Source organism: Streptomyces colwelliae (assembly GCF_048158785.1).
Taxonomy (GTDB): Bacteria; Actinomycetota; Actinomycetes; order Streptomycetales; family Streptomycetaceae; genus Streptomyces.
In genome coordinates this window covers 1-42,286 of the sequence record NZ_JBLTJC010000048.1, presented here as the reverse complement: position 1 = coordinate 42,286, position 42,286 = coordinate 1, and the positions used below count along the sequence as shown (strand labels likewise).

Below are 42,286 nucleotides of genomic sequence, written 5' to 3'. Positions count from 1 at the left end.
CCCCCTCGGCACCGCGTCAAGGTCCCGTTGATGCGGCGTCAAAGTCGCGACAAGACAGGGTTGTCCCGCGTTCGAGACGCAAGAGTGGCCCCGCGGAAAGCGCGGCGCAGGCCGCTCCGCAGTGCGAAGGGGACTCAACGCAATGCCGGACACCAGCGCCACGGAACAGCGCCCTACGGCACCGCCCCAGGCGTCGGCTCCGATGGGCACCAACTCCCCCCGGCCTTCTCGAGGGAGGCACCGCGAACCGCGTGTTTCCCCCAACAGCCGAATACGCCGGCCGCTCCGCGGAATACGTCGGCCGCGCCTCAGACCGCCGAAGTTGTGGCGCGGCCGCCTCCCTACGACCGTCCCCCAGTGGTTGAGACTGCTGCGCGGCGCCACGTTGAGCGCCTCGGCTCTGCTCATCATCGCGCTCGTTGTGACCGGCCTGTTCGCGCGCTCCTCCTGGTCGGACATCCGGAACCACTCCGCACCCCAGATCACCAGCGCCACCGGCCTGTACTTCACGCTCAACGACATGGACGCCCAGCTCGCCAACCAGCTGATGTTCGGCACCAGTTCGGCGCTCACCGACGACCGCAGCACCGCCGCCCACATCTACAACCAGCGGCGCAGCCAAGCCGGCGTGTATCTCCGAGACCTCTCGGTCGCCGCCCAGGGTGATCCGGTGGCCGAAGCGTCCGTCGCGCAGGCCATCGCCGACTTCGGCAGTTACGAGGAGGGCGCGTCCCACGCGCTACTCCTCGGCAAGCAGAAGGGCTACGCCGCGGGGAAGACCGACCCGGGCACGCTGGCCGCCTACCGGTCCACCACCGACCTCATGCGCACCCGTCTCCTGCCGGAGGCCGACCAACTGGTCACGGCGAACAACATCGCCTTCAACACGACCTACACCACCACCACGGACAAGCTGTCCTCGGCCCGGATCGCGGTCCTCACCGCCGGCCTGCTGCTGACCGTCGTACTCCTCGTCCTCCAGCTCTTCCTCGCGGTCCGGTTCCGACGCCTCGTGAATCCGGCCCTGGCGGCGGCGGTCCTGATCGCCATCGGCGTCTCCGTCACCGCGACCGTGCAGATCTCCGGCCAGCAGGAGTACCTGCACGGCGCTCGCCGCGACGCCTACGACTCGGTCGTCGCTCTCACCCGCGCCCGCGCCGTCGCCTACGACGCCAACGCCGACGAGTCCCGCTACCTGCTGGACCAGCCGAACGCCGCCGAACACGAACAGCACTTCTTCGACAAGACCCAGCAGCTCATGCATCTGCCCGGCGCCACCATCCGCGGCTGGGACGCCCGGTCCGCCGCCGCCATGAACGCCTACCGGGCCAATCAGGAAGACCTGCCCTTCACCGGCTTCTTCGGCGACGAGTTCCGCAACATCACGTTCAAGGGCGAGCGCAAGCAAGCCGAAGCCGTCGTCGCCAGCTACCAGGTGTACCAAAAGGACGACCGCCGCATACGCGCCCTCGCCACCTCCGGAGACGTGACCGGGGCGATCGCGTACTGCGTGAGCTACAAGCCCGGCGATTCCAACTGGGCTTTCGGGCAGTTCGACACCGCACTGCAGAAACTGATCAAAATCAACACCGATGCCTACGAGAAGTCCGCGTCCGGAGGTGCCGGCAGCGCGCTGTCCGGGCCGCTGGGCCTCTCGGGCGCCGTGTTCGTCATCGCCGCCCTCGCCGTCATCGGTCTGCGTCGCACCCTGGCCGAGTTCCCTCCGTTCGGGCGCGAGAGTGCCTGACATCGGCTTGCGGGGTGATGCCCCTGCCGCGGACCCACTGGAACCACCCCGCCATCCAGAAGACCCGCGGCCCCCGGGAGAGGCGGTGGACCTGCGCATGAACATCCGATGGGGAACAAGGTGGACACCATGACCAAGTGCCAACGCCCGGGCTGCACCGGAACCATCGAGGACGTCGGCGGCGGCGAACTGTACTGCGACATCTGCGGGCGTGCCCCAGTGCCCCAACGGGTGGGCGCCGGGCGTACAGGGGCGTCACCCGCGAGCGAGGGCCCGAAGAACTCCGGGAACGACTCCTCGCCCTCGCCCCGCTCCACACTCAGCCGGCTGTCCCACACCCTCACGGGCAGCGTCGGCGGTACCCCGGTGACCGTGCGCACCACGGTCACCGGCGGCAGCGGACCGACCCGCGCCAGACTCGGCGCCGGCCTGGTCGCCGTACCGCCCATCCCCCGTCCCGACCCGGCCACTTCCGTCCTGGAGAACCCCGAGGTCCCCGAACGGAACCGGTACTGCGGCAAGAGCGACTGCGGCATGCCGGTCAGCCGCGGCCGCGACGGGCGCCCGGGGCGCGCGGACGGCTTCTGCGCCAAGTGCGGCCACCCGTACTCCTTCACCCCCAAGCTGCGGGCGGGCGATCTCGTCCGCGACCAGTACGAGGTCGTTGGCTGTCTCGCGTACGGCGGGCTCGGCTGGATCTATCTCGCCGTCGACCGCGCGGTCAGCGACCGCTGGGTGGTCCTGAAGGGCCTGCTCGACACCGGCGACGAGGACGCGCTGGCCGCCGCCGTCTCGGAACGGCGGTTCCTCGCCGAGATCGAACACCCCAACATCGTCCGCATCTACAACTTCGTCGAGCATCTCGACCAGCGCACGGGCTCGCTCGACGGCTACATCGTCATGGAGTACGTCGGCGGCAAATCCCTGAAGGAGATCGCCGACGAGCGGCGCGGCCCGGACGGCCAGCGCGAGCCGCTGCCGGTCGAGCAGGCCATCGCGTACGCCATCGAGGCCCTGGAAGCCCTCGGCCACCTCCACAAACGCGGGCTGCTGTACTGCGACTTCAAGATCGACAACGCCATCCAGCAGGAGGACCGGCTCGAACTCATCGACATGGGCGCGGTCCGGCACATGGACGACGAGGACTCCGCGATCTACGGCACGATCGGCTACCAGGCGCCGGAAGTCGCCGAGTTCGGCCCGTCCGTCGCCTCCGACCTCTATACGGTGGCCCGCGCGCTCGCCATCCTCACCTTCGACTTCCAGGGCTACACGACCGTCTTCGTCGACAGCCTCCCCGGCCCCGACAAGATCCCCGTCTTCTCGCAGTACGAGTCCTTCTACCGGCTCCTCGTCCGGGCCACCGACCCCGACCCCGACAGACGTTTCGGTTCCGCCGAGGAAATGACGGACCAGCTCCTCGGCGTCCTGCGCGAGATCGTGGCCTCACAGACCGGCAAGCCCCGCCCCGCCCTGTCCAGCGTCTTCGGGCAGGAACTGCGGGTCGTCGAGGACAAGTTGGTCGAACCCCTGGACGGCAACACCTCCACCCTCGGCGCGCACACGCTCGCGGTACGGCGCGGCGCCCCGCGCCGGTCGCCGAACGGATCCCTTGGCATACGGCCAAGTCGCCCGGCGGGCAAGGCAATCGCGTCCGGCTCCGGCCCGTCGGCGAGCGGTGTCTTCTTCGGGAACACCCCACCCCCGGCCGGTACGCCGTACACCGTGCCGGCGCAGGCTTTCAGCCCGGCGGGCGAGGCCGAGACAGGAGCCGCGCTCACCGTCGCGCGGCTCGACGCGCGGGCTGCCGCCCTCGCGCTGCCGGTGCCGCTGGTGGACCCGAACGACGCCAACGCCAAGTTCCTGGCGGGACTGGCGGCCGCGGCACCGGCGGAGCTGATCACGGCCTTGCGGTCGGCGCCCGTCGAGTCCGTCGAGATACGGCTGCGGGACCTGAGGGCGCGACTGGAGACGGACGACATCGACGCGGCCTCGCACATGCTGACGGCGCTGGCCGACGACGACCTCGACGACTGGCGCGTGGTGTGGCACCGGGGTCTGACCGCGCTGGCGACCGGCGACCACGAGAGCGCCGCGCTGGCCTTCGACGCCGTGTACGACGCCTTCCCCGGCGAGTCCGCGCCCAAGCTGGCGCTGGGCATCTGCGCCGAGATGCTGGGCCGACTGGAGAAGGCCGCCGAGTACTACCGGCTGGTGTGGAGCACCGACGAGCGCTATGTCAGCGCGGCGTTCGGTCTTGCCCGCGTGCTGCTCGCTTCGCACCAGCGGGCCGGTGCCGTGGCGGCGTTGGAGTCGGTGCCGGAAGCCTCGATCCACTTCACCGCGGCCCGGGTCGCCGCGATACGTGCCCGGCTGCGCGAACGGCCGCCGCAGGAACTGCCGTTGGAAGACCTACGGGCGGCAGCCGTCCAGGTGGAGGAGCTGCGGCAGCTCGGTATCGACGCCAAGCGGCGCGAGCAGCTCGCCACCGAGGTACTGGGCAGCGCACTCGACTGGGTGCTCTCCGGCAGCCCCGGCGCCGGCCCGGAGGCCGCGGGGGTCAGACTGCTGGACTGCGACCTGACCGAGCGTGGGCTGCGCTTCGGCATGGAGCGCTCCTACCGTGTGCTGGCCCGGCTCGCGCAGCAGGACAGCTCAGCGGTCGAACTGGTGGAGCGGGCCAATCGCTTCCGCCCCTGGACGTGGGTGTGACACATGGTGCAACCAATCGTCAGCCCCTGCTGCGCCGAACCCCTGGAGCCCGACGACAGGTTCTGTGGCGTATGCGGCACAGAACTGGCCTCCAACGGCACGCTCTCCAGGGGGAGTTCAGCGGCGAGTCAGTCCCCCGAGCCGACCTTCGAGGAGCCGCGCCAACGCGACCACCAGGAGCAGGAGTTGGAGGGTGCGGCAGCGGTCAGTGACCGAGGGCTGCGGCACCACCGCAACGAGGACGCGTTCGCGCTGTCAGCGTCAACTCTTCGCAACGGTAAGCCTGTTGTGGTGGCCGTGGTGTGCGACGGGGTGTCGTCCGCGCACCGCCCGGACGACGCGTCGGCGGCAGCCGCCGAGCGCGCCAACGCGTCACTGCTCGAAGCGCTGCGGCGCGGCAACTCGTTCGAGGACGCGACGCGTGAGGCGCTACTGGCCGCGGGCCAGGCCGTCACCGACCTCGCTGCCGAGGACCCCGAACCGGACCAGGCCCCACACCACAACACCCCGGCCTGCACCTGCGTGAGCGCCATGGCCTCCGGCAAGGTCGTCACCGTCGGCTGGATCGGCGACAGCCGCGCGTACTGGATCCCGGACGACCCCGACACACCCGCCTCGCGCCTCACCGAGGACGACTCGTGGGCGGCCCGGATGGTCTCGGCCGGCCTGCTGTCCGAGGTGGAGGCATACGCGGACAGCCGCGCGCATGCCATCACCGCCTGGCTCGGCGCGGACGCGCCCGAACTCGACCCGCACACCACGTCCTTCGAGCCAGACGGACCAGGGGTCGTGGTGGTGTGCACAGACGGATTGTGGAACTACGCAGAATCCGCCGAGGAGTTGGCCTCGGCGGTGCCGGCGGACGCCCGCGCGCACCCCCTGCGGTGCGCGCGGGCTCTGCTGCAAGTGGCGCTCGACAGGGGCGGCCGCGACAACGTGACGGTCGCGGTCCTCCCGATCCCGGTGCCTGCCGGGCCGACCGAACACGACCCCGCGTAAAGCACGCTAAGGAGCGCAATCGATGGCTGTCTTCTCCAAGTCGGACGTGCCGCAGTTCGCCGTCGACATCTACCAGAACGAGTACTTGCCGGAGGGCGGCCGTGAAGTCAACGCGATCGTCACCGTGACCGCGACCGGCGGCGGTACTCTCGGCGGCCTGCCGCTGGGAACTGCAGACCCGACCCGAATACCCGCTCCGGACGCGGCCGTTGTCATCATGGTCGACTGCTCCGGCTCGATGGACAACCCGCCGACCAAGATGCAGAACGCCCGCGACGCGACCGCCGCAGCGATCGACACCATCCGCGACGGCGTCGCCTTCGCCGTGATCGCCGGCACCCACGCGGCCTACGAGGTCTACCCCGCCGACGGCGGGCTGGCCGTGGCCGATCCCGCCACCCGCCACCAGGCCAAGCAGGCCGTGGGCAAGCTCGCCGCGGACGGCGGCACCGCGATCGGCAGCTGGCTGTGGCTCGCCGACGAGCTGCTCGCCACGGTCGACGTCCCGATACGCCACGGCATCCTGCTCACCGACGGCCGCAACGAGCACGAGGAGCCTGGGGCGCTACGGGCCGTACTCAACGCCTGCGCCGGACGCTTCACCTGCGACGCCCGAGGCGTCGGCACGGACTGGAAGGTCAAGGAACTCACCGAGGTCGCCTCGGCGTTGCTGGGTTCCGTGGACATCGTCGCCGACCCCGCCGGCCTGGCCGACGACTTCCGGCAGATGATGGAGAACGCGATGGGCAAGGGTGTCGCCGACGTCGCGCTGCGCGTGTGGACCCCACAGGGCTCCACGGTCAAGTGGGTCAAGCAGGTCGCCCCCACGGTCGAGGACCTGACCCTCCGCAGCACCGAAGCCGGTCCCCGCGCCGGCGACTACCCCACCGGCTCCTGGGGCGACGAGTCCCGCGACTACCACGTCTGTATCAAGGTCCCTCTCAGCGAAGTCGGCGAGGAAATGCTGGCCGCCCGGATCTCTCTCGTGATCCCGCAGCCGGACGGCACGACTCAGCCAGTCGCCCAGGCCCTCGTACGTGCCTGCTGGACCGACGACATGGCCGCCTCCACCCGCATCAACCCCCAAGTCGCCCACTACACCGGCCAGGCCGAACTCGCCCAGGTCATCCAGGAGGGCCTGGAAGCCCGCAAGCAGGGCGACTTCGACTCCGCGACCGCCAAGCTGGGTCGCGCCGTCCAGCTGGCCAGCGCGTCCGGCAACGAGGACACCTCGAAGCTGCTGGCCAAGGTGGTCGATGTCGTCGACGCCGCGAGCGGCACCGTGCGGCTCAAGGCGCGGGTGGCCAACGCGGACGAAATGACCCTGGAAACACGCTCGACGAAAACCGTACGGGTCAAGAAATAGCGCTCTCCACACGTAGAGGAGCAGAGAGGGAAAGAACGAGATGCCGACTTGCCCGAAGGGCCACCAGTCCGAGACCGACGACTGGTGCGAGGTGTGCGGCCACCGCATGTCCTCCGCCCCGGCGCCCTCCGCCGCCGAACTCTGCCCCAACTGCGGTACGCCCCGCGAGGATCTCTCCCAGTTCTGCGAGGGATGCCGCTACAACTTCGTCACCCGGGCCGGCACCGTCTCCGTCCCACAGCCATCTCCCTCGCAGCCCTCTCCCCGCGCGGAAGTTCCCACCGGCTCGCCGACCTGGACCGCCACCGTCCGCGTCGACCACGACTACTTCGCCAGGGTGATGGCCCACAGCGAGCCCGAGGACCAGGGACTGTACGTCCCCACCTACTCCCCCGACCTCCACATCCCCCTCACCCGCACCGTGATCACCATCGGCCGTCGCCACCAGTCCACAGGCGAGACCCCGTTCATCGACCTCGACAGCGACCCCAAGGACCCGGGCGTCTCCCACGAACACGCCATCCTCGTCCAGCAACCCGGCTCCACCTGGTCCCTCATCGACAAGGGTTCCACCAACGGCACCACGGTGAACGGCGCCGAGGACCCCGTCGCCCCCTACGTGCCGGTGCCGTTGAAGGACGGCGACCACATACATGTCGGACTCTGGACGACGATCACCATCCACCGGGACTGAACCGGGTCCGCTTCCGCTTCGACGGGCCGTCGGCAACAGGCGCACCTACACCTCGATGTGCCAGCCCATGATGACCGTACGGTCGCGGGGCAAGCCGAAGTGCTCGGCGGCGTCGGCCGTGATGTGGGAGGTGGCGATGAACAGCCGTTTGCGCCAGGGGGCCATCGTCGGTGCCGGGCCGCGCCGGAGCTCGATCGTCGACAGGAAGTAGGACGCCTGGTCGAGCAGCAACGGCCCCTCGGTGTCGGCCGGGTCGAGCATCGCCAGCGTGCCGGGCACGTCCGGCGTCTCCATGTAGCCGAACCGGGCGGTGACGTGGACGATCCCGTCGTCGGCATAACCGAGGCCGTCCACGACGATCCGCTGGCCGGCCGGGACGCGGGGCACCGGCTCGGTCTCGATGGACAGGATCACGACCTGTTCGTGCCGTACGTGGTTGCGTTCCACGTTGGCCCGCATCGCCAGGGGTGCCGTCCGCTTGTCCCGGTTGAGGAAGACCGCCGTACCGGGGACCCGGAGCACCGGCCGTTGCCCGCTGCGGAGTTGGTCGACGAACTCGCGCAACGAGCCCTCGTGGTCCGCGCGTTCGGCGGTGACGACCTCACGGCCGCGCTGCCACGTCGTCATGACGGTGAACGCGGTGATGCCGATCAACAGCGGCAGCCACGCGCCGTGCACGAGCTTGGTCAGGTTGGCCGCCACGAACAGCAGGTCGACGGTGAGCAGCAGGGTCGCGCCGGTCGCGATCAGCCACACGGGTGTGCCCCACTTCGCGCGGGCGACATAGAAGAACAGCAGGGTGGTGATGGTGATGGTGCCAGTGACCGCCATGCCGAACGCGAAGGCCAGCGCCGCGGAACTGCGGAACGCGAAGACCAGGGTGAGGACCGAGACCATCAACAGCCAGTTGATCCAGGGGACGTAGATCTGGCCGATGGTCGACTCGGAGGTGTGCGCGATCCGCAGCCTCGGCAGGTAGCCGAGCTGGGCCGCCTGGGAGGCGACCGAGTACGCGCCGGTGATCACCGCCTGGGAGGCGATCACCGTGGCCGCCGTGGCCAGCAGAACCATCGGCCACCTTCCCCAGTGCGGCACGAGCAGGAAGAACGGGCTGCTGATGTTGCCCGGATCGTCGAGGATCAGCGCGCCCTGGCCGAGATAGCTCAGGACGCAGGCGGGAAAGACGAGGAACAGCCAACCGCGCGTGATGGCGCGGCGTCCGAAGTGCCCCATGTCCGCGTAGAGCGCCTCCGCACCGGTGACCGCGAGCACCACCGCGGCGAGCGCGAAGAAGGCGGTACCGAAGTGGCCAAACAGGAAGCCCAGGGCGTAACTCGGCCACAGCGCCCGAAGGATGGCCGGGTGGTCGGTGATGCCGACGACACCGCACGCGCCGATGGCCGTGAACCAGAGGATCATGACCGGCCCGAACACCCGGCCCACGGCCGCAGTTCCCCGGCGCTGCACCAGGAACAGCACCACGATGATCACCGCGGTGACGGGCACGACCGCGTCGTCCAGGGACGGTTCGACGACCTTGAGTCCCTCGACCGCGGACAGCACCGAGATCGCCGGGGTGATCATGCTGTCGCCGAAGAACAGCGACGCGCCGAAGATGCCGAGTCCGGCCAGGATTACGGCAGTTCGCCCACCGCGCTGTGAACTCCAGCGCCGCAGCAGGGTGATCAGCGCCATGATGCCGCCCTCGCCCTCGTTGTCGGCGCGCATCGCCAGCAGCACATACGTGACCGTGACGATGACCATCACCGACCAGAACACCAGCGACACCACCCCGTACACGTTCTGCGTGCTGACCGGGACCGGGTGCGGATCGCCCGGGCTGAACACGGTCTGGAGGGTGTAGATCGGGCTCGTCCCGATGTCACCGAAAACCACACCCAGCGCACCGATCACCACCGCGAGCCGCACCGCGTCCCGTACGTCGGCGGAGCGAGCCTCAGGCGGCGGCGCCGCGTCCGCCTTGTCCGCCTTGTCCGCCGCGGCCCCGTGTCGGCGATCGGCCATGGTGATCCTCCTCCTCGCGGACTACGGTGCCGCAGACCCGGCGTGCCTGGGCGGACACTACCGATACAGCAGCCCCATCACCCGCAGGGGTGCGCCGCTCGCTCTCGAACCGTGTCGCCTTGCCGCCGCCCTGTGCTGCTCGACGCCGTTGACCGCTTCCGCCAAGAGGAACTCTCGACCGGCCTCACGCGTCAGGCCACGACATCGCCTACAACTGGTTGGCCCGCAACCTGAAAGCCATCGGCCGACTCGACCAACCGGTCGGTTCTCACGACTGAACGACTGACCTGTACAAGATCGACCGACGCTACTGAACCAGCAAACACCGCTTGTTCTTGCACCTCCAGCAACAAGCCCTCCAGGTTTCCTGCTCGGTCCTTGATTCACCTCACAGAGGTGTAGGCCCACCGCTCTGCCTCCCGACCGGTGCGCTGGCTTGGCAAGCCGCGCCCTCAGGTGCGCTGTTCAGGGCCCAACCGCTCCCAGGCGCTCTCTCGCAGCAGCCGCAGACCGTTGAGGCCGACGATCACCGTCGAGCCCTCGTGACCGAGGACACCGAGCGGCAGCGGCAGGTGGCCTGCCAGGTCCCAGATCACCAGGCCCGAGATGAACACCGAGGCGATCACCAGGTTCTGCACCACGAGCCTGCGGGCGCGCCGGGACAGGGCAACGACCCTGGGGACGGTGGCGAGTTCGTCGCGGACGATGACGGCGTCCGCCGTCTCCAACGCAAGGTCGGAGCCCGCGCGCCCCATGGCGATGCCGGTGTGTGCGGCGGCCAGGGCGGGAGCGTCGTTGACGCCGTCGCCGACAACGAGCACTTTGCGGCCCGCCGCCTCCTGTTCGCGTACGACGGTGACCTTGTCCTGGGGCAGGAGTCCGGCGCGCACGTCGGAGATGCCGACCTCGGCCGCGAGGCGGGCGGCGGCACGTGAGTTGTCCCCGGTCAGCAGCGTGGGCGCGGTCCCGGTCAGCTCGCGCAGGGCGGTGACCGTGGCGGCGGCATCGGGGCGCAGCCGGTCGGCGATGCCCAGTACTCCGACCGGGACGGCGTCGCGCAGGACCAGGACCGCGGTGCGCCCGCCGTCCTCCAGCCCGGTCGCGACCGTGGCGGCGCGGGCCGAGAGTGCGTCCTCGGCGCCCGCGAGCAGTCGGGCCGGGGCGCCGACGGCGACCTCGGTACCGTGGACGGTCGCGGTCACGCCGACGCCGGGGGCGGAGGCGAAGTCCTCCGCCTCGGGCAGGTCGAGACGTCGCTCGTGGGCGGCGTCGACGATCGCGCGGGCCAGCGGGTGCTCGCTGGGGTGCTCGGCCGCGGCCACCAGCGTCAGCAGAGCGTCCTCGTCGAGGGCGGAGCCCACCAGGGGGCGGATGTCGGTGACGCGCGGGGTTCCCTCGGTCAGGGTGCCGGTCTTGTCCAGGGCGACCGCGTCGACCTGGCCGAGACGCTCCATGACGACGGCGGACTTGACCAGCACGCCGTGGCGTCCGGCGTTGGCGATCGCGGACAGCAGCGGCGGCATGGTGGCCAGGACCACCGCGCACGGCGAGGCTACGATCATGAAGGTCATGGCGCGCAGCAGCGAGCCGGTCAGGCCGACGCCGAAGGAGAGCGGCAGGGCGAAGACCGCCAGGGTGGCCAGCACGATGCCGACGGCGTACCGCTGCTCGACCTTCTCAATGAACAGCTGGGTAGGAGCTTTGGTCTCGGATGCTTCCTCGACCATGGCCACGATCCGGGCGATGACCGAGTCCGAGGGGTCCCGCTCCACCTTGACCCGCAACGCGCCGGTGCCGTTGAGTGTGCCGGCGAACACCTCGTCCCTGGTCTCCTTCGGCACCGGCAGCGGCTCACCGGTGATGGTGGCCTGGGCGACCTCGCTCGCCCCGTCAAGCACCCGTCCGTCGGCGCCGATCCGCTCGCCGGGCCGGACCAGGAGTGTGTCGCCGACCCTCAACTCCGTGGTCGCCACGGTCTGTTCGCCGCCGTCGTCCGACAGCCGGGTCGCGGTGGAAGGCGCCAGGTCGAGCAGGCCGCTTACCGAGTCCTGGGTACGGGCGGTGGCCAGAGCCTCAAGGGCGCCGGAGGTGGCGAAGATGACGATCAGCAGCGCGCCGTCCATCACCTGCCCGATCGAGGCAGCGCCGAGCGCGGCGACGATCATCAGCAGGTCCACGTCCAGGGTCTTCTCGCGCAGCGCGCCGAGGCCCGCCCAGGCCGGCTCCCAGCCGCCGGTGACGTAGGCGACCGCGTATAGCGGACCCCAGACCCAGGCCGGTTGGCCGCTCATCTGCAGCGGCAGCGTGATCAGGAAAGCGGCCGTCGCGGCGGCGGCCCAACGGATCTCGGCCAGCGCGAACGCACGGGTGCGCCGCCTGGGGACGGTGACCTGACGTCCTGCCTTGGCGGGAGCCGGGCGCTCGGTGAGGGTGGAAGACATGACGAAGAGACCCTTCACGGGCATGGGAGCGGACATCGCGGGCAACACCTTCACCATACAGGAATGAATGAATACCTCTTCATATGTTTTCGGTAGGATGGAGGTCATGGGCCACGGAGTCGACACACAGAGCACCGCCACCACCCGCGAGCGCCTGGACGCCGTCGGAGCCACCGACGTCGCCGCGACCCTCCAGGCTCTGGCCACCCCGTCACGGCTGCGCATCCTGGCCCGGCTCCAGGAGGGCCCCTGCGCGGTCAGCGACCTCGCCGAGGCCGTCGGCATGGAACAGTCGGCCTGCTCCCACCAACTGCGCCTGCTGCGCAACCTCGGCCTGGTCGCCGGTGAGCGCCGAGGCCGCTCGATCGTCTACGCGCTCTACGACCACCACGTCGCCGAACTCCTCGACCAGGCCCTCTTCCACGTCGAACATCTGCGCCTCGGCCTGCGGGACGCACCCGACGAGGAGTAGGCGCGCGTCAGGCCGCCGCTGACGTCCGCCGTGCGGTGAGCCGGCGGACGTGCAGGGCATCGATGCGGTAGTCGTGCGCGTGGCGCCGGCCGCCCGCCAGGTGCGCTCTGCTCAAGTGCGGGTGATCCGCCGGGAGTTCGGGATGTGTGTGGTCGGCGTCTCCCGGACAAGCGCCACCCGCTGCTCCGTCTTCAGCGTCCAGCACGCCCCATCCCTCCCCTTCGTGCCACTCCCTGACCCTTGCGATCGCCATCGCCACACCCCTGCGCGGCCCGCTTCCGGGTGATCTGAAGGACTATGGGGGGAAGAGGACCCGCCGACGCCCGGGAGGAGCGGAACGTGTCGCACGGAATTCTCCGGGTCTACCTCGGGGCAGCCCCCGGGGTGGGCAAGACGTACGACATGCTCGGCGAGGGACGGCGCCGCGCGGAGCGGGGCACCGACGTGGTCATCGCCTTCGTGGAGGACTACGGCCGTCCGCTGACCCGGCAGATGGCCCAGGGGCTGGAGACCGTCCCCCGCAGGACCATGGGCTACCGGGAGGCGGCCTTCAACGAGATGGACCTCGACGCCGTACTGGCGCGTCACCCGAAGGTCGCGCTGGTCGACGAACTCGCGCACACCAACATTCCCGGTTGCCGCAACGAGAAGCGCTGGCAGGACGTCGAGGAGCTGCTCGACGCGGGCATCGACGTCATCTCCACCGTCAACATCCAGCATCTGGAGTCGCTGAACGACGTCGTCGAACAGATCACCGGCATCAGGCAGCGGGAGACCGTACCCGACGAGGTCGTGCGCCGCGCCGACCAGATCGAGCTGGTGGACATGTCCGCCGAGGCGCTGCGCCGGCGCATGGTCCATGGCAACATCTACCCGGCCGAGAAGATCGACGCCGCCCTGGCGAACTTCTTCTGCCTGGGCAACCTCACCGCTCTGCGGGAGATCGCCCTGCTGTGGGCGGCGGACCGCGTCGAGGAAGCCCTCCTGCATTACCGCGACGAGCAGGGCATCCAGGAGCCCTGGGCCACCCGGGAACGCGTGCTGGTGGCCCTGCCCGGTGGGCCGGAGGGCGAGACCCTCATCCGGCGCGGCGAGCGAATCGCCTCCCGGGGAGCGGGCGGCGAACTGCTCGCCGTTCACGTCATGAGCGGCGACGGGCTGGTCCCGGCCTCCCCGCACCTGCTGGACCGCCAGCGCGCCCTGGTGGAAAGCTTCGGCGGCAGCTACCACACCGTCGTCGGCGACGATCCCGCCCAGGCCGTGCTGGACTTCGCCCGCCAGGTCAACGCCAGCGAGATCCTCATCGGCGCCACCCGGCGCAGCCGCCTCAGGGCGCTGTTCAGCCGCGGAGTGGGCACCGCCATCGTCGAAGGCTCCGGTGACGACATCGACGTCTACATCGTCACCCACTCCGCAGCCGCACACGGCCGACTCCTGCGCCCCCGTACAGGTGGAGGCCGGGCTCCGGAGCCCGGTCAGTGAACCGCGACGCCACTCGCACCACATCGATTGATCGCAGGAGGAGCAGGCGGAACTCCTGGTCCCGATGGCACCCGACCGCATGCCCGAGGCCGGCGTGGACCTGGGCACGCCGGCCGCTTTACCGCCATACGCGTGCCCCTCAAGACCGTGCAGCGCCTCGGCGGCCTGTGCATTCTCGCCCTCGCCGTCCGGTCTCTCGTCGAGGTCGTCACGGACGGTTCGGCGCGGTCTTCGTGCCCCTCCCCTCCACCAGGTTCCCTTCGCTCCTCACGTTGACGGAAGCGTCCACCGCTGGCCGACCGCGCCCGTGCAGGTGGCGCTGGTCAACTGGGTCTTGTTCGTGGCGCCGTTGCTGGAGTCGGTGAGGCAGAGGCCGGAGACCGGGTTGACGATCTCGCCGGACGCGTTCGCCTGCCACTGCTCGGCCTGGGTGCCGTTGCAGGTGTGCAGTTGGACCTTGGTGCCGGAAGTCGTCGCGCCGTCGGTAACGTCCATGCAGTCGTTGAGCACCTGCAGGGTGCTGTCTGGAACGACCTTCCACGTCTGCGCGGTGGTGCCGTTGCAGGTGTAGATCTGGATGGCCGTACCGTTCGAGGTACCCGAGCCGGCGTCGTCGACGCACTTGCCGGTGGCGGTCTCGGTGAGCGTGCCGCTGGGCTGGGCCACTCCGGTGCCCGGGGTGCCGCCGTAGGACGGCGGTGCGGCCGAACCGGCCGCGGCCCAGGACGTGTTGGCGGACGAGGAGAGAGTGAAATCCAGCTCCGCGGAGCTGGCGAGGTACGAGGCCGGGACGTACGCCTTGTCCCAGGAGCCGCCGTTGAGGCTGAGCGACTGAATGTACGGCGAACCGTCCGCCGCCGCGGGGGCGTTGACCGTGAGCACGTGTCCGCTGCCCTCGGTGACGACCGCCGAGGTGAACATCGGGCTGCCGATGGCCAGGTCGGCGGTGCCCGGGATCTCCGGATAGAGGCCGAGGGCCGACCACACGTACCAGGCGCTCATCTCGCCGAGGTCGTCGTTGCCGGCCAGGCCGCCGGCGGTGTTGGTCCACAGCTGGTCCTGGACGGCACGCACGGTGGACTGCGTCTTGTACGGCTCCCCCACCCAGTCGTACTCCCAAGGCAGCCCGAAACTCGGCTCGTTGCCCATGTTGGACTGGGTGCCGATGACGCTGCCCAGGCCCTGGTAGCCACCGAGCACACTGTCGAGATACGACGCCAGCGACGACGTACCGCCCTCCAGGGACGCCAGCTCGGCGAGGTTGAACGGGATCATCGGGGTGTAGGTGAAGGCGTCGCCCTCGGCGAAGTCGTTGCTCGACGTGCCGGTGATCAGCTTGGCGTTGAAGCCGTCCATCCATCGGCCGTTGGAGTGTCGCGGCTGGATGTAGCCGGAGGACGAGTTGTAGATGTTCTCCCAGTCCTGCGCCCGGTCCTGGAACTTCTTCTGCGTCGCGGTGTCACCGAGGGCGCCCGCGAACACCGACAGGGCGAAGTCGTCGGTGTCGTACTCGATTTGGGTCGAGGTGGTGGCGTATTCGTGGCAGCAGCCGTAGAGCGAGTTGGTGGGCAGGTAGCCGAAGGAGTCCAGGTAGGTCACGCCGGGGGTGACGTCGGTGTTGGTCGTCTGCTCTTTCACCATGGCGGACAGGGCTGTCGACGTGTCGAAGTTCCGTGCGCCGAAAGCGTAGAAGTCGGCGAGCAGCGGTACGGCGGAGTCGCCCACCATGATGTGGGTCTCGGCGGTCTCCATGCCCCACTTGGTGAGCGTGCCTCCCTGCTGGTAGTCGTCGACGACCGACTGCGCCATGTCGGACGCCACCGACGGATCGAGCAGCGCGGTGAGTTGGGCCTGCGAGCGGTAGGTGTCCCAGGTGGAGAAGTCGGCGTACTTCGCCGAGTGGCCGCTGCCCACCGTGTGCACCGCGCCGTCGAAGCCCCGGTAGGAGCCGTCGGCGTCGCTGATGACGGAGGGAAAGAGCGAGGCGTGGTAGAGCGCGGTGCAGAAGACGTGCTGCTGGTCCGAGGTGCCGCCGGTGACGGTGATCTTCGACAGCTCGGAGCTCCACGCGGACGACGCCGCCGACTTGACGGCCGCGAAGGTCTTCCCGGTCACCTCGGCGTCCCGGTTGGCCGCGGCCTCCGGCACCGAGGTGTAGGAAATGCCGACCCGGGCCTCCACGGTCCGGCTGCTCGTGGTGTCGAAGGTCAGGTACTCGCCGCCGGTGAAGGTGCCGGTGGCGGTGAAGGGGTGGTCGAAGGTGATCGCGTAGTAGAGCGTGATCGGGGTGGTGTCCTCGCAGAAGCCGGTGCTGGTGATCGACCCGGTCACCGTGTTGCCGCCGCTGAGGTCGAGCGTCGAGGAGGTGTACGGCGTCTGGGTGTCCTGCACCTTGAGGAGCAGGCTCGCCTGGGTGGAGGACGGGAAGGTGAACTGCCCGATCCCGGCGTGCGTGGTGGTCGCCAGCGCCACGGTCGTGCTGTTGCCCAGGCCGACCGAGTAAGTGCCGGGCGACGCCGTCTCGTTGGAGTGCGAGAGGGACTCCGTCGTGGACGCGGGGTCCGAGCCGAGCGAACCGACCACGGGGAGGATCGGCAGGTCCCCGGCCGCGTCGCAGCCGACGCCGGAGACATGGGTGAGGCTGAAGCCCGAGACGGCCGAGTCGGCGTAGTTGTAGCCGCCGCCCTTGGGACGTGACGTGGTGTCGGGAGACCACTGCAGCATGCCGTGCGGCACGTCGGCGCCGGGGAAGGTGTTCCCGGCGCTGAAGTCGCCGTTGCCGCCGGTGCCGATGTAGGGATTGACCAGCGACACGGGATCGGTCACCGCCGCCACCGCCCTTGTGGTACCGGCCAGTTGACCGGACACTGCGAGTGCGAGCGCCGTAGCACCCGTCACCAGGAAGCGCAGCAGAGCGCGGGGGCTCGGGGAGTCAGCCACGGGTCGGCACCTCGTCGAGTACGCCGTCGGCGGGGGCGGTGATCCAGTCGGTGGAGACGTAGGACGCGCCGTCGGCAGCGAGTTCGGCAACCCGGGTCCGGGCTTCGGCCAGGGACGGGGCGCTCGACCTGAGCGCGGGCGTGACGTCGCAGGCGTCGGCGCCGACCGTCAGGTAGTGGTGCGTGTCGTACCACTGGGTGTCACCGTCATCGACCCGGGCGCCCGCGTCCGCACCGGACCCCACGAACCAGGGACACAGGGTGGTGTCCGCGGCCCCGGTACGGGGGTCGAGGGCCTGCCCGCCGAGGATGTCGGCGGGCGCGGCGGGCGTCGCTGTGGCGGCGAGCAGCCGGGCCGACACGGACACGAGCGTGGCCCGAAATCTTCGGAAGACCATGAGCATGCCAGACCCTTTCGCAGCGTTCGGCGACCGCGCAGAGCCTAGGGGGCACAGATGTCCAGCCGCTACGCCCGGGTAACAAGTCGCCGCCGAAGAGCCCCACCGCGGGGATACACCATTCCCCCGGCGCCCAGGCCCCAGGTTTCTCACCGGCCGCAAGCCGCACCAGAAGGGCGCTCCACCGTTCGTTCAAGGCGGACCACCGATGCACGTCCCCCACATCGTGGGGCACAAGCCGACCCCGCCGCGCACCGGCGGACTACACGGCCCTGCCGACAAATTTCCCGCCCAGCCCCCTTGTATTAGTTGTACGAGCTGCCCCGAACCGACCATGACCGCGAACGTCCCAACCGCGCCGGTCCCAGCCTGCTGCACCGATCGGTACCCCACCGGTGGCGGTGAATGGGTGCGCCGCTGCCATCCGGGGGACAGGGCATTGAGGACGGGTAGGCAAGCACGCGAAGCTCCTGGCTTACACGGGTGATCTTGGTCGAGAATCCGTCTACCAGGAGCTTCGTCGTTGCGCAGGATGGTCCAACTCGCGGTCAGCACCGCCAGCTCGGAAAGGGCTCCTGGTCTCGGTCTACTACCCACCAAGATCCGGACCATACGCGGGCCAGGGCTCGACCACTCTCCCTGCAATACAGCGTTTGCGCAGGTCAAATCCTTCTGCGGCCCGTACCACCAGCAGGCCAAGAATCTACTCGGGTACACCCTTCAAGGCCACAGCCTCAGCAATCGGTCTCGCACTGCCTGCCATCACGCCCTCTCACCCCACTCCTGACCTGCAACTACGCGCTGGAGAGGCGAAAGAACGGCAAATTCGACCCGGATTCGACCCCATGGCATCTCAACGCGGAAATGATCAAGCCTGATCTGCAACGATGCAACTTCTGCCGGTGTACCGCCAGTTCGTGGCACAACAGTCGATAGAAAATGCCCAAAGCTGCCACATAACGCAAAGCGGAAGCGCCAAGGTAGACACAACCCACCGACCGAAACGCTCAGCGAAGTCGCCGGCCCAGCACACTCCTGATTTCGCTCCCACAGACGAGCACCCGCCCTGAGCAGGCAGTTTCCCCAGCCCCTTCCGTGAGACGGAAGAGGTATTGCGCCCCCGCGCCCCCCTTCCGGACGATGTCGCCATCACCCAACGACGGGAGCCGCAACGATGCCGCACACCACCGCCTTCGCCAGGAACCAGTGGTACGTCGCCGCCTACAGCCACGAGGTCGGGCGTGACCTGCTCGGTCGGACGATCCTCGGTGAACCCCTCGTCTTCTACCGCACCGAGGACGACGGCACCGCCGTGGCCCTGCACGACCGGTGTGTGCACCGGCGGTTCCCGCTCTCCGAGAGCCGACTCGACGGGGACCGCATCGTGTGCGGCTACCACGGCTTCACCTACGACACGACGGGCACCTGCGTGTACGTGCCGGGGCAGAAACGCATCCCCCGCACCGCCCGCGTCGCCTCGTACCCGGTGGTGGAGCAGGACGCGCTGGTGTGGGTGTGGATCGGCGACCCGGCGCTCGCGGACCCGCAGGTCATCCCCCGCGCCCCGCACCTCGCCTCCCCCGACTGGGTCACGGTCAGCGGCATGGAACCGATCGACGCCGACTACGGCCTCCTCGTCGACAATCTCCTCGACCTCTCCCACGAGACGTATCTGCACGGCGGTTACATCGGCTCCCCCGAGGTCGCCGAGACGCCGATCACCACGGAGGTCGACGAGGGCGCCGGCGTCGTCCGGGTGAGCCGGCACATGGGCGACGCCGAGTGCCCGCCGTTCTACGCCAAGTCCACTGGAATACAAGGGCGGATCACGCGCTGGCAGGACATCGAGTACCACGCGCCGTGCCTCTACCTCCTGCACAGCCGTATCGCCCCGGTCGGCGTCCTGCCCGAGGAGGACGGCAGCGACCCGAACGGCTTCCACACCGAGATCACCTACGCCATCACGCCCTCCTCGGACGGCAAGGTGTACGACTTCTGGGCGGTCTCGCGCGACTGGGCCACGGACGACGCCGAGGTCACCGAGTTCCTGCGCGGCAACAACCACACGGTCGTCATGCAGGACGTGGACGCCCTCAACCTCCTTCAGAAGACGCTGGGTTCGGAGCGGAGCGGCTACCAGGAGCTGAGCATCAACATCGACACCGGCGGTCTCGCCGCCCGCCGTATCCTCGCCCGGCTGGTCGAGGAGGGCGCCAAGCCCGTGGAGAAGGTCCAGTGACCGCTCCGACCGGCGAGGTCTACCGCATCGACTGGCTGCCGGGCACCGACGTCCTGCACGGCACCTGCCACTGCGGCCGCGAGCACACCTCCCAGGACCCGATCGAGATGTGGGAGTGGATGCTCGCCCACCCCAGCGGCCACTCGGTCGACGATCCGCGGGGAGCCGGAGCATGAGCACCTACGAGGCCGAACTCGTCGTAGAAGGCAAGGAGTTGGCGGCCGACGGAGTCCTCGCCCTCACCCTGCGCCACCCGCTGGGCGAGCAACTCCCCTCCTGGGAACCGGGCGCCCACATCGACGTCGTGCTCGGCCCGGACCTGGAGCGCCAGTACTCGCTGTGCGGCGACCCGGCCGACCGTACTGCGTGGCGGATCGCCGTGCTGCGGGAGCCGGACGGGCGGGGTGGATCGGCGTACGTGCACGGGCAGTTGGGGCAGGGCGCCAAGGTGCGGGTGCGCGGACCGCGCAACCACTTCCGCCTTGAGCCCGCCCCCCGCTACCGCTTCGTCGCGGGCGGCATCGGCATCACGCCCATCCTCCCGATGCTGGCCGCGGCCGAGGCGGCGGGCGCGGAGTGGAGCCTGCTCTACGGCGGGCGCACCCGCAACTCCATAGCGTTCAGGGAGGAGTTGAGCCGCTACGGCGACCGCGTCACCGTCGCTCCGCAGGACGAGGTGGGGCTGCTCGACCTGCCGTCGGTCCTCGACGACGTACCGGACGGCACCCTCGTCTACTGCTGTGGTCCCGGGCCGCTGCTCGACGCGGTCGAGGCGCGGTGCCCCGGCGGGATCCTGCGCGTCGAGCGGTTCCAGCCGAAGGCCCAAGTGGTGGGCGCCGACAGCGAGTTCGAGGTCGTGCTGGAGCAGAGCGGGAAGACGGTCACCGTCCCGGTGGGCGTGTCCGTGCTCGACACCGTGCGCGCCGCCGGTGTCGAGGTGCTGTTCTCGTGCACCGAGGGCACCTGCGGAACCTGCGAGACCGATGTTCTCGAAGGCACCCCGGACCACCGGGACTCGGTACTGAGCGAGGAGGAACGGGCGGCCGGCGAGACGATGCTCATCTGTGTCTCCCGCTGTGCGGGGAAGCGGCTCGTACTGGATCTGTGACGACACGGACTGGATCCGTGACGGCGCGGGTTGGATCTGTCACGACGACGCACAACACGCCAAGAGCACACTTCGGCAACTGTCAACAATATTGTGAGCACTAGGCATTGACCTGGCCGTGCAGGGGCCCTACGTTCCCGCTCAACACAGTTGAGCACCACTGTGCGCGGTACGCACAGCCTGTCGGAACACCGTCGTCTGCACAGGAGTTGCCATGCGTCGTCTGCTCGTCGGCCTCGCGGCCACAACAGTGCTGGTCGCCGCGTCGGCCTGCGGTTCGTCCGGCAACGGAGCGTCGGACAACAACAGTTCGTCCACCGGCACCACCACGGTCAAGGTGGGGGTCATCCCCATCGTCGATGTCGCCCCGCTCTACCTCGGCCAGAAGGAAGGCTTCTTCAGCAAGCACGGCCTGAAACTGTCCATGACCCTCGCGCAGGGCGGCGCGGCCATCGTGCCGGGGGTGGTCAGCGGCCAGTTCCAGTTCGGCTTCTCCAACATGACCTCCCTGATGCTCGCCCAGAGCAATGACGTCCCGGTGAAGGCCATCGCCAACGGTGTCGCCTCAACCGGCTTGTCGGGCAAGGACTTCGGCGCCCTCGTCGTCAAGAAGGGCAGCACCCTCAAGTCGGCGAAGGAGCTGGAGGGCAAGAAGGTCGCGGTCAACACGCTGAAGAACATCAACGAGACGGCCGTACGCGAATCCGTCCGCAAGGCCGGCGGCGACCCGGACGAGGTGAAGTTCGTCGAGCTGGCCTTCGACCAGATGCCGGCCGCGCTCGACAAGGGCCAGATCGACGCCGCGATGGCCGTCGAACCCGCGCTCACCACCATGTTGAACCAGGGCGCCCAGCAGATCGCCTGGCCGCTGGTCGACGTCGCGCCGAACCTCACCGTCGCCATGTACTTCACGTCGACGGCGTACGCGGCCAAGAACCCGGACGTGGTGAAGAAGTTCCAGGAGGCCACCGCCGAGTCCCTGGCCTACGCCGACGCCCACCCGGACGAGGTCCGCCAGATCGTCGCCACCTACACCAAGGTCCCGGCGAGCGTGCTGGCCAAGGTGATCCTGCCCAAGTGGCCCGCCGACGCGAACCGTTCGTCGATCGAGGCGCTGGAGAAGCTGAGCGAGACCGACGGCCTCTTCAAGAAGAACCCCGACCTGAACACGCTGCTTCCGTGAAGGGACTGAACACCGCACTCGGTGCGGCCGGACTCGCGGCCTTCCTCGCCCTCGGCGAGGTCGTGCCGCGCGTCGGCATCGTCAAGGAGGCCTACTTCCCGCCGACCAGCCGCATCGCGTCCGCGTTCTGGGACGAGCTCCGGGACGGCGCGTTCTGGTCGGCGCTCGGCGACACCCTCACCGGCTGGGCCCTGGGCCTGGCGATCGCCGTCGGCGCGGGGATCGTCGCGGGCGTCGTGCTCTCCGTCGTCCCCTACCTCCGCGAGGCGACCGCCTCGACGATCGAGTTCCTGCGCCCGATCCCGTCCGTCGCCCTCATCCCCCTCGCGGTGCTGTTGTACGGCACCGAACTGAAGTCGGTGCTGTTGCTCGTCGTCTACGCCTCCTTCTGGCAGATCCTGATCCAGGTCCTCTACGGCGTCCAGGACGTCGACCCGGTCGCCGAGGAGACGGCGCGATCGTACGGTCTCGGCACCTGGGCCCGGATCCGGCACGTGCTGTGGCCGAGCGCGCTGCCGTACGTCATGACGGGGGTACGGCTGGCGGCGGCCGTCGCGCTGATCCTCACCATCACCGCCGAACTGGTCATCGGCGCACCGGGGTTGGGCGCGACCATCGCGGTCGCCCAGACCTCGCAGGCCGTACCGGAGATGTACGCGCTGATCGTGGTGACCGGTCTGCTGGGGCTGCTCATCAACGTGGGCGCGCGTACGGTGGAGCGGCGGGCACTGGCCTGGCACCAGTCGGTGCGCGGGGAGGTGGCGGTGTGAGGCGGACTCTGCTCCGGCTGCTGTTCGCGGTCGCGCTGCCGGCCGTACTGGTCGCCGTGTGGTGGCTGACGTCGGACGGCAGCACCAATGTGTACTGGCCGCCCCTGCGGACGACCCTGAAGACCTTCCCCGACGTGTGGACCGGCGACCGCCTGAAGTCGGACGTCCTGCCCAGCGTCCTGCGCCTCGCGGCCGGTTACGCCACGGCGGCCGTCGCCGGCGTCGCGCTCGGCACGGTGATCGGCTCCTACCGGCGGGTGCGCGCGGTGTGCGAACCGGTCCTGGAGTTCCTGCGCGCGGTCCCGCCGCCGGTCCTCGTCCCGGTCATCATGCTGTTCGCGGGCATCGGCGACACGATGAAGATCGTCGTCATCGCGAGCGGCTGCGTCTGGCCCGTCCTCCTCAACACGGTCGAGGGCGTCCGCGCGGTCGACCCGGTCATGAAGGAAACCGCCCTCTCCTACGGCGTCACGGGCGTCACCCGGCTGCGCACGCTGGTGCTGCGGTCGGCGAGCCCGCAGATCTTCGCGGGGCTGCGCCAGGCGCTGTCCATCGGGATCATCCTCATGGTCATCAGCGAGATGTTCGCGGCCACCGACGGCCTGGGCTTCACCATCGTCCAGTTCCAACGCAGCTTCGCCATCGCGGACATGTGGACGGGCATCCTCGTCCTCGGGATGCTGGGCTTCCTGCTCTCCGTCGTCTTCCAGGTGGTCGAGCGGCGGGTGCTCGGCTGGTACCACGGCCTGCGCGCGGCCGCCCGCCGGTCCCCGTGAACATCGTGAAAGGGCGGTCCATGCACGCGCAACTCGACGTATCCGGCCTGCACAAGGTCTACGAGGGTTCCGGCCGACGGGTGGAAGCGGTGCGGGACCTCACCTTCACCGTCGACGCCGGCGAACTCGTCTGTCTCGTCGGCCCGTCGGGCTGCGGCAAGACCACCCTGCTGAAGTGCATGGGCGGGCTGCTCACCCCGACGTCGGGCGAAGTCTTCCTGGGCGGACGGAAGGTGAGCGGGCCGCCGCCCGGGATGGCCTTCGTGTTCCAGGAGTACGGGCGCAGTCTCTTCCCCTGGATGCGGGTCGGCGAGAACGTCGAACTGCCGTTGAAGCAGAAGGCGTTGAGCAAGGCGCGCAGGCGTGAGCTGGTCTCGGACGCGCTGGAGTCGGTCGGGCTGACGGATGCCGCGGGGGCGTATCCGTGGCAGCTGTCCGGCGGTATGCAGCAGCGGGTCGCGATCGCGCGTGCGCTGGCGTACGAGCCCGAGGTCCTGCTGATGGACGAGCCGTTCGCGGCGGTCGACGCGCAGACCCGGGCCGACCTGGAGGATCTCGTACGGGGGTTGTGGCGGGAGCGCGGCATCACGATCCTGTTCGTGACGCACGACATCGACGAGGCCGTGTACCTGGGCGAGCGGGTGGTCGTGCTGTCCGCGTCCCCGACCGTCGTGCAGGAGCAGCTGAAGATCGATCTGCCCGTGGAGCGCGACCAGTTGCACACCCGGGTCGCCCCGCGCTTCGCCGAACTGCGGACCCATGTGTACGAGCAGATCCAGGCGGCGAAGCGTGGGACGCTCCCGGTTCAGGACCGGCTCACGAAGTCTGATACGCCTCCACTTCGCTGAACTGCGCCGCCGGCCAGCCCGTGTTGGCGGTGACATCGACCCGCAGGTAGCGCAGGTTCGTTCCGCTCGGGAGCGCCACGGTGACCGTGTTCCCGGTCGCCGGGTCGAAGCGGTAGCCGGTGGAGCCGACGACGGTGGAGTAGGTCGATCCGTCGGTGCCGCCCAGCACGGACAGCGTCTGCGTGCGGGCGCTCCACGCGGAGGACGGCGGCAGCTTCAACACCAGCCTGCGTACTGCCTGGTTGGAGCCGAGGTCGACGGTCCAGGCCTGCGGGAAGGCATTGTTGGCGGACTCCCAGTAGGTGTTCGCGTCGCCGTCGACCGCCCTGCCCGGCGTGTAGACGTCCTGCGAGCCGGTCGCGGTGGCCGGGCGGCCCTTGGCGAGGTTGGTGTTCTGGTCCGGGGGCGGGGTGCCCTGGCCGGGCTGCGGCCAGGTCGAGCAGTCCGACCAGGTGCTGCTCCAGCCGGAGTTGCCACCGCCGTCGGTGATGGTGAAGGTGCCGGAGCCGGATGGATAGGGGCAGTTGTAGATGCCGGCCGCGCCGACGCCGGTGGCCTGCACATTGCTGAACCTGGCCGCGCCCTGCGCCTCGGCCTGGACGACGACCGTGCCCGTGTTCTGCACGGTCGCACCGCTCACGGTGACGTTGCCGGTCGAGTAACCGTGCCCGCCGCCCGACACGAACTCGAAGGCGCTGTAAGGGCTGTTGGTGATCGTCGTGTTGGTGATGTTGACGGTCGCGTTGACCGCGCTGTCGTACGAGTCGACGCGCAACGCGCCCATGGGATGGCCCCAGTTGGGGTTGATCGCACCGGTGCGGACGAGGGTGTTGCCGTCGACCGTGATGGTTCCGGCGAGCGGGGAGAAGGGGTCGAGGAACTTCTGGTTGGAGATCGCGATACCGCTGCCGAGGGCGTTGGTGTCGGAGACCAGGTTGTTCCTGACCGTGATGTTCGTGCCGCCGTAGATCGCGATGCCGTTGGCGAGGTTGGGCTGCGAGATGGTGTTGTTCTCGAAACTGCTGTTGGTGTCCGGGGAGTTGAGCGACCACATGGCGAGGGAGTCGTCGCCCTGGTTGCGGAGGAAGTTGTTGCGGACGATGACGCCGTGGGCGCCGCCGTTGAGGTTGAGGCCGTCGGCGGTGGTGTCGAGGATCCGGTTGTTCTCGACGACGAGGTTGTCGTTGTTGCCCGTCAGCCAGAAGCCGCACTTGAGGTGCTGGATCCACATCCCGGAGACCGAACTCCCGGGCCCGAGCGTCCCGTTGACGAAGTTGTCCGGGTTGGAGTCGACGCGTTCGGTGACCTCGCCGATGACCGCGAAGTCCTTGATGTGGACGCCGCCGGAGGAGCCGGACTGGTCGATGAAGCGCGAGGTGTGCACCACCGAGTACCACTGACCGGCGCCCTGGAGCGTCACGTTCTGCACGCCACTGAGGGAGGAGGTGAGCCGGTAGTCGCCGGGCGGGATCCACACCACTCCCCCTTGGGCGGCGGAGATGGCATCGCGGAACGCCTGGGTGGAGTCGCCCGCGCCGCTGGGGTCGGCGCCCTTGGAGACCACGGACACCGAACCGGCGGGCTGCGCGGCGGCACCGGCGACCTGCTCGAAGTCGGCCACGTCCACGGTGACTTGGGTGCCGGTCGACACGAGGGCGACCTTGTCGCCCTGCTGCACGTTCTGGCCGAGCAGGAGCCGGGAGTCGTCGAAGAAGTGGTGCGTCTTGGCGCCGGCGATCCAACTGGTGTCGACGTAAGAGTACTTGGACGTGACGGCGAGCGTCCTGCTGATCTTGACGCCGTTGACGTACACGTCGAGGCTGCCGCTCTGGCCGTCCGGGACGCTGTAGGACACGTTCACGGCGTTGGCCGCGCGCGGCACGGTGAACTCGACACGCTGCCCGGAGCCCAGCCGTACGGCCTGCCGCCCGGAGGCCTCGGACGCGAGGGTGCCCTGGGTGTAGTCGGGGCCGATCCTGGTGCCGGTGGTGGTGGCCGACTCGGCCTCGACGGAGGTGAAGGGGAGGGAGGCGCCCGAGGCGGCGTGGGCGGCGGACGGGGTCAGGGCGACGAGCATGCCGGCGGCGAGCGCGACAGCCGCACCGATCATTGGCATGTGCCTGACAGATTGGAATGTGGTGCTGTGCATGTGCTGATCCCTTCGAGGTGGGGGTGCGGGGATAGCGGATGCAGGGTGACGGCCGGGGGCCGGCGGCTATGCGGTGCGCAGCCAGGCGGCCGTGTCCCGCGGCAGGCGTCCCTGGTCGTCCAGGGGGCCGCTGGTCAGCAGGAGTCGGGTGTACGAGGGGAGGTCGGCGGGCGCGTCGGCGAGGTTGACCACGCAGATCACGCCCTCCGCGCGGGCGAAGGCGAGGACGCCTTCGGGGGCGGGCAGCCAGCTGAGGGGGCCGTCGCCGAAGACCGGTCGGAGACGGATCGCCTCGCGGTAGAGGTTGAGCATGGAGTCGACGGTCCGCTGCTGACGGTCGACCGCATACGATGTCCAGCCGACCGGCTGCGGCAGCCACGGCTCCTCGCGCGAACCGAAGCCCGCGTACGGCGCCCCCTCGGCCCACGGCAGCGGCACCCGGCAGCCGTCGCGGCCGGGGTCGGTGCCGCCGGACCGGAGGTACATCGGATCCTGTATGCGGTCGACGGGCAGCTCGACCTCGGGCAGCCCCAGCTCCTCCCCCTGGTAGAGGTAGACCACCCCGGGCAGGGCCAGCGACAGCAGCGCCGCCGCCCTGGCGCGCCGGGTGCCGAGGGCGAGGTCGGTCGGGGTGCCGAAGGCCTTGGTGGCGAAGTCGAAGCCGGTGTCGGCGCGGCCGTAGCGGGTGACCGTGCGGGTCACGTCGTGATTGCACAGGACCCAGGTGGCTGGCGCGCCGATCGGGGCGTGCTCGGCGAGGGTCTCGTCGATCGACGCGCGCAGTCGCTCCGGGTCCCAGGGGCAGGACAGGAAGGCGAAGTTGAAGGCGGTGTGCAGTTCGTCGGGGCGCAGGTAGCGGGCGAAGCGTTCGCTGTCGGGGAGCCAGACCTCGCCGACGAAGACGGCGCCGTACTCGTCGGCGACGGCCCGCCAGGAGCGGTAGATGTCGTGGAGTTCGTCGCGGTCGACGAAGGGGTTGGGGTCGCGGCCCTCGACGAAGTCGGGCAGTGCGGGGTCCTTGGCGAGCAGCGCCGCCGAGTCGATACGGACGCCTTCGACACCGCGCTCGAACCAGAAGCGCAGGATGTCCTCGTGCTCCTGACGCACCGCCGGGTGGGCCCAGTTGAGGTCGGGCTGTTCCGGGGTGAACAGGTGGAGGTACCAGTCGCCGTCGGGGAGGCGGGTCCACACGGGCTCGGTGGAGGCGGCGAACTGGGACGGCCAGTCGTTGGGCGGGAGTTCACCGTGTGCGCCGCGTCCGGGGCGGAAGTGGAACAGGTCGCGTTCGGGGCCGCCGGCGAGGGCGGCACGGAACCACGGGTGCTGGTCGGAGACATGGTTCGGCACGATGTCGACGATCGTGCGGATGCCCAACTCCCGTGCCTCGCTGATGAGTTTCTCGGCCTCCGCGAGTGAGCCGAAGGCCGGGTCGATGGCGCGGTAGTCGGCGACGTCGTAGCCGCCGTCCTTCATCGGCGACAGGTACCAGGGGGTGAACCACAGGGCGTCCACGCCGAGTTCGGCGAGATACGGCAGTCTGGAGCGGACTCCCGCGAGGTCGCCGGTGCCGTCGCCGTCGCCGTCCGCGAAGCTGCGGACGTAGACCTGGTAGATGACGGCGGAGCGCCACCAGTCGTCCTGGCTCTGGGCATGGGGGGGCTGTCCCACGGTGCTGGCCTTTCTCTGTCGGGGGCGTCGAAGGGGGCGGTGTCAGCCCTTCGTGCTGCCCGCGCTGATCCCGGCGATGATGTGCCGCTGGAAGACCAGGAACATCGCGACCATGGGGATGCTCGCGATCACCATCGCGGCGATGAGCACGGTCAGTTGGATGTTCTGGGACAGCTGGACGAGTGCCACGCTGATCGGCTGTTTGTCGGTGTCGGAGAAGACCATCAGCGGCCACAGGAAGTCCTGCCACACGGCGACGAGCGCGAAGATCGACACGACGCCGAGGACCGGGCGGGACATGGGCAGCACGATGGACCACAGGATGCGGAGTTTCCCGGCGCCGTCGATCTCGGCGGCCTCCATGACATCGCGCGGGAGTTGGTCGAAGAACCGCTTGAGGAGGTAGAGGTTGAAGGCGTTGGCTACGGCCGGGAGCCAGATGCCCAGAGGGTCGTTGAGCAGGCTGGTGTGGATCAGCGGGAGATCGGCGACGGTCAGGTACTTCGGTACGACCAGGGCCTGCGCCGGGACCATCAGCGTCGCCAGGATGCCGCCGAGGATCAACTTGCCGAAGGCGGGCTTCAGTTTGGACAGGGCGTAGGCGGCGGCCGTGCACAGGACGAGCTGGAACGCCCAGGCGCCGGCGGCCTGGACGACCGTGTTCCACAGGTGCTGCGGGAGCTGCATCAGGTCCCAGGCGTCGGTGTAGCCGCTGAGGTGCCAGTGCTCGGGGACGATCGTGGGCGGGGTCTGCGCGATCTCGTCCGGCGACTTCACCGCGCCGGTGACCATCCAGTAGACCGGGAAGAGGAAGGCGAGCGCGAAGAGCACGACGACGCCGGTGAACACCGTCCAGTAGACGGCCTTTCCGCGCGGCCGGGCGAGACTCGCCGGGGAGAGCAGCGTGCGGGTGGTCACAGGTCGTCCTCTCCGGAGCGGGTCAGCCGCAGATAGGCGGCGGAGAAGACACCGAGCAGCACGAGGAGCATCACGCTGAGCGCGCAGGCGCCGCCGAAGTCGTTGTAGAGGAAGGCGTATTTGTAGATCAAGTAGAGAACGGTGACGGTGGCGCTCTCCGGGCCGCCTCCGGTGATGACGAACGGTTCGGTGAACACCTGCATCGTGGCGATGATCTGAAGGAGCATCAGCATCAGGATGACGAACCGGGTCTGAGGGATCGTCACGTACCGGACGCGTTGCAGCAGGCTCGCGCCGTCCAGTTCGGCGGCCTCGTACAGCTCGCCCGGGATGGACTGGAGCGCGGCCAGGTAGATCAGTACGGTGCCGCCGAGGTTGGCCCAAGTGGCCACGATCACCAGGGAGATGAGGGCGGTGTCTGTGCCGTTGGACCAGTTCGAGGTGGGCAGGTGCAGAAAGCGCAGCGCCTCGTTGGCGAGGCCCGCTCCCGGGTCGTAGAACCACTTCCACAGCAGGGCGGTGACCACCGGCGGGATCATCACCGGGAGGTAGACGACGACCCTGAAGAAGGCTTTCCAGTGCCTCAACTCGTTGAGGACCAGGGCGAGTACGAACGGAATCGCGAAGCCGACGAGCAGGGCCAGCAGGGTGAAGACGAGGGTGTTGCGCCAGGCCGCGCTGAACTCGGGGTCGTGCCAGACGCGGGTGAAGTTGGCGGTGCCGACCCACTCGGGCGAGGAGCCGGGCGTGTACTTCTGGAAGGCGATCACGACCGCGCGGATCGCCGGGTACCAGGAGAACAGGGCGAAGCAGATCAGCCCGCCGATGAGGAAGGCGTAGGCGCGGGCCTGGTCGAGGAGGCGGCGCCGCCCCCGGCCCCCTGCCGGGAGCGGCGCCTCGACCTGTCGTACCGCCGTCGGCTCGACGGGACTCCGGGTGGCCGTCCGGGTCATCGGGTCAGCCCCGGGCCAGGATGCCGTCGATCTTTCCGGAGGCGTCCCCCAGGAGTTGGTCGATGTTCGCGTCCTTCTTGGTGAGGACGGCGGAGACGGCCGAGTCGAGGACGGAGTAGATCTGCTGGGCGTCCGGCGGCTCGATCTTCATCTGGAGGGACTGGTTGCCGTCGAGGAAGGCCTGGTAATTCGCCACCGGGACATTGGAGTTGGCCTTCTTGACCTGCTGGTCCTTGGCGTCGGCGGCGCCGGTGAACAGGCGCGGCTCAGGCAGTCCGACGGGCGCGTTGGCCTGCTTGGCGCGGGCGTAGTCGCCGAGGAAGCCGCTGCCCGGGGTGAGGAACATGCTGTCGAGCCACTTGAGGCCGGCGCGGATCTGGGCGGGCGTGTCGTGCTTGTTGAACATGTAGCCGTCGCCGCCGATGAGCGTGCCCTGACCGCCGGGCATCGGGCCGAGGGCAAGGTCGTCGTAGTTGCCGCCCTTCTCCTTGACCAGGATCGGGATGTTGTCCGGCGCGGAGAGGTACATGCCGAGCTTGCCCGAACCCATCAGCTGCTGAACGTCGTTGATGACCAGGAGCTGCTTGCTGCCCATCGAGTTGTCGGTCCAGCGCATGTCGTGCAGGTTCTGGAGCACGGCGTGGCCCTGGGGCGTGTCGATGGTGGCCTTCTTGCCGTCGGCGCTGACGACGTCGCCGCCCTGCGAGTACATCTCGGCGGTGAAGTGCCAACCCCCTTGGTTCTGGGCGCTGTAGTCGGCGTAGCCGATGGTGCCGTTGCCGAGCGCGGCTATCTTCTTGGCGTCGGCGCGGACCTCGGCCCAGGTCGTCGGTGCCTTGTCGGGGTCGAGGCCGGCCTGCTGGAAGAGCTTGCGGTTGTAGATCAGGCCCATCGAGTAGCCGGTGCGCGGGATGCCGTAGATCTTGCCGTCGACGGTGTAGATGTCACGCAGCTGCTTCTGCAGCGTGTCGTAACTCTTCAACTCCTTGATGTACGGCGTGAGATCGGCGGCCTGGTTGATGTCGACGACATGCTTGGCGTCGGTGAAGTACGTGTAGAACACGTCCTCCATCTGACCGCCGGCGAGTTTGGCGTCGAAGGTCTTCGGGTCCTGGCAAGGGAACGCGTCGTGGGTGACGACGTCGATGTCGGTGTTCTTCTTCTCGAAGGCCGCGACGTCGGAGTCGAAGAACTTGCGGTCGACCTTGGCGCTCTTGGGCGGCTCGCAGTTGACCGTGATGCGCGTCTTGCCGCTCGCCGAGTCGTCACCGGACCCGCAGGCGGAGGCGGTGAGCGCGAGAGAACAGACGCCGATCGCGGCGAAGGTGCGGCGGAACCCGGTGCTTCTCATCGGTGGACCCCTCTGGGCAGGAGCAGGTGGGCGCCGCACACTCAAGCACCGCCGACATCCGTCCGCAAGATGTCGCGCAGAATCTGTAATTATTCGACAGCGCGGCGACGCTCAGCCGCGCGGGGCTTGCGCGGTGGAACCACGCACTACCAGTTCCGGTTCGAAGAGCAGCTCCTCGGCCGGTACGGCGGAGCCGCCGACCTGTGAGTTCAGGAGTTCCACGGCGGCCCGGCCCATGGCCTCGATGGGCTGGCGGACGGTGGTCAGCGGGGGCTCGGTGCAGTTCATGAAGGCGGAGTCGTCGTAACCGACGACGGAAATCTGTGACGGGACATCAAGTCCCTTGCGGCGGGCGGCCCTTACCGCACCCAGGGCGAGGGGGTCGCTGGCGCAGATGATGCCGGTGACGCCCCGGTCGATGAGCCGGGAGGCCGCGGCGTGGCCGCCCTCGATGGAGAAGATGGCCCGGGCGACGAACTCGTCGGGCAGGTCCGCCGCGAGGGCTCGCGCGGCGGCCAGCTTCCTCGCCGACGGCATGTGGTCGGCGGGGCCGAGGACGAGCCCGATGCGCTCGTGGCCCAGGGAGGCGAGGTGCCGCCAGGCCTGCTCGACGGCGACCGCGTCGTCGCAGGACACGGCGGGGAAACCGAGGTGGTCGATGGCCGCGTTGACCAGGACGACCGGGATGTTGCGCTCGGCGAGCAGCCGGTAGTGGTCGTGCGGCGCGTCCGCCTGCGCGTAGAGCCCGCCGGCGAACACGACGCCGGAGACCTGCTGTTGGAGCAGCAGCGTCACATAGTCGGCCTCGGAGACGCCGCCCTTGGTCTGGGTGCACAGCACCGGGGTCAGGCCGAGTTGGGCGAGCGCGCCGCCGATCACCTCGGCGAAGGCGGGGAAGATGGGGTTCTGCAACTCGGGCAGCACCAGCCCCACCAACCGCGCGCGTTCACCGCGCAGTTGTGTGGGCCGCTCGTAGCCGAGAACGTCCAGCGCGGAGAGCACCGCCTGCCGGGTGGGCTCGGAGACTCCGGGTTTGCCGTTGAGCACCCGGCTGACCGTGGCCTCGCTGACCCCGACCTTCTTCGCCACCTCAGCAAGTCGTCGCGTCATGTGCGCAAGAATAGCGCAAGATACGCAAGTGGTTTGCGTTACGGGGTGGTCGGATGAAGTCGATCACGACTCCTGTCGCTCAGGGCTCCTCAGAACTCCTCACGACTCCCGGTGCCGGTCAGTCGCGGGCGGCCCACAGTCCGCGGACGTGCCCCAGATGCCGGGTCATGATCTCACGCACGGCCCGCTTGTCACGGTCCAACAGCGCGTCCAGCAGCTCCAGATGCTCCTGCGCGGAGGCCAGCAGGCGTCCGGCCTCGACCAGGGCGGTCAGCCCGTAGAGACGGGAACGCCCCCGCAGATCACCGACGACCTCGACGAGGTGGGCGTTGCCGGCCAGCGCGAGCAGGCCGAGGTGGAAGCGGGTGTCGGCCTCGACGTACGCGATGAGGTCACCGGCCACGGCCGCGCCGACGATCTCCCGGGCGGCCGGCCGCAGCGCCTCCAGCGAGACCGGGTCGGCGGTCCCGGCCAGCCCCACCACCGTGGGGATCTCGATCAGGGCGCGGATGTGGGTGTACTCGTCGAGCTGCCTCTCGGAGACCGCGGTGACCCGGAACCCCTTGTTCGGGACGGTGTCGACCAGCCCCTCCTTGGCCAGGTCCAGCATGGCCTCGCGCACCGGGGTCGCCGAGACGCCGAAGCGGGCGGCCAGTGTCGGCGCGGAGTACACCTCGCCCGGCCGCAGCTCCCCCGCGATCATCGCGGCCCGCAGGGCGTCGACGACCCGCTCGCGGTAGCTGCTCTTCTTGCCGCCCAGCGTGGGCAGGTCCGGAGCGGCGGTGGGCGGGGCGCTGGCTCGCTGGACGGCCATCGGAAGTCTCCTAGTGGTGCAATGTCACACACGGTGCAATGTCACGCGTGACCGGCCATTATCCCCGAGCTAGAGGATGAATCCGCCCGGGAACGGGTCGGTGGGATCGAGCAGGTACTGGGCGGTGCCGGTGATCCAGGCGCGGCCGGTGAAGCTGGGCAGGACGGCGGGGATGCCGGCGACCTCGGTGGTGTCGAGGAGCCGTCCGGTGAACCGGGTGCCGATGAAGGACTCGTTCACGAACTCGGTGTGCAGCGGGAGTTCACCGCGCGCGTGGAGCTGGGCCATGCGCGCGCTGGTGCCCGTGCCGCAGGGCGAGCGGTCGAACCAGCCCGGGTGGATCGCCATCGCGTGCCGGGAGAGCCGTGCGGTCGCGCCGGGCGCGTACAGGTGGACGTGATGGCAGCCGCGGATCGAGGCGTCCTCGGGGTGGACGGGCTCGTCCCGGTCGTTGATCGCCTCCATGAGGGACAGGCCCGCCTTGATGATGTCGTCCTTGCGGGACCGGTCGAAGGGCAGCTCGAACTGGTCCAGCGGCAGGATGGCGTAGAAATTGCCGCCGTACGCCATGTCGTATGTCACCGTCCGTCCGTCGGCGAGGGTGATCTCGCGGTCCAGGCCGACGGAGAAGGACGGGACGTTCTTGAGGGTGACGTTCTTCGCGGCGCCGTTCTCGACGGCGACTTCGGCGACGACCAGTCCGGCCGGGGTGTCGAGCCGGATCGTGGTGACCGGCTCGACGACCTCGACCATGCCCGTCTCGACGAGCACGGTGGCCACACCGATCGTGCCGTGCCCGCACATCGGCAGATAGCCGGAGACCTCGATGTAGACGACGCCCCAGTCGCAGTCGGGGCGGGTGGGCGGCTGGAGGATCGCGCCGCTCATCGCGGAGTGGCCGCGCGGCTCGTTCATCAGGAACTGCCGGATCTGGTCGCGGTGTTCGCGGAAGTACAGCCGCCGCTCGTTCATGGTCGCGCCGGGGATCGTGCCGATGCCGCCGGTGATCACGCGGGTGGGCATGCCCTCGGTGTGCGAGTCGACGGCGTGCAGGACGAGTTTGCTGCGCATGACGCTCCTGATGGATCGATGCCGATGCGAGGGTACTTACGCGAGTCCGGCCGCGACCGCCTTCTCCGTGGCGGCACGCACGACGGCCTCCTGCTCGGGCAGCAGGGGGACGCGCGGCGGGCGCACGGGACCGCCGTGCCGGCCGACGATGTCCATGGAAAGCTTGATGGCCTGCACGAACTCGACCTTGGAGTCCCAGCGCAGCAGCGGGTGCAACTGCTCGTACAGCTTCTTCGCCGTGGCCAGGTCGCCGCCGACGGCCGCGTGGTACAGCTCGACGGACGCGGCGGGCAGCGCGTTCGGGTAACCGGCCACCCAGCCCTTCGCACCCGCGAGCGCGAGCTCCAGCAGTACGTCGTCGGCGCCGATCAACAGGTCAAGTTCCGGGGCGAGTTCGGCGAGCTGGTAGGCGCGGCGGACATCGCCGGAGAACTCCTTGACGGCGTGGATGTACCCCTCGCCGTGCAGCTTCGCGAGCAGTTCGGGCACCAGATCGACCTTGGTGTCGATGGGGTTGTTGTACGCCACGATCGGCACGCCCGCCTTCGCGACCTCCGCGTAGTGCGCGAGGACCGAACGCTCGTCGGCGCGGTACGCGTTGGGCGGCAGCAGCATCACGGAGGCGCAGCCGGCGTCGCGGGCCTGCTCGGCCCAGCGGCGGGACTCGGCGGAGCCGTAGGCGGCGACACCGGGCATCACGCGCGTGCCGCCGATCGCGGCGACGGCCGTCTCGACGACCTTGGCGCGCTCCTCGGGCGTGAGCACCTGGTACTCGCCGAGCGAGCCGTTCGGCACGACACCGTCGCAGCCGTTGTCGACCAGCCAGGCGCAGTGTTCGGCGAACTTGTCGTGGTCGACGGCGAGTTCGTCGGTCAGCGGGAGCGCGGTGGCGACGAGGACGCCGCGCCAGGGGCGGTTCGGGGTGGTGGTCATGTGCGGTCGGGTCCCATCTCACTAGGGTGTGACATTGCAACGGCGGGCAATGCGTACGGTCAGTCGGGCAGGACGTCAGGTGGTGCGGCGGTCGGCAGGTCGGCCTCGGACTCTCCGGCGCGGGCCAGCACCCCGAGCGGTACGGGCCGTGCGAACGGGCGCCGGGACGGGGTGAGTTCGCACCCGGCCAGCCCCGCGACCGCGGGTCCGCACATCCGCCCCTGGCACCAGCCCATCCCGGCCCGCGTCAGCAGCTTCACGGTGCGGACGTCACCGGCGCCGAGCCCGTCCACGGCCTCGCGGATCGCTCCCCCGGTGACCTCCTCGCAGCGGCAGACCACGGTGTCGTCGGTGACGAGGCCGGTCCAACGCGCGGGCGGCGCGTACACGGTGTCGAGCGCGGCGAAGAACTCCCGCAGTCTCGTACGGGACTTGGCGGCCGGCGCCCACGAACGCCGGTCGGGTTCGGTGCCGTTCAGGCGTGCGGCGGCGGAGCGTCCCGCGATGTGGCCCTCGGCGAGAGAGAGGGCGGCTCCGCCGATGCCGGTGGTCTCACCGGCCGCCCAGACACCGGGGACGTCGGTGCGCTGTTCGTCGTCGACCTGGACGCTGAGTCCGTCGAGTCCGCAACCGAGCGTCTCCGCGAGGTCGGTGTGCGGGAGCATGCCGTGGCCGACCGCGAGGGTGTCGCAGGCGATGCGCCGTTCGGTACCGGGCCGGACGTACCCGTCTGCGTCGAGCGCGGCGACGGTCACCGCCTCCAGCCGCTCGTCGCCGTGTGCCTCCACGACGGTGTGCCGGGTGAGCAACTTGATGCGGTGGCGCAGGAGTTGGGCCGCATACCGGGCGCCCTCGGCGACCTTGCCGGGCTGTGCCGCGAGCGCGCGGGTCCGTCGCACGAACGCCTTGGGGTCGGTGGACTCGACGAGCGCTGCAACCTCGACACCGGCCGCTGCGAGGCCTGTTGCCACCGGGAGGAGGAGCGGGCCGGTGCCGGCGACCACGGCGGTGCGGCCGGAGACGGCGAGGGCGCCCTTGAGCATGGCCTGCGCGCCGCCCGCGGTGAGAACTCCGGGGAGGGTCCAGCCGGGGAACGGGAGGACCTTCTCGTAGCCGCCGGTGGCGAGGAGGACGGCGTCGGCACGCACCTCTGCCGGGGCCTCCTGTTGGGGGCCGAGGAGGGCGTGAACGGTGAAGGCGTCGCGCGGGCCGGCTCCGTCGGGCGTACCAGCCTCCTGGCTCAACCGCCGTTCCACCAGCCACACATGATGATCCGTCAAGTGCGTTACGCGGCCCGCCTCTACGTGTTGCGCGAGGGAGTCGCTGAGCCGCTGCCACGTGCGCCACTGGTGGTGGAGGGCCTGCGGGCGTCCGGCGTTCAGTTCGGCGGCGGGCTGTCGGTAGAACTGGCCGCCCGCCCGCGCCGCCGAGTCGATCAGGGTGACGCGGACGCCGTGGGCCGCGGCGGCGACGGTGGCGGCGAGTCCCGCCGGGCCCGCGCCGATCACGGCGAGGTGCGGTCGGTCGTCAGTCATCGTGGCCCGTCCCCTCCTGCGTACGAATGGTGTCTCCGGGGTGCAGGGGCACCAGGCAAGCCCGTTGGTTCGGGCGGTCGTTGACGGTGACGAGGCAGTCGTAGCAGACGCCGATCCCGCAGAAGACGCCGCGCGGTCGGCCCTCGCCCCGGGTGGTGCGCCAGGACGTCACACCCGCCGTCCACAGTGCGGCGGCGACGGTCTGGCCGGGGAGGGCCTCGATCTCGCGGTCGTCGAGGGTGACCGTGAAGGCCGGGTCCGGGTGGGCGTCGGCGAGGTTCAGTGGGGAACTCATGCGCCCTCCTCCTCGGGGAAGCGGTCGGGCCGGAAGGGGGCCAGGTCGAGGTCCGGGGTCCTGTCGCCCAGCAGCTGGGCGATCAAGTGCCCTGTGCCGGTGGCGAGTCCGATGCCCGCGCCCTCGTGTCCGCAGGCGTGGACGAGGCCGGGGACCCGGGGGTCGGGGCCGATGGCGGGCAGGTGGTCCGGCATGTACGGGCGGAAGCCGAGGTAGGAGCGCATCGCGTGGACGTCGGACAGGAACGGGAAGAGTGTGGTCGCGCCCGCCGCCAGCGCCCGCACGACCGGCAGCGAGAACTCCCGGTCGAAACCCACGCGTTCGCGGCTCGCGCCGATCAGGATCGGTCCCGCGGCCGTGCCCTCCACGACCGGCGAGGTCTGTAGGGCGGCCGAGTCGCTGGCCACGTCGGCCACGTAGTCGGCGGCGTACACCTTGTGGCGGACCAGGCGTGGCAGCGGTTCGGTGACGAGGACGAAGCCGCGGCGCGGGAGGACGGGAAGGGTGACTCCGGCGAGGGCGGCGAGGTCGCCGCCCCAGGTGCCGGCGGCGTTGACGACCGTGGGGGCGAGGATGTCGCCCCGGTCGGTGCGGACGCCGTGGACCGTTCCATCTGCCTTGAGGAGTACGTCCGTCACCGTACGGCCGGTGAGGAGGCGGGCGCCCGAGGCCCGGACGAGGTGGGCTGCGGCCAGGGCGGGCATCACCTGGCGGTCCTGGGGGTAGTACACGCCGCCCGGGAGGCCCGGGGCGAGGTGGGGTTCGAGGTCGTACAGGGTGTCCCCGCCGACCGGCTCGGCGACGACTCCGGCGGTGCGCTGCTCGTCGGCGAACCGCTCCAGCGCGGCGAGCCCGTCCGGCGTGGAGGCCACGACGAGGCCGCCCTTCGCCTCGTACTCGACGAACTCCCCCAGTTCCCGCGCGAGTTGCGCCCACAGGCGGCCGGAGAGGAGGGCGAGGTCGAGTTCCGGGCCCGGCTCCTTGTCGGAGACGAGCAGGTTGCCCTCACCGGCGCCGGTCGTGCCGCCGGCGACCGGGCCGCGGTCCACGATGACGACGTCGAGGCCCGCCCGAGCCGCGTAGAGGGCGCAGGCCGCGCCCACCATTCCAGCTCCGACGACCACGACGTCGCAGGTCAGTCGCTTGCTCACAGCAGTACTATGTCACATGCCTCTGAGGCTGGGAATGTCACCGCACGCGTCGACGACACGCGCGGCGCTCCACATGCCGCCCCCGCGCTGGTGCCCTTCTCCTCTTCATACGAATATCGAGAGGCGTGAGCGCCGTGGGCACGGATAACATCCGCAGTCGCACTTCCACCGATCACCGATCACCGATCACCGATGGAGGAATCCGCCCATGCCGAGTCGTCCGACAGTCGCGATCACGGAGTTCTCCGTCTCGGACCGCGGGGCCGGACCCTACGGGATCACTGCCGGACCGGACGGCGCGCTGTGGTTCACGATGGTCCACCACGGACGGATCGGCCGGATCACGCCCGCCGGCGACGTCACGTCCTACCAGCTGGAACCGGCTTCCGGCGGACCGTCGATCATCACAGCGGGGCCCGACGACGCGCTGTGGTTCACCGAGTTCCGCAGCCACCGGATCGGCCGGATCACCACGACCGGGGACATCACCTCATTCCCGCTGCCGACGCCGGATGCCGGGCCGTTCGGCATCGCCGCGGGCCCTGACGACGCGCTGTGGTTCACCGAGGCCAACGTCGATCGCATCGGGCGCATCACGCCCGACGGGCAGGTCACCGAGTTCCCTCTCCCGCTTTCGGGAGCCTTCCCGTCGACCATCGTCACCGGCCCGGACGGCCGGCTGTGGTTCACCATGAACCAGGCGAACGCGATCGGCGCCGTCGGACGCGACGGTGACGTCACCGTTCACCCGTTGCCGACACAGGCCGGCGCCCCCGTCGGTATCACAGCCGGCGCGGATGGCGCCCTGTGGTTCGTCGAGATCGGTGCCGGTCAGATCGGACGGATCACGCCGGACGGAAAGTTCGACGAATTCGCCCTGCCCGACCGTGCGTCACGCCCACACGCCATCGCCGCCGACACCGACGGAAACTGCTGGTTCACCGAATGGGGAGCCAACCGCATCGGCCGGATCACCCCCGACGGCCGTATCGACGAACACGACCTCCCCAGCCCGGCCTCGGAACCCCACGGCATCACCCAAGGGCCGGACGGCGCGATGTGGACCGCCCTGGAGATCGGAACGGTCGCACGCCTCGCCGCGCTCTGAGCGGGCGCCCCGGCAGGGTGGCGGCCCAGTGCACTCCTCACCGCGTCAGACGCGGCTCGCGCCGGCCGTGTCGGCGGACAGTCGCTGGGCGGCGTAGATCGGGAGCACGGAGAGCAGGACGAGCACCGCGGCCACCACGTTGACCACGGGGGCCTGTTGAGGTCGGGTCATGTTGTTGAAGATCCAGATTGGGAGGGTCTCGATGCCGGGTCCGGCGGTGAACGTGGTCACCACGATCTCGTCGAAGGACAGCGCGAAGGCGAGCAGACCGCCCGCGAGGAGCGCCGAGCGCACCAGCGGGAAGGTGACGTCGACGAAGGCGCGGAAGGTGTCGGCGCCCAGGTCCATCGCGGCTTCCTCGTACGACCCGGAGGTGCGCCTGAGGCGGGCGACGACGTTGTTGAAGACGACGACGATGCAGAAGGTGGCGTGCCCGACGATCACCGTGAACAGGCCGAGGCCCACCCCGAGCGGCTCAAGTACCGTGCTGAACGCCGAGTTGAGGGCGATTCCCGTGACGATACCGGGCAGGGCGATCGGCAGGACGACCACGAAGGAGATGGCGTCGCGGCCGAAGAAGCGGTGCCGGGCGACCGCGAAGGCGATCAGGGTGCCGAGCACCAGGGCGATGGTGGTGGCGCCGAGACCGGCCTTCACGGAGACCCAAAGGGCCTCGCGGGCACCCGAGTTCTGCCAGGCGACCGACCACCAGTGCAGGGTCAGGGTGGACGGCGGCCAGCTCGCGCTGCGGTCCGGGTTGAGGGAGTTGACCAGGACGAGCAGGAGCGGGACGTAGATCACCGCGAAGCCGAACCCGGCGGCCACGCGCAGCGCGATACGCGTAGAACGGGAGAGTTGCACGACGGGCTCCTCTACAGACTGCTCAACGCACCCGTGCGGCGCATCGCGAGCAGGTACACCACGATGACGACGACGGGGACGGTGGCGAGGGCGGCGGCCATGGGCAGGTTGAGTTCGATGTTGGAGTAGACGAGGTTGCCGATGAGCTGGGTCTTGCCGCCGACGATCTGCACGGTGATGTAGTCGCCGAGACTGAGCGAGAAAGTGAAGACCGAGCCGGCGGCGACGGACGGCAGCACCATCGGCAGCACGACCGACCGGAAGGTCCGCCCGGCCCGCGCGCCCAAGTCCGCCGACGCGTCGAGGAGGTTGGCGGGCAGCTGCTCCAGCGCGGTGTGGATCGGCAGAACCATGTAGGGCAGCCAGAGGTACGTCAGGGTGAGGACGGTGGCGGGCAGTCCGAAGCCGGGGCCGCTCAGGCCGAACGGCTTCAACATCCAGTCGGCCAGGCCGCCTTGGGACAGGATGAGCCGCCACGCGTACACCTTGACGAGGTAACTGGCCCACAGCGGGGTGAGGATGGCGACCACGAGCAGCGGGCGCCACCGCGGCTTGGCGACGCGGGCCGTGTAGAAGGCGAGCGGAAACGCGATCACGGCGCACAGGACCGTGACGGCGAGCGCGACGCCGATGCTGCGCAGGACGACCTGCCGGTACACGGGCACCGTGAACAGCTCGTGGAAGTTGTCGGTCGACCAGACCTTCACGACCTCCGAGGTGAAGGAATCCGTCGTCCAGAACGCGGAGACGAACAGCACGCTCAGGGAGCCGAGATAGAGCACGGCGAGCCACAGCAGCGGTGCGGTGAGCAGCAGGGAGAGCCGCAGCCTGGGTCGGCGGTGCAGCATCCCGGCGAGCCGCCGGACGAGGCCCGGTGCGGGGCGTCCGGCGGCCTGCGCGGTGACGGTCATGTCGGTGTCAGCCCTTGATCTCGGTCCAGGCCTGCACCCACTTGGCGTACGGCACGCACTTGACGTCCGTTCGGCCGTCGAGGCACTGCGCGATGGGCGTGTTCCAGAAGGCGATGTTCTTCCAGTACGCGGTGTCGGCGGCGTGGTAGGTGGTGCAGAAGTTCTTGTCGCTGGTCTCTGCGCACGCCTTGGAGTTGGCGGGGGCCTCGCCGAAGTACTCGGCGACCTGGGCGTTGACCTTCGGCGAGACGATCCAATTGAGCCATTGGTAGGCGCAGTTGGGGTGCTTGGCCTTGGCGGAGATCATCCAGGTGTCGGACCAGCCGGTCGAACCCTCCTCGGGTACGAAGGCCTTGATCTTGGTGCCCTCGTCGGCGGTGAGGTTGGCGATGACCTGCCAGGTGGTGCCGACCACGGAGTCGCCGCTCTTGAAGGCGGAGATCTCCTTGAGGTAGTCGCTCCAGTACTCGCCGATGTCCGCGTTCTGCTTCTTCAGCAGGGCGACGGCGGCGTCGAACTGCTTCTGGTCGAGCGCGTAGGGGTCCTTGATCTTCAACTCGGGCTTGGTGGCCTTGAGATAGAGCGCCGCGTCGGCGATGTAGATCGGCGAGTCGTACGCCGTGACATGGCCCTTGTACTTGGAGGCGTCGTCGAAGACCGCGGCCCAGGAGGTCGGGGCGGGGGTGACCTTCTGGGTGTTGTACATCAGGAGGTTGGCGCCGCGGCCGTGCGGGATGCCGTAGGCCTTGCCCTTGACCGAGTTCCAGGCCTGGAGCTTCAAGTCCGGGAAGATGTCCTTGTAGTTGGGGACCAGGTTCGTGTTGACGGGGGCCGCGTCGCCGGAGGCTATGAGCCGCAGGGAGGCGTCGCCGGAGGCGGAGACGGCGTCGTACTCGCCGGTCTTCATGAGCTTGACCATCTCGTCGGAGCTGGCGGCGACCTTGGAGTTGACCTGGCAGCCCGTCTGCTTCTCGAAGTCGCTGACCCAGTTCACCTTGGGGTCGTTGGAACCGTCCTCGACATAGCCGGCCCAGGCGATCAGGTTGACCTCGCCCTCGCTCTTGCCGAGCTTCGACTGGGCTTTCAGATCAGGGGGGTTGAGGCCGCCGGACGAACTGCCCGTGGAGTCGGAGGAGCCGCAGGCGGTGGCGGCCAGCACGAGCGTGGCCACGGCGGCGACGGCCTTGAGGGTTGGGGTGAGGCGCACGACGTTCTCCATACGTGAAGGGACGCGGGAGGAGCGGGGTCGGGGTCAGCGG

General features: G+C 69.5%; 34 protein-coding genes and 1 pseudogene. 16 read left to right on the top strand and 19 right to left on the bottom strand.

What is annotated here, in order from left to right:
- Positions 1-361 precede the first annotated feature (361 nt).
- The 5 genes from ACNFOC_RS13055 (at position 362) to ACNFOC_RS13035 (ending at position 7,518) form a co-directional block, all read left to right on the top strand.
- Positions 362-1,747, top strand: a complete 1,386-nt coding sequence (locus ACNFOC_RS13055) for a GlnX family signal transduction membrane protein (RefSeq protein WP_416959284.1) — start codon at positions 362-364, stop codon at positions 1,745-1,747.
- A gap of 129 nt (positions 1,748-1,876) precedes the next feature.
- Positions 1,877-4,459 carry a serine/threonine-protein kinase gene (locus ACNFOC_RS13050; protein WP_416959283.1) on the top strand — a complete coding sequence of 861 codons (2,583 nt, stop codon included), beginning with the start codon at positions 1,877-1,879 and terminating at the stop codon, positions 4,457-4,459.
- A gap of 3 nt (positions 4,460-4,462) precedes the next feature.
- The gene (locus ACNFOC_RS13045) at positions 4,463-5,458 is read left to right on the top strand and encodes a PP2C family protein-serine/threonine phosphatase (protein ID WP_416959282.1); all 996 of its coding nucleotides are present in this window, start codon (positions 4,463-4,465) and stop codon (positions 5,456-5,458) included.
- Between the two features lie 22 nt (positions 5,459-5,480).
- Entirely contained in the window at positions 5,481-6,824 is a 1,344-nt protein-coding gene (locus ACNFOC_RS13040; protein ID WP_416959281.1) for a vWA domain-containing protein, read from the top strand.
- A gap of 40 nt (positions 6,825-6,864) precedes the next feature.
- On the top strand, positions 6,865-7,518 hold the full coding sequence (locus ACNFOC_RS13035; protein WP_416959280.1) for an FHA domain-containing protein: 654 nt from the start codon (positions 6,865-6,867) through the stop codon (positions 7,516-7,518).
- Between the two features lie 45 nt (positions 7,519-7,563).
- Here ACNFOC_RS13035 and ACNFOC_RS13030 read toward each other — a convergent pair whose 3' ends face one another.
- Together ACNFOC_RS13030 and ACNFOC_RS13025 are read right to left on the bottom strand one after the other, a co-directional pair.
- Complete coding sequence (locus ACNFOC_RS13030) at positions 7,564-9,543, bottom strand: potassium transporter Kup (RefSeq protein WP_416959279.1); 1,980 nt, start codon at positions 9,541-9,543, stop codon at positions 7,564-7,566.
- Positions 9,544-9,995: 452 nt separating this feature from the next.
- Entirely contained in the window at positions 9,996-11,984 is a 1,989-nt protein-coding gene (locus ACNFOC_RS13025) for a heavy metal translocating P-type ATPase (protein ID WP_416959285.1), read from the bottom strand.
- A gap of 106 nt (positions 11,985-12,090) precedes the next feature.
- Here ACNFOC_RS13025 and ACNFOC_RS13020 point away from each other — a divergent pair, with 106 nt between their 5' ends.
- From ACNFOC_RS13020 to ACNFOC_RS13010, 3 genes and pseudogenes are all read left to right on the top strand, one after another.
- Complete coding sequence (locus ACNFOC_RS13020; protein ID WP_416959278.1) at positions 12,091-12,456, top strand: ArsR/SmtB family transcription factor; 366 nt, start codon at positions 12,091-12,093, stop codon at positions 12,454-12,456.
- Between the two features lie 339 nt (positions 12,457-12,795).
- Entirely contained in the window at positions 12,796-13,938 is a 1,143-nt protein-coding gene (locus ACNFOC_RS13015; protein WP_416959277.1) for a universal stress protein, read from the top strand.
- 108 nt (positions 13,939-14,046) lie between these two features.
- Positions 14,047-14,151: pseudogene (locus ACNFOC_RS13010) on the top strand (TMEM165/GDT1 family protein); the annotation flags it as partial.
- A gap of 54 nt (positions 14,152-14,205) precedes the next feature.
- Here the strand turns inward: ACNFOC_RS13010 and ACNFOC_RS13005 are convergent.
- Positions 14,206-16,878, bottom strand: coding sequence for a lectin (locus ACNFOC_RS13005; protein WP_416959276.1), 2,673 nt, complete (start codon positions 16,876-16,878; stop codon positions 14,206-14,208).
- A complete protein-coding gene (locus ACNFOC_RS13000) occupies positions 16,871-17,281 on the bottom strand; it encodes a hypothetical protein (RefSeq protein ID WP_398854716.1) in 411 nt (136 codons plus the stop codon). Before ACNFOC_RS13000 ends, ACNFOC_RS13005 begins: the two co-directional genes overlap by 8 nt.
- A gap of 1,168 nt (positions 17,282-18,449) precedes the next feature.
- Between ACNFOC_RS13000 and ACNFOC_RS12995 the strand changes: the two genes are divergently transcribed.
- From ACNFOC_RS12995 to ACNFOC_RS12965, 7 genes are all read left to right on the top strand, one after another.
- On the top strand, positions 18,450-19,514 hold the full coding sequence (locus tag ACNFOC_RS12995) for an aromatic ring-hydroxylating dioxygenase subunit alpha (RefSeq protein WP_416959275.1): 1,065 nt from the start codon (positions 18,450-18,452) through the stop codon (positions 19,512-19,514).
- Positions 19,511-19,690 carry a hypothetical protein gene (locus ACNFOC_RS12990; protein ID WP_416959274.1) on the top strand — a complete coding sequence of 60 codons (180 nt, stop codon included), beginning with the start codon at positions 19,511-19,513 and terminating at the stop codon, positions 19,688-19,690. Before ACNFOC_RS12995 ends, ACNFOC_RS12990 begins: the two co-directional genes overlap by 4 nt.
- Positions 19,687-20,622, top strand: coding sequence for a PDR/VanB family oxidoreductase (locus ACNFOC_RS12985; protein ID WP_416959273.1), 936 nt, complete (start codon positions 19,687-19,689; stop codon positions 20,620-20,622). Before ACNFOC_RS12990 ends, ACNFOC_RS12985 begins: the two co-directional genes overlap by 4 nt.
- Before the next feature lie 214 nt (positions 20,623-20,836).
- A complete protein-coding gene (locus ACNFOC_RS12980; RefSeq protein WP_416959272.1) occupies positions 20,837-21,805 on the top strand; it encodes an ABC transporter substrate-binding protein in 969 nt (322 codons plus the stop codon).
- Positions 21,802-22,575 carry an ABC transporter permease gene (locus ACNFOC_RS12975; protein ID WP_416959271.1) on the top strand — a complete coding sequence of 258 codons (774 nt, stop codon included), beginning with the start codon at positions 21,802-21,804 and terminating at the stop codon, positions 22,573-22,575. The genes ACNFOC_RS12980 and ACNFOC_RS12975 overlap by 4 nt, the downstream gene beginning before the upstream one ends.
- A complete protein-coding gene (locus ACNFOC_RS12970; protein ID WP_416959270.1) occupies positions 22,572-23,351 on the top strand; it encodes an ABC transporter permease in 780 nt (259 codons plus the stop codon). The genes ACNFOC_RS12975 and ACNFOC_RS12970 overlap by 4 nt, the downstream gene beginning before the upstream one ends.
- A gap of 20 nt (positions 23,352-23,371) precedes the next feature.
- Entirely contained in the window at positions 23,372-24,199 is an 828-nt protein-coding gene (locus tag ACNFOC_RS12965) for an ABC transporter ATP-binding protein (RefSeq protein WP_416959269.1), read from the top strand.
- Here ACNFOC_RS12965 and ACNFOC_RS12960 read toward each other — a convergent pair.
- The 12 genes from ACNFOC_RS12960 to ACNFOC_RS12905 form a co-directional block, all read right to left on the bottom strand.
- Positions 24,168-26,348, bottom strand: coding sequence for a discoidin domain-containing protein (locus tag ACNFOC_RS12960; protein WP_416959268.1), 2,181 nt, complete (start codon positions 26,346-26,348; stop codon positions 24,168-24,170). The genes ACNFOC_RS12965 and ACNFOC_RS12960 overlap by 32 nt on opposite strands.
- A gap of 66 nt (positions 26,349-26,414) precedes the next feature.
- Entirely contained in the window at positions 26,415-28,016 is a 1,602-nt protein-coding gene (locus ACNFOC_RS12955; RefSeq protein WP_416959267.1) for a glycoside hydrolase family 13 protein, read from the bottom strand.
- Positions 28,017-28,058: 42 nt separating this feature from the next.
- Positions 28,059-28,934, bottom strand: coding sequence for a carbohydrate ABC transporter permease (locus tag ACNFOC_RS12950; RefSeq protein ID WP_416959266.1), 876 nt, complete (start codon positions 28,932-28,934; stop codon positions 28,059-28,061).
- The gene (locus tag ACNFOC_RS12945; protein WP_416959265.1) at positions 28,931-29,887 is read right to left on the bottom strand and encodes a carbohydrate ABC transporter permease; all 957 of its coding nucleotides are present in this window, start codon (positions 29,885-29,887) and stop codon (positions 28,931-28,933) included. Before ACNFOC_RS12945 ends, ACNFOC_RS12950 begins: the two co-directional genes overlap by 4 nt.
- 4 nt (positions 29,888-29,891) lie before the next feature.
- The gene (locus ACNFOC_RS12940) at positions 29,892-31,238 is read right to left on the bottom strand and encodes an ABC transporter substrate-binding protein (protein ID WP_416959264.1); all 1,347 of its coding nucleotides are present in this window, start codon (positions 31,236-31,238) and stop codon (positions 29,892-29,894) included.
- A 111-nt stretch (positions 31,239-31,349) separates the two neighbouring features.
- Positions 31,350-32,348: a LacI family DNA-binding transcriptional regulator gene (locus ACNFOC_RS12935; protein WP_416959263.1), complete on the bottom strand. Its 999-nt coding sequence runs from the start codon at positions 32,346-32,348 to the stop codon at positions 31,350-31,352.
- Between the two features lie 118 nt (positions 32,349-32,466).
- Entirely contained in the window at positions 32,467-33,162 is a 696-nt protein-coding gene (locus tag ACNFOC_RS12930; RefSeq protein WP_416959262.1) for a GntR family transcriptional regulator, read from the bottom strand.
- A gap of 69 nt (positions 33,163-33,231) precedes the next feature.
- Entirely contained in the window at positions 33,232-34,233 is a 1,002-nt protein-coding gene (locus ACNFOC_RS12925) for a proline racemase family protein (RefSeq protein ID WP_416959261.1), read from the bottom strand.
- A gap of 36 nt (positions 34,234-34,269) precedes the next feature.
- Positions 34,270-35,166 carry a dihydrodipicolinate synthase family protein gene (locus tag ACNFOC_RS12920; protein WP_416959260.1) on the bottom strand — a complete coding sequence of 299 codons (897 nt, stop codon included), beginning with the start codon at positions 35,164-35,166 and terminating at the stop codon, positions 34,270-34,272.
- A gap of 59 nt (positions 35,167-35,225) precedes the next feature.
- A complete protein-coding gene (locus ACNFOC_RS12915; protein WP_416959259.1) occupies positions 35,226-36,701 on the bottom strand; it encodes an FAD-dependent oxidoreductase in 1,476 nt (491 codons plus the stop codon).
- Positions 36,694-36,996: a (2Fe-2S)-binding protein gene (locus ACNFOC_RS12910; protein WP_416959258.1), complete on the bottom strand. Its 303-nt coding sequence runs from the start codon at positions 36,994-36,996 to the stop codon at positions 36,694-36,696. Before ACNFOC_RS12910 ends, ACNFOC_RS12915 begins: the two co-directional genes overlap by 8 nt.
- A complete protein-coding gene (locus tag ACNFOC_RS12905) occupies positions 36,993-38,147 on the bottom strand; it encodes an NAD(P)/FAD-dependent oxidoreductase (RefSeq protein ID WP_416959257.1) in 1,155 nt (384 codons plus the stop codon). Before ACNFOC_RS12905 ends, ACNFOC_RS12910 begins: the two co-directional genes overlap by 4 nt.
- A gap of 208 nt (positions 38,148-38,355) precedes the next feature.
- Here ACNFOC_RS12905 and ACNFOC_RS12900 point away from each other — a divergent pair, with 208 nt between their 5' ends.
- Positions 38,356-39,255 carry a Vgb family protein gene (locus ACNFOC_RS12900; protein ID WP_416959256.1) on the top strand — a complete coding sequence of 300 codons (900 nt, stop codon included), beginning with the start codon at positions 38,356-38,358 and terminating at the stop codon, positions 39,253-39,255.
- Between the two features lie 45 nt (positions 39,256-39,300).
- On the opposite strand, the gene ACNFOC_RS12895 is transcribed toward ACNFOC_RS12900, so the two are convergent.
- Genes ACNFOC_RS12895 through ACNFOC_RS12885 form a run of 3 tightly spaced genes read right to left on the bottom strand, consistent with a single transcriptional unit; the run spans position 39,301 to position 42,246 of the window.
- The gene (locus ACNFOC_RS12895; protein ID WP_416959255.1) at positions 39,301-40,116 is read right to left on the bottom strand and encodes an ABC transporter permease; all 816 of its coding nucleotides are present in this window, start codon (positions 40,114-40,116) and stop codon (positions 39,301-39,303) included.
- A gap of 11 nt (positions 40,117-40,127) precedes the next feature.
- Positions 40,128-41,027, bottom strand: a complete 900-nt coding sequence (locus ACNFOC_RS12890) for an ABC transporter permease (RefSeq protein WP_416959254.1) — start codon at positions 41,025-41,027, stop codon at positions 40,128-40,130.
- Between the two features lie 7 nt (positions 41,028-41,034).
- Positions 41,035-42,246 carry an ABC transporter substrate-binding protein gene (locus ACNFOC_RS12885; protein WP_416959253.1) on the bottom strand — a complete coding sequence of 404 codons (1,212 nt, stop codon included), beginning with the start codon at positions 42,244-42,246 and terminating at the stop codon, positions 41,035-41,037.
- Between the last annotated feature and the right edge of the window lie 40 nt (positions 42,247-42,286).

Excerpts from the sequence above, each read along its gene's own strand:
- ACNFOC_RS13050 (WP_416959283.1), top strand. The coding sequence starts at position 1,877 with ATGACCAAGTGCCAACGCCCGGGCTGCACCGGAACCATCGAGGACGTC.
- ACNFOC_RS13045 (WP_416959282.1), top strand. The coding sequence starts at position 4,463 with ATGGTGCAACCAATCGTCAGCCCCTGCTGCGCCGAACCCCTGGAGCCC.
- ACNFOC_RS13040 (WP_416959281.1), top strand. The coding sequence starts at position 5,481 with ATGGCTGTCTTCTCCAAGTCGGACGTGCCGCAGTTCGCCGTCGACATC.
- ACNFOC_RS13035 (WP_416959280.1), top strand. The coding sequence starts at position 6,865 with ATGCCGACTTGCCCGAAGGGCCACCAGTCCGAGACCGACGACTGGTGC.
- ACNFOC_RS13030 (WP_416959279.1), bottom strand. The coding sequence starts at position 9,543 with ATGGCCGATCGCCGACACGGGGCCGCGGCGGACAAGGCGGACAAGGCG.
- ACNFOC_RS13025 (WP_416959285.1), bottom strand. The coding sequence starts at position 11,984 with ATGTCTTCCACCCTCACCGAGCGCCCGGCTCCCGCCAAGGCAGGACGT.
- ACNFOC_RS13020 (WP_416959278.1), top strand. The coding sequence starts at position 12,091 with ATGGGCCACGGAGTCGACACACAGAGCACCGCCACCACCCGCGAGCGC.
- ACNFOC_RS13000 (WP_398854716.1), bottom strand. The coding sequence starts at position 17,281 with ATGCTCATGGTCTTCCGAAGATTTCGGGCCACGCTCGTGTCCGTGTCG.
- ACNFOC_RS12995 (WP_416959275.1), top strand. The coding sequence starts at position 18,450 with ATGCCGCACACCACCGCCTTCGCCAGGAACCAGTGGTACGTCGCCGCC.
- ACNFOC_RS12985 (WP_416959273.1), top strand. The coding sequence starts at position 19,687 with ATGAGCACCTACGAGGCCGAACTCGTCGTAGAAGGCAAGGAGTTGGCG.
- ACNFOC_RS12980 (WP_416959272.1), top strand. The coding sequence starts at position 20,837 with ATGCGTCGTCTGCTCGTCGGCCTCGCGGCCACAACAGTGCTGGTCGCC.
- ACNFOC_RS12965 (WP_416959269.1), top strand. The coding sequence starts at position 23,372 with ATGCACGCGCAACTCGACGTATCCGGCCTGCACAAGGTCTACGAGGGT.
- ACNFOC_RS12960 (WP_416959268.1), bottom strand. The coding sequence starts at position 26,348 with ATGCACAGCACCACATTCCAATCTGTCAGGCACATGCCAATGATCGGT.
- ACNFOC_RS12945 (WP_416959265.1), bottom strand. The coding sequence starts at position 29,887 with ATGACCCGGACGGCCACCCGGAGTCCCGTCGAGCCGACGGCGGTACGA.
- ACNFOC_RS12940 (WP_416959264.1), bottom strand. The coding sequence starts at position 31,238 with ATGAGAAGCACCGGGTTCCGCCGCACCTTCGCCGCGATCGGCGTCTGT.
- ACNFOC_RS12935 (WP_416959263.1), bottom strand. The coding sequence starts at position 32,348 with ATGACGCGACGACTTGCTGAGGTGGCGAAGAAGGTCGGGGTCAGCGAG.
- ACNFOC_RS12930 (WP_416959262.1), bottom strand. The coding sequence starts at position 33,162 with ATGGCCGTCCAGCGAGCCAGCGCCCCGCCCACCGCCGCTCCGGACCTG.
- ACNFOC_RS12925 (WP_416959261.1), bottom strand. The coding sequence starts at position 34,233 with ATGCGCAGCAAACTCGTCCTGCACGCCGTCGACTCGCACACCGAGGGC.
- ACNFOC_RS12920 (WP_416959260.1), bottom strand. The coding sequence starts at position 35,166 with ATGACCACCACCCCGAACCGCCCCTGGCGCGGCGTCCTCGTCGCCACC.
- ACNFOC_RS12915 (WP_416959259.1), bottom strand. The coding sequence starts at position 36,701 with ATGACTGACGACCGACCGCACCTCGCCGTGATCGGCGCGGGCCCGGCG.
- ACNFOC_RS12910 (WP_416959258.1), bottom strand. The coding sequence starts at position 36,996 with ATGAGTTCCCCACTGAACCTCGCCGACGCCCACCCGGACCCGGCCTTC.
- ACNFOC_RS12900 (WP_416959256.1), top strand. The coding sequence starts at position 38,356 with ATGCCGAGTCGTCCGACAGTCGCGATCACGGAGTTCTCCGTCTCGGAC.
- ACNFOC_RS12890 (WP_416959254.1), bottom strand. The coding sequence starts at position 41,027 with ATGACCGTCACCGCGCAGGCCGCCGGACGCCCCGCACCGGGCCTCGTC.
- ACNFOC_RS12885 (WP_416959253.1), bottom strand. The coding sequence starts at position 42,246 with ATGGAGAACGTCGTGCGCCTCACCCCAACCCTCAAGGCCGTCGCCGCC.